This window comes from Liquorilactobacillus cacaonum DSM 21116 (genome assembly GCF_001436735.1).
In the GTDB taxonomy this organism is placed as follows: domain Bacteria; phylum Bacillota; class Bacilli; order Lactobacillales; family Lactobacillaceae; genus Liquorilactobacillus; species Liquorilactobacillus cacaonum.
The window spans coordinates 176,228-233,898 of sequence record NZ_AYZE01000015.1; the positions used below are offsets into that span (position 1 = coordinate 176,228).

At 33.4% G+C, this 57,671-nt stretch carries 57 protein-coding genes, 1 other RNA gene, 1 pseudogene and 1 riboswitch (2 of these 60 running past the window's edge); of the genes and pseudogenes, 14 read left to right on the top strand and 45 right to left on the bottom strand.

Features of this window, described 5'->3' with window-relative positions:
• From uvrB to FC80_RS07605, 20 genes are all read right to left on the bottom strand, one after another.
• On the bottom strand, positions 1-1,994 hold the 5' portion of the coding sequence (gene uvrB / locus FC80_RS07510; protein ID WP_057829524.1) for an excinuclease ABC subunit UvrB. It extends 10 nt beyond the left edge of the window; 1,994 of the gene's 2,004 nt are visible here — the first part of the coding sequence; it begins with the start codon at positions 1,992-1,994; the stop codon falls past the left edge of the window.
• A gap of 303 nt (positions 1,995-2,297) precedes the next feature.
• Positions 2,298-2,813, bottom strand: coding sequence for a transcription repressor NadR (locus FC80_RS07515; RefSeq protein ID WP_235807252.1), 516 nt, complete (start codon positions 2,811-2,813; stop codon positions 2,298-2,300).
• A gap of 74 nt (positions 2,814-2,887) precedes the next feature.
• Positions 2,888-4,615, bottom strand: coding sequence for a phospho-sugar mutase (locus FC80_RS07520; protein ID WP_057829525.1), 1,728 nt, complete (start codon positions 4,613-4,615; stop codon positions 2,888-2,890).
• 311 nt (positions 4,616-4,926) lie between these two features.
• Positions 4,927-5,856 (bottom strand): thioredoxin-disulfide reductase, encoded by a 930-nt coding sequence (gene trxB / locus FC80_RS07525; RefSeq protein ID WP_057829618.1) that lies wholly within the window; start codon positions 5,854-5,856, stop codon positions 4,927-4,929.
• Between the two features lie 44 nt (positions 5,857-5,900).
• The gene (locus FC80_RS07530) at positions 5,901-6,944 is read right to left on the bottom strand and encodes an NAD(P)H-dependent glycerol-3-phosphate dehydrogenase (protein WP_057829526.1); all 1,044 of its coding nucleotides are present in this window, start codon (positions 6,942-6,944) and stop codon (positions 5,901-5,903) included.
• An 11-nt stretch (positions 6,945-6,955) separates the two neighbouring features.
• Positions 6,956-7,795 carry a prolipoprotein diacylglyceryl transferase gene (gene lgt, locus FC80_RS07535; protein WP_057829527.1) on the bottom strand — a complete coding sequence of 280 codons (840 nt, stop codon included), beginning with the start codon at positions 7,793-7,795 and terminating at the stop codon, positions 6,956-6,958.
• A gap of 14 nt (positions 7,796-7,809) precedes the next feature.
• Positions 7,810-8,748 carry an HPr(Ser) kinase/phosphatase gene (gene hprK / locus FC80_RS07540; protein WP_057829528.1) on the bottom strand — a complete coding sequence of 313 codons (939 nt, stop codon included), beginning with the start codon at positions 8,746-8,748 and terminating at the stop codon, positions 7,810-7,812.
• 31 nt (positions 8,749-8,779) lie between these two features.
• The gene (locus FC80_RS07545) at positions 8,780-9,124 is read right to left on the bottom strand and encodes a phage holin family protein (protein ID WP_057829529.1); all 345 of its coding nucleotides are present in this window, start codon (positions 9,122-9,124) and stop codon (positions 8,780-8,782) included.
• 20 nt (positions 9,125-9,144) lie between these two features.
• Complete coding sequence (locus tag FC80_RS07550) at positions 9,145-9,450, bottom strand: PspC domain-containing protein (protein WP_057829530.1); 306 nt, start codon at positions 9,448-9,450, stop codon at positions 9,145-9,147.
• Between the two features lie 109 nt (positions 9,451-9,559).
• A complete protein-coding gene (gene phoU / locus FC80_RS07555) occupies positions 9,560-10,231 on the bottom strand; it encodes a phosphate signaling complex protein PhoU (RefSeq protein WP_057829531.1) in 672 nt (223 codons plus the stop codon).
• Positions 10,232-10,376: 145 nt separating this feature from the next.
• On the bottom strand, positions 10,377-11,768 hold the full coding sequence (gene pnpS, locus FC80_RS07560; RefSeq protein ID WP_235807253.1) for a two-component system histidine kinase PnpS: 1,392 nt from the start codon (positions 11,766-11,768) through the stop codon (positions 10,377-10,379).
• Positions 11,746-12,483, bottom strand: a complete 738-nt coding sequence (locus tag FC80_RS07565) for a response regulator transcription factor (protein WP_057829533.1) — start codon at positions 12,481-12,483, stop codon at positions 11,746-11,748. The genes pnpS and FC80_RS07565 overlap by 23 nt, the downstream gene beginning before the upstream one ends.
• Positions 12,484-12,502: 19 nt before the next feature.
• The gene (locus FC80_RS07570) at positions 12,503-13,639 is read right to left on the bottom strand and encodes a PDZ domain-containing protein (protein ID WP_057829534.1); all 1,137 of its coding nucleotides are present in this window, start codon (positions 13,637-13,639) and stop codon (positions 12,503-12,505) included.
• Positions 13,640-13,805: 166 nt separating this feature from the next.
• Positions 13,806-14,693 carry a permease-like cell division protein FtsX gene (gene ftsX / locus FC80_RS07575; protein WP_057829535.1) on the bottom strand — a complete coding sequence of 296 codons (888 nt, stop codon included), beginning with the start codon at positions 14,691-14,693 and terminating at the stop codon, positions 13,806-13,808.
• Positions 14,683-15,372 carry a cell division ATP-binding protein FtsE gene (ftsE, locus tag FC80_RS07580; protein WP_057829536.1) on the bottom strand — a complete coding sequence of 230 codons (690 nt, stop codon included), beginning with the start codon at positions 15,370-15,372 and terminating at the stop codon, positions 14,683-14,685. Before ftsE ends, ftsX begins: the two co-directional genes overlap by 11 nt.
• Positions 15,373-15,471: 99 nt before the next feature.
• Positions 15,472-16,588, bottom strand: a protein-coding gene (gene prfB, locus FC80_RS07585) for a peptide chain release factor 2 (protein WP_157055605.1) whose coding sequence is annotated in 2 segments (ribosomal slippage) — positions 15,472-16,515 and positions 16,517-16,588 — 1,116 coding nt in all. Because the reading frame shifts where the segments join, the coding sequence is not laid out codon by codon here.
• 81 nt (positions 16,589-16,669) lie between these two features.
• Entirely contained in the window at positions 16,670-19,033 is a 2,364-nt protein-coding gene (secA, locus tag FC80_RS07590; RefSeq protein ID WP_057829537.1) for a preprotein translocase subunit SecA, read from the bottom strand.
• Between the two features lie 287 nt (positions 19,034-19,320).
• Positions 19,321-19,860, bottom strand: coding sequence for a ribosome hibernation-promoting factor, HPF/YfiA family (gene hpf, locus FC80_RS07595; RefSeq protein ID WP_057829538.1), 540 nt, complete (start codon positions 19,858-19,860; stop codon positions 19,321-19,323).
• Between the two features lie 116 nt (positions 19,861-19,976).
• The gene (locus FC80_RS07600; protein ID WP_235807254.1) at positions 19,977-20,504 is read right to left on the bottom strand and encodes a ComF family protein; all 528 of its coding nucleotides are present in this window, start codon (positions 20,502-20,504) and stop codon (positions 19,977-19,979) included.
• A 164-nt stretch (positions 20,505-20,668) separates the two neighbouring features.
• On the bottom strand, positions 20,669-22,000 hold the full coding sequence (locus FC80_RS07605; protein ID WP_057829540.1) for an ATP-dependent helicase ComFA: 1,332 nt from the start codon (positions 21,998-22,000) through the stop codon (positions 20,669-20,671).
• A gap of 88 nt (positions 22,001-22,088) precedes the next feature.
• Here FC80_RS07605 and FC80_RS07610 point away from each other — a divergent pair, with 88 nt between their 5' ends.
• Positions 22,089-22,688, top strand: coding sequence for a YigZ family protein (locus tag FC80_RS07610; RefSeq protein ID WP_235807255.1), 600 nt, complete (start codon positions 22,089-22,091; stop codon positions 22,686-22,688).
• 87 nt (positions 22,689-22,775) lie between these two features.
• Here FC80_RS07610 and FC80_RS07615 read toward each other — a convergent pair whose 3' ends face one another.
• Both FC80_RS07615 and FC80_RS07620 read right to left on the bottom strand, forming a co-directional pair.
• Complete coding sequence (locus tag FC80_RS07615; RefSeq protein ID WP_057829541.1) at positions 22,776-23,864, bottom strand: glycosyltransferase family 4 protein; 1,089 nt, start codon at positions 23,862-23,864, stop codon at positions 22,776-22,778.
• 121 nt (positions 23,865-23,985) lie between these two features.
• Positions 23,986-25,815, bottom strand: a complete 1,830-nt coding sequence (locus tag FC80_RS07620; protein WP_057829542.1) for an APC family permease — start codon at positions 25,813-25,815, stop codon at positions 23,986-23,988.
• Between the two features lie 444 nt (positions 25,816-26,259).
• Here FC80_RS07620 and FC80_RS09620 point away from each other — a divergent pair.
• A pseudogene (locus FC80_RS09620) lies at positions 26,260-26,361 on the top strand (IS6 family transposase); the annotation flags it as partial.
• Between the two features lie 159 nt (positions 26,362-26,520).
• On the opposite strand, the gene groL reads toward FC80_RS09620, so the two are convergent.
• Both groL and groES read right to left on the bottom strand, forming a co-directional pair.
• Positions 26,521-28,143 (bottom strand): chaperonin GroEL, encoded by a 1,623-nt coding sequence (groL, locus tag FC80_RS07625; protein WP_057829543.1) that lies wholly within the window; start codon positions 28,141-28,143, stop codon positions 26,521-26,523.
• 35 nt (positions 28,144-28,178) lie between these two features.
• Complete coding sequence (gene groES, locus FC80_RS07630) at positions 28,179-28,463, bottom strand: co-chaperone GroES (RefSeq protein ID WP_057829544.1); 285 nt, start codon at positions 28,461-28,463, stop codon at positions 28,179-28,181.
• A gap of 176 nt (positions 28,464-28,639) precedes the next feature.
• Between groES and FC80_RS07635 the strand changes: the two genes are divergently transcribed.
• Positions 28,640-29,272 carry a CPBP family intramembrane glutamic endopeptidase gene (locus FC80_RS07635; RefSeq protein ID WP_057829545.1) on the top strand — a complete coding sequence of 211 codons (633 nt, stop codon included), beginning with the start codon at positions 28,640-28,642 and terminating at the stop codon, positions 29,270-29,272.
• Between the two features lie 189 nt (positions 29,273-29,461).
• On the opposite strand, the gene FC80_RS07640 is transcribed toward FC80_RS07635, so the two are convergent.
• Positions 29,462-30,115, bottom strand: a complete 654-nt coding sequence (locus FC80_RS07640; RefSeq protein ID WP_057829546.1) for a redox-sensing transcriptional repressor Rex — start codon at positions 30,113-30,115, stop codon at positions 29,462-29,464.
• A 228-nt stretch (positions 30,116-30,343) separates the two neighbouring features.
• On the opposite strand from FC80_RS07640, the gene FC80_RS07645 reads away from it, so the two are divergent.
• Entirely contained in the window at positions 30,344-32,278 is a 1,935-nt protein-coding gene (locus FC80_RS07645; protein WP_057829547.1) for an ABC-F family ATP-binding cassette domain-containing protein, read from the top strand.
• Positions 32,279-32,365: 87 nt separating this feature from the next.
• On the opposite strand, the gene tsaD is transcribed toward FC80_RS07645, so the two are convergent.
• The 4 genes from tsaD to FC80_RS07665 form a co-directional block, all read right to left on the bottom strand.
• Entirely contained in the window at positions 32,366-33,397 is a 1,032-nt protein-coding gene (tsaD, locus tag FC80_RS07650; protein ID WP_057829548.1) for a tRNA (adenosine(37)-N6)-threonylcarbamoyltransferase complex transferase subunit TsaD, read from the bottom strand.
• On the bottom strand, positions 33,390-33,977 hold the full coding sequence (rimI, locus tag FC80_RS07655; RefSeq protein WP_057829549.1) for a ribosomal protein S18-alanine N-acetyltransferase: 588 nt from the start codon (positions 33,975-33,977) through the stop codon (positions 33,390-33,392). Before rimI ends, tsaD begins: the two co-directional genes overlap by 8 nt.
• Positions 33,952-34,674: a tRNA (adenosine(37)-N6)-threonylcarbamoyltransferase complex dimerization subunit type 1 TsaB gene (tsaB, locus tag FC80_RS07660; RefSeq protein WP_057829550.1), complete on the bottom strand. Its 723-nt coding sequence runs from the start codon at positions 34,672-34,674 to the stop codon at positions 33,952-33,954. Before tsaB ends, rimI begins: the two co-directional genes overlap by 26 nt.
• Positions 34,675-34,886: 212 nt before the next feature.
• On the bottom strand, positions 34,887-35,417 hold the full coding sequence (locus FC80_RS07665) for a folate family ECF transporter S component (RefSeq protein ID WP_057829551.1): 531 nt from the start codon (positions 35,415-35,417) through the stop codon (positions 34,887-34,889).
• 35 nt (positions 35,418-35,452) lie between these two features.
• A riboswitch (THF riboswitch) is annotated at positions 35,453-35,549 on the bottom strand.
• A gap of 163 nt (positions 35,550-35,712) precedes the next feature.
• Between FC80_RS07665 and FC80_RS07670 the strand changes: the two genes are divergently transcribed.
• The 4 genes from FC80_RS07670 to FC80_RS07685 all read left to right on the top strand — a co-directional run bounded on the left by FC80_RS07670 (position 35,713) and on the right by FC80_RS07685 (position 39,585).
• The gene (locus FC80_RS07670) at positions 35,713-36,588 is read left to right on the top strand and encodes an alpha/beta hydrolase (protein WP_057829552.1); all 876 of its coding nucleotides are present in this window, start codon (positions 35,713-35,715) and stop codon (positions 36,586-36,588) included.
• A gap of 186 nt (positions 36,589-36,774) precedes the next feature.
• Positions 36,775-37,707: a hypothetical protein gene (locus FC80_RS07675; RefSeq protein ID WP_235807256.1), complete on the top strand. Its 933-nt coding sequence runs from the start codon at positions 36,775-36,777 to the stop codon at positions 37,705-37,707.
• 292 nt (positions 37,708-37,999) lie between these two features.
• Positions 38,000-38,656 (top strand): NAD(P)-dependent oxidoreductase, encoded by a 657-nt coding sequence (locus tag FC80_RS07680; protein WP_057829554.1) that lies wholly within the window; start codon positions 38,000-38,002, stop codon positions 38,654-38,656.
• Between the two features lie 371 nt (positions 38,657-39,027).
• Positions 39,028-39,585: a TMEM175 family protein gene (locus FC80_RS07685; protein WP_057829555.1), complete on the top strand. Its 558-nt coding sequence runs from the start codon at positions 39,028-39,030 to the stop codon at positions 39,583-39,585.
• Between the two features lie 195 nt (positions 39,586-39,780).
• Here the strand turns inward: FC80_RS07685 and FC80_RS07690 are convergent, their stop codons facing one another.
• Complete coding sequence (locus FC80_RS07690; RefSeq protein WP_057829556.1) at positions 39,781-40,485, bottom strand: helix-turn-helix domain-containing protein; 705 nt, start codon at positions 40,483-40,485, stop codon at positions 39,781-39,783.
• A gap of 605 nt (positions 40,486-41,090) precedes the next feature.
• Between FC80_RS07690 and FC80_RS07695 the strand changes: the two genes are divergently transcribed.
• Complete coding sequence (locus tag FC80_RS07695) at positions 41,091-42,599, top strand: ClC family H(+)/Cl(-) exchange transporter (protein ID WP_057829557.1); 1,509 nt, start codon at positions 41,091-41,093, stop codon at positions 42,597-42,599.
• Positions 42,600-42,710: 111 nt separating this feature from the next.
• Here the strand turns inward: FC80_RS07695 and FC80_RS07700 are convergent, their stop codons facing one another.
• On the bottom strand, positions 42,711-43,778 hold the full coding sequence (locus FC80_RS07700) for a YdcF family protein (protein ID WP_083486950.1): 1,068 nt from the start codon (positions 43,776-43,778) through the stop codon (positions 42,711-42,713).
• Positions 43,779-43,929: 151 nt separating this feature from the next.
• Here FC80_RS07700 and FC80_RS07705 point away from each other — a divergent pair, with 151 nt between their 5' ends.
• Positions 43,930-44,904 (top strand): asparaginase, encoded by a 975-nt coding sequence (locus tag FC80_RS07705; protein ID WP_057829558.1) that lies wholly within the window; start codon positions 43,930-43,932, stop codon positions 44,902-44,904.
• Between the two features lie 111 nt (positions 44,905-45,015).
• On the opposite strand, the gene FC80_RS07710 is transcribed toward FC80_RS07705, so the two are convergent.
• From FC80_RS07710 to FC80_RS07765, 13 genes are all read right to left on the bottom strand, one after another.
• Positions 45,016-45,759, bottom strand: a complete 744-nt coding sequence (locus FC80_RS07710; protein WP_057829559.1) for an acyl-[acyl-carrier-protein] thioesterase — start codon at positions 45,757-45,759, stop codon at positions 45,016-45,018.
• 18 nt (positions 45,760-45,777) lie between these two features.
• Positions 45,778-46,665 (bottom strand): 16S rRNA (cytidine(1402)-2'-O)-methyltransferase, encoded by an 888-nt coding sequence (gene rsmI, locus FC80_RS07715; RefSeq protein ID WP_057829560.1) that lies wholly within the window; start codon positions 46,663-46,665, stop codon positions 45,778-45,780.
• Complete coding sequence (locus tag FC80_RS07720) at positions 46,662-47,006, bottom strand: DNA replication initiation control protein YabA (RefSeq protein ID WP_057829561.1); 345 nt, start codon at positions 47,004-47,006, stop codon at positions 46,662-46,664. Before FC80_RS07720 ends, rsmI begins: the two co-directional genes overlap by 4 nt.
• A gap of 15 nt (positions 47,007-47,021) precedes the next feature.
• Positions 47,022-48,017 (bottom strand): DNA polymerase III subunit delta', encoded by a 996-nt coding sequence (holB, locus tag FC80_RS07725; RefSeq protein WP_057829562.1) that lies wholly within the window; start codon positions 48,015-48,017, stop codon positions 47,022-47,024.
• A gap of 11 nt (positions 48,018-48,028) precedes the next feature.
• Positions 48,029-48,358: a cyclic-di-AMP receptor gene (locus FC80_RS07730; RefSeq protein WP_057829563.1), complete on the bottom strand. Its 330-nt coding sequence runs from the start codon at positions 48,356-48,358 to the stop codon at positions 48,029-48,031.
• A gap of 25 nt (positions 48,359-48,383) precedes the next feature.
• Positions 48,384-49,025: a dTMP kinase gene (gene tmk / locus FC80_RS07735; RefSeq protein WP_057829564.1), complete on the bottom strand. Its 642-nt coding sequence runs from the start codon at positions 49,023-49,025 to the stop codon at positions 48,384-48,386.
• Between the two features lie 79 nt (positions 49,026-49,104).
• Positions 49,105-49,344 carry a YaaL family protein gene (locus FC80_RS07740; protein WP_057829565.1) on the bottom strand — a complete coding sequence of 80 codons (240 nt, stop codon included), beginning with the start codon at positions 49,342-49,344 and terminating at the stop codon, positions 49,105-49,107.
• Positions 49,345-49,371: 27 nt separating this feature from the next.
• Complete coding sequence (gene recR, locus FC80_RS07745) at positions 49,372-49,971, bottom strand: recombination mediator RecR (protein WP_057829566.1); 600 nt, start codon at positions 49,969-49,971, stop codon at positions 49,372-49,374.
• 30 nt (positions 49,972-50,001) lie between these two features.
• Positions 50,002-50,316, bottom strand: coding sequence for a YbaB/EbfC family nucleoid-associated protein (locus FC80_RS07750; protein WP_057829567.1), 315 nt, complete (start codon positions 50,314-50,316; stop codon positions 50,002-50,004).
• Positions 50,317-50,329: 13 nt separating this feature from the next.
• Complete coding sequence (gene dnaX, locus FC80_RS07755) at positions 50,330-52,060, bottom strand: DNA polymerase III subunit gamma/tau (RefSeq protein ID WP_057829568.1); 1,731 nt, start codon at positions 52,058-52,060, stop codon at positions 50,330-50,332.
• 70 nt (positions 52,061-52,130) lie between these two features.
• An RNA gene (gene ffs / locus FC80_RS09425) (signal recognition particle sRNA small type) lies at positions 52,131-52,217 on the bottom strand.
• A 56-nt stretch (positions 52,218-52,273) separates the two neighbouring features.
• On the bottom strand, positions 52,274-52,750 hold the full coding sequence (gene tadA, locus FC80_RS07760) for a tRNA adenosine(34) deaminase TadA (protein ID WP_057829569.1): 477 nt from the start codon (positions 52,748-52,750) through the stop codon (positions 52,274-52,276).
• A 15-nt stretch (positions 52,751-52,765) separates the two neighbouring features.
• Complete coding sequence (locus FC80_RS07765; protein WP_057829570.1) at positions 52,766-53,374, bottom strand: class I SAM-dependent methyltransferase; 609 nt, start codon at positions 53,372-53,374, stop codon at positions 52,766-52,768.
• Positions 53,375-53,600: 226 nt separating this feature from the next.
• Here FC80_RS07765 and nrdH point away from each other — a divergent pair, with 226 nt between their 5' ends.
• From nrdH to nrdF, 4 genes are read left to right on the top strand one after another with little or no spacing between them, the layout of a single operon-like run.
• The gene (gene nrdH / locus FC80_RS07770) at positions 53,601-53,831 is read left to right on the top strand and encodes a glutaredoxin-like protein NrdH (protein WP_057829571.1); all 231 of its coding nucleotides are present in this window, start codon (positions 53,601-53,603) and stop codon (positions 53,829-53,831) included.
• Positions 53,828-54,211 carry a class Ib ribonucleoside-diphosphate reductase assembly flavoprotein NrdI gene (nrdI, locus tag FC80_RS07775; protein WP_057829572.1) on the top strand — a complete coding sequence of 128 codons (384 nt, stop codon included), beginning with the start codon at positions 53,828-53,830 and terminating at the stop codon, positions 54,209-54,211. Before nrdH ends, nrdI begins: the two co-directional genes overlap by 4 nt.
• Positions 54,186-56,357, top strand: coding sequence for a class 1b ribonucleoside-diphosphate reductase subunit alpha (nrdE, locus tag FC80_RS07780; protein WP_057829622.1), 2,172 nt, complete (start codon positions 54,186-54,188; stop codon positions 56,355-56,357). Before nrdI ends, nrdE begins: the two co-directional genes overlap by 26 nt.
• Positions 56,358-56,377: 20 nt before the next feature.
• Positions 56,378-57,337, top strand: a complete 960-nt coding sequence (nrdF, locus tag FC80_RS07785) for a class 1b ribonucleoside-diphosphate reductase subunit beta (RefSeq protein WP_057829573.1) — start codon at positions 56,378-56,380, stop codon at positions 57,335-57,337.
• A 138-nt stretch (positions 57,338-57,475) separates the two neighbouring features.
• On the opposite strand, the gene mprF is transcribed toward nrdF, so the two are convergent.
• Positions 57,476-57,671, bottom strand: the final stretch of a protein-coding gene (gene mprF, locus FC80_RS07790) for a bifunctional lysylphosphatidylglycerol flippase/synthetase MprF (RefSeq protein WP_057829574.1). It continues 2,396 nt past the right edge of the window; the window shows 196 of its 2,592 coding nt (coding positions 2,397-2,592); its start codon lies off the right edge, out of view — the gene reads right to left on this strand; its stop codon occupies positions 57,476-57,478.

The following is a 57,671-nucleotide window of genomic DNA, read 5'->3' on the forward strand; positions in this document are numbered from 1 at the left end:
TGTGCTTTAAGATCTATAATTGTGTCACGTAATGTGGCAGCTTGTTCAAAATCAAGTTGCTTTGCTGCAGCTCTCATCTGTTCTTCTAATTTCGTTAACATTTCTTTTTGATCAGCTTTTTCCATATCATAAAATTCAAGCTCTGTAAATGACTGCTGTTTTTTTGCACCTTCAGCTGGCTTAGTAATTGAAATTAAATCCCTTACCTTTTTCTTGATTGTCTTTGGAACAATGTTGTGTATACTGTTATATTTTTCTTGGATTGTTCGTCTGCGTTTTGTTTCATCAATTGCGGCTTGCATTGAATCAGTAATCTTATTAGCATACATAATTACACGTCCATTTTCGTTACGTGCAGCCCGCCCAATTGTTTGAACTAATGAACGTTCACTTCTCAAAAAACCTTCTTTATCTGCATCGAGAATTGCAACAAGTGATACTTCGGGTACATCTATACCTTCTCTCAATAAGTTAATTCCAACCAAAACATCAAATACACCTAAACGTAAATCACGCACAATTTTTGTTCTTTCTAATGTTTTGATGTCAGAATGTAGATACTTTACTTTAATTTGTAATTCTTTTAAATAGTCGGATAAATCTTCTGCCATTTTTTTAGTCAATGTTGTTACAAAGACTCTTTCTTTTCGTTCAATTCGCTTATTAATTTCCCCAACCAAGTCATCCATTTGTCCCATTATTGGTCGAACTTCAATTAATGGATCTAACAACCCCGTTGGTCGAATAATTTGTTGCACAACATTATTAGTTTGTTCGTATTCGTATGGCCCAGGTGTTGCAGACATATATATGACTTGACTCACATGTTTTTCGAATTCCTGTAAAGTTAGTGGACGATTATCAATTGCACTTGGTAACCTAAATCCATAGTCAACTAACATTTGTTTTCTTGCCCTATCTCCATTATACATTCCTCTAACTTGAGGCATAGTAACATGAGATTCATCAACAACTATTAAAAAGTCTTTCGGGAAAAAATCAAGTAACGTATAAGGAGGTTCACCAGGTTTTCGTCCATCCATATGTCTAGAGTAGTTTTCAATTCCAGAACAGTAGCCCATTTCACGCAACATCTCAATATCATAAGTTGTTCGTTGCTCAAGACGTTGTGCTTCAAGCAATTTATTATTATCTCTCAACTGAATTAATCTTTGCTCAAGTTCATCTTGAATACCGCTAATGGCTTTTTCCATTACGTCTTCATTTGTCATAAAATGAGTAGCCGGAAAAATTGAAACGTGCTCTCTTTCTGCTACTATTTCACCTGTAAGAGCATCAACTTCACGAATTCGATCGATTTCATCTCCAAAAAATTCGATACGCAATGCTCGTTCATCACGAGATGCTGGGAAAATTTCAACTATATCTCCATGCACTCTAAATCTTCCACGTTGGAAATCAATATCATTACGTTCAAATTGGATATCTATTAACTGTCTTAAAAGTGTATCTCTTTCTAATTCTTGGCCCACTCTAAGTGAAAGAGTATGTCTTTGATACTCATTTGGATCACCTAGTCCAAAAATTGAAGATACTGATGCAACCACAATTACATCATTTCGTTCTAACAAAGAACTCGTCGCTGAATGTCTTAATTTATCAATCTCATCGTTAATGCTAGAATCTTTTTCAATATAAGTATCACTGGATGGCACATATGCCTCTGGTTGATAGTAGTCATAATAGCTAACGAAATACTCCACTGCATTATTAGGAAAGAATTCTTTGAACTCACCATATAATTGGCCTGCTAAAGTCTTATTATGTGCTAAAACAAGGGTTGGCTTATTAACATTTTTTATTACATTAGATATTGTAAAAGTTTTACCTGTTCCAGTTGCTCCCAAAAGAATTTGTGCCTTTTCTCCCTTTAAAATTCCTGAGGAGAGTTTCTCAATCGCTTTTGGTTGATCACCTGTCGGTTTATAAGCAGAAATTAGATCAAACTGATGGTTGTTTTGTCGTTCAATCAATTATTTTACCCCCTAATTTAATAAATGAAAAAAGCGTCGATGTTAGTCTAATTAACCTACATCACGCCCATTTATTTTATCATATCGAACATACTTTCGCACGTTTTTAAGAATTCCTTTTTGAATATCTACGAATTATTTTAGCGCTTAATCGTTTAAATCATTTTGTCGAAAAAATATTATATAACTTCAAATATTTCAATCTAATTCAAATTTCAGGTATCTTTTTAAAATACTACTAAACACTCTCGAAAACAAAGTATCTCCTTCAATGACTGACATCATTACTATTTGCGAAGAACTCTAGTCTTGGTATAGAAGATTTATCTTTGCTAAAGCCTGTTTGATTTCACTAAACTCTGATTCATTATTACAAATAATATTATGCAAATGAACACCTTGGGTCAAACTTGATAATAGATGGTGGTTGCCATTTTCTGCCCTACTCATAAAATCATTAATATCTTGTAAAGTCGCAATCCCAAGTGATCCAACAATTTGTCCATATAAATTGTGATCTACTATCACATCTTCAATTTCGCCACCCAAGTTAACAATCGTCTCAAGTTCTAACCTTGTTTCTCCAATTGTATGTTGACATACAATTAATCCATGGTAACGCGAATTTCTCAGTTGGTATTTATATCCATTAACTGTTGCCGTAATTGGTTCACCTTTTGCCCTAAGCAAGGCAATATCTCCTACAATTGTTTGCCTTGAAACATTATATTTTTTTGCTAACACAGTTGCACTTATTAAACTTGAATTTAATAAATCATCTTTGATGCTTAATCGTCTTTGTATATTATTATTTTTCAAAAACCCACCCACTTCTCTAAAATAAAAAGGCTAAGTCATAATTACCTTATGTCCCAGTCCTTTTTACTAAAAAATTATTTTTTAACAAAATCTTTAATTGTATCTTCAAAGGCATTTCTTTTTTGTAGCGCTGTTTCTTGTGTTTCATCTTGAGTTCCAATGTAAAATTTGATTTTGGGCTCAGTTCCTGATGGCCTTACAGCAATCCATGACCCGTCTGTTAAAATATACTTCAAAACATTTGACTTAGGTAGATTAATTGTTGTAATTTCGCCATCAGAAGAGATCTTTTGTGAGTTGGCAAAATCCTCCATAACTGCAACCTTAATTCCTGCAAATTCTTTTGGCGCAGTCTCTCTAAACTTAGTCATCAAGCTCTTTATTTGCTGTGCACCCTCTACACCATCAAAAGTAAGTGAGATAGTTTTTTCTGCAAAGTAGCCAAACTTTGCAAAAAGATCTTGCAATCCATCATAAAGGTTCTTACCCTCACTTTTATAATGAGCTGCAACCTCTGCTAACATAACAAGTGACTGAATCGCATCCTTATCTCTTACAAAAGGACGAACTAAATAACCATAACTTTCTTCAAAACCAAACATAAAACTATGTGCATTAGTTTCCTCAAAAATCTTAATTTGCTCAGCAATAAATTTAAAACCGGTTAGAACATTAATCATTTCAACATTATAACTTTTAGCAATTGTAGTAGCAAATTCACTCGAAACAATTGACTTCACTGCAGCTGCATTTTCAGGCAAAGTCCCTGCCTTTTGTCGTGCCGTCAAAATATAATCAAGCATAATTGCCGCAATTTGATTTCCAGTCAATAATTGATACTCACCTGATGGTTGTCGCACTGCTGCTCCAAGTCTATCAGCATCAGGATCAACGGCAATTAAAAGATCTGCATCTTCTTTTTTACCATGCTTAATCGCTAAGTCAAAAGCTGCCGCATCTTCTGGATTAGGTTTTTTGACCGTTGAAAATTCTGGATCTGGTGTGGCTTGTTCTGAAACCATTGTGAAATTTGAAAAACCAGCTCCAAGTAATGCCTTTTCACCCAACATTGCACCAGTACCATGTAACGGGGAAAAAACTAACTTAAGTGTTGCTCCTTCTTTGGTTACCAATTCAGGATTAATGGTTACCTTTTTAACTTCTGCCAAATAATCATTATCGACATCTGCTCCAATGATTTTCATTAAACCATTTTGAAGAATTTCTTCTTCATTAGCAACCTTAATGGAGAATAAATCTTTTGCTTGCCTAACAAATTCGGTAATCATATCTGATTCCTTAGGTGGCATCTGTCCGCCATCTTCACCATAAATTTTATACCCATTATATTCCTTAGGGTTGTGGCTCGCAGTAATCATAATTCCTGCATAAGCATTAAGGTGTCTCACTGTATAAGAAAGCTCAGGTGTTGGTCTAAGACTTTCAAAAACAAAACTTGCAATTCCATGTGCTCCTAAGACCTTTGCAGCCTCATGTGCAAAATCCTTAGAATGATGTCGCGAATCAAAACTAATCGCAACACCTCGTTTTTTTACACTTTCATCCAATGTATCCATCAACAAAGAAAGCCCTTCCGTGGCTTGCCTTACAGTATAGATATTCATTCTATTTATACCTGCACCAATTATCCCACGCATTCCAGCTGTCCCAAATTCAAGAGGTGCATAAAACGCTTCTTCTAATATTGCTTCATTTTCTTTGTTATTTTCCAATTCATGTCTTAATTCTTTGTTTAACTCAGGATAGTTAACCCATGTTTGATAAGTATCTTTCCAACTCACAAAATCACTCCCATTGTTTTTTTCTAAACTCAGTATACTATATTAAAAACACTTTTTTACAAAAAACATAACAAAAAATTGAATATTTTTCTTATTTTTTAATTTTATCCGATAAATTAGACAATATGTCATCAAAGCATTTCGGGACTTGGATTACGCTTCTACGCTTTCAATTAAGAAAATATAGGACCTATCAAATTTTTTGAGTTTACATCGACTTTCAGAAACTGATGAGTTAAATAAGTTTATCCAAAATAAATAAGAAGCTTTGTCAAAAGTTAACTTTTGATCAAGACTCCTTACTCTTTCAACTAATCTTTTAATGTTTCTAAATAGCTATAAGCACCTTGGCCAGCAATTCCACCGTCACCAACTGCCGTAGTTATTTGTCGTAATTCCTTTTTTCTAACATCTCCGATTGCAAATACTCCAGGGATTTTAGTTGCCATATTTTCGTTTGTTACAATCCATCCCTGTTCATCTGTTATTCCAAGATTTTGAAATGGTTCAGTCATTGGGACTAATCCCACATAAATAAATACCCCATCGACGGAAATATTTTCTTCGTCACCAGTTTTCTTATTCATTGTCTTAACACTGGTAACTTTTTTCCCATCACCTTCAATACCTGTCAACACAGTATCCCAAGTAAATTTCATCTTAGGATTTTCAAATGCACGATCTTGTAAAATCTTTTGTGCACGTAATTTATCACGGCGATGCACTACATTAACTTCTTTAACTAATTGTGAAAGATATGAACCTTCTTCAATCGCTGAATCTCCACCACCAACAACGACAACATCTCGGTTTTTGAAAAAGGCCCCATCACAAACTGCACAATATGAAACTCCGCGTCCACCATATTCTTGTTCACCTGGCACACCAAGCTTCTTATATTGAGACCCAGTTGCAATTATCAATGCATTTGTTTCAAAAGTATCACTATCAGTTTTAATCGTTTTTACACCGTTATCATCGACAGAAACATCTTCAACATTCCCATAGGCATATTCAGCATCAAATTGTGTTGAACTTTCAAACATCTCCTTTGCCAAATCCGGCCCTAAAATCGATTTAAATCCAGGATAGTTTTCAACTTCAGCTGTATTATTCATTTGCCCACCATAAATTCCGCGATCAAGCATTAATACAGACAGATTAGCTCTGGATGCATATAATGCCGCTGTCATTCCTCCAGGGCCAGCTCCTATTACAATTACGTCATATTTTTTTGTCAAGATACTACCTTCTTTCATAACATACTCATGAGTTGAATTATAACTTACTTTTGATAAGTATTCCACTGGAAAGTCTCTTCTTCAGATTTTCCCTCCCGTGTCATTAAATCAGAGATTGCTTTCTTCATCTTCTCATCTTGATAAACTACACGATAAATAGCTTCGGTTATTGGCATTTCAATTTTCTTTTCTTTAGCTAATTCGTATGCTGCTTGAACAGTCGTCAGACCTTCGATAACCATTCCCATATTATTTACAACATCAACAACTTGGGCTCCTTCTCCCAGTTGTCTTCCTGCACGCCAATTCCTTGAATGACTACTCGTACAAGTCACAATCAAGTCACCAACTCCAGATAAACCTATAAAGGTCAGCGGATCCGCACCAAGAGCTATTCCCAAACGAGCAATTTCTGCTAATCCTCTTGTCATCAATGCAGCTTTTGCATCATCACCATAACCTAGCCCATCCAAGGCACCAGCTCCTAAAGCAATAATGTTTTTAAAAGCCGCACCAAATTCTACACCAATAATATCACTATTTGTATATACTCTAAAATAACTATTCATAAATATTTGCTGAATAATTTTAGCGGCTTGTAAATTGGAAGATGCTGCAGTTATTAAAGTAATATCGTGTTTCGCTACTTCTTCTGCATGACTTGGCCCTGAAAGTGCAACAACACCTTGAACATTTTCGAAAGAAACTTCTTCAGAAATGATTTCTGATATGCGTTTATGTGTCTCTAGCTCTAATCCTTTACTTGCATGCACTATTATTACTTTGAGTTTCATTTTTTTTATCAGTAACCCAACTTCGTGTGACACAGTCCGCATTGCTTTTGTTGGAACCGCTAATAAAACCACTTCTGAACCCAACAATACGTCTTCCAAATTTGTAGAGGCTTCTATTTTTTTAGACAGTTCAACATGTGGAAGATATGCCTCATTAGTGTGCCTTTGATTAAGTTCATCAACTTGATTTTGTCTTCTTGACCAAATCTTTACTTTTTTTCCATTTGTAACCAAAACATTTGCAAGAACAGTCCCCCAAGAGCCTGCACCGACAACTGCAACCCTTTCACACAAAAAAATCACTCCTATTTATGATAAGTATCATCTGTACCATCTAAATACCACGGATCTAAAGGTCTCCAATATCTTCTTAATAATAACCATATAATTGAGCCAAAAAATAAAATTACAGATAACCATTGCGAAACTCTGATTGGTCCCAACATTAGACTATCAGTCCGCATACCTTCGATGAAAAATCTACCAAAAGAATACCAAATTAGATACGAAAAAAGAATTTCTCCGCGCTTAAACAAATTCTTACGGTGCCTTAGCAACATTAAAAGAACAAATCCAGTTAAATCCCATACTGATTCATATAAAAAAGTCGGTTGGTAATAGGTCCCTTTTATATACATCTGTTGAATTATAAATTCTGGCAAATGCAAACTATGTAAAAATGAAAGAGTAGTTGCTCGCCCATGTGCTTCTTGATTCATAAAGTTTCCCCATCGACCAATTCCTTGTGACATAATCACCGTAGGAGCAGCCACATCCATCATCAACCAAGGAGAAAACCCTCTTTTCTTACAAAGAGTTATTAATACCAATACAGCTCCTATTAAACCGCCGTATATCGCAATACCGCCATCCCATATTCGATAAACTTGATTTAAGTTTTGTGAGTAATAGCTCCATTGAAAGACTACATAATATATTCGAGCACATATGATTGCGATTGGTAATCCCCAAAGAATTAAATCATAGATATTGTCCTCAGCGATTCCCCTTTTTTTCCCTTCTCTTACAGCAAGGTAAGTTGCAATTACCACTGCACTTGCAATAATGATTCCATACCATCTAACTTCAATTGGACCTAAAGTAAAAGCAATTGGGCTTAAAGCCCCCAAAATTGGTGTAAACAAAAAAACACATCCTTCTAATTGTCTGAGTTCTCTTGAATCAGACTATTTAAATTTTTTTCGAACAATTTTGTAGCGTCATAACCCATTGTTTTAGCTCGGTAATTCATCGCTGCTGCTTCAATAATAATTGCCAAGTTTCGCCCAATCTTAACAGGTATCGACATTTTAGGAATGTCAACATCAAAAACTTTCAATTTCTGTTCTTCAGTACCCAATCTATCAAATTGTTTATCAGGACTCCAATTTTCTAGATGTACAATCAACGATATATCGGTTTCTGTACGCACCGCACCTGCTCCAAAAAGATTCATAACATCAATAATACCGATGCCCCTAATTTCTAGTAAATGCTGCAAAATTTTTGGTGCCTCTCCAACAATTGTCTGTTCATCTTTTTGATAAACATCAACCCGATCATCGGCAATTAACCTGTGTCCTCTTTTAATTAAATCAAGTGCAGTTTCAGATTTACCTACCCCGGAATCACCCGTTATTAAAACACCTAAGCCATAAATATCAACTAACACACCATGGAGGGACTTTCTTTCTGCAAGTTGTGTTTCCAAATAATCTGTAACTTTAGAAGATAAGCGGGTTGTTGGCAATTTAGAACGTAAAACGGGAATATTATGCATCTTAGCAGCTTCATCCAACTCCTCAGGAACTGGCAAATATCGTGAGATTACAAAACAAGGGGTCTTTCCTTTTGAACACAACTGTTCCATAATTTCCTTACGCTTTTTTTTATCCATTTTTCTAGTATAAGAAACTTCTGTCATCCCAAAAAGTTGAATTCTTTCAGCAGGATAATAATCAAAATAACCAGTTAATTCTAATCCAGGTCTTGAAATATCACTCGTTTCAATCATTTTTTCATTTAGAAATTTTCCACCAGAAAAAACTTGCATTCCTGTCGCCTTAACCAAACTTTCAACACTTACCCTATCACTCACTCAAAAGGCCTCCCCTGACGTATTTAAATGATCAATGCTTAAAATAATTAGTTATCACAACATTAACTAAACTTAAAATCAATGCTAGTAAAAATGCATCACCAAAACTAGCAAAAATAAATGTACTACCTACCAAATAGGAAGTTAACTCTAGCATAAAAGCATTAATAACGAAATAAAATAATCCTAGTGTCATAAATGTAATAGGCAATGAAAAAATAAGCAATATCGGCTTTACAAACATATTCAATAATCCTAATACAATAGCTGCAATAAGAGATATCCAAATATTAGCTACATGAAATGACTGTGGAAAAAATCCCGCAACTGAAACAAAGATTATTGCGTTAACTAAAGCTCTACCCCAAAAAGACATTTATACTTCCTCCAATAATTTTATCGAATATCTTTTTCACGAACATCTTTTAGAATCTTTCGTGAGCTTTTTCCTTTGTTCTGTGAACCATTTTTTTCTGTCCCCTTAAAAAGCATTGAAAACAGACTACTTTCTTCGGCTGGTATTAAAACAGTACACATTAAATAGATACCTATAATCAAAAGTGTCATATGCGGAATAACTGCTAAAATAAGCCAAATTCCTCTAACTATCCAGGAATTAATACCAAAATAAGTCGCAATCCCAGCACACACACCAAAAATAATCCTATCTTTTGAACGCTTCATTTTTTTACCAGAGTCCATGACTTCTCCTCCTAACTATTAATTTATCCTCTATTAGAATTTTACAGTGTCCCGTGATGTTTAGCAAACTATGTAAAAAGAAGGCTTGAAATTTAATAAAAAATAAATTTTAGTATTGTTTGGTATTAGGATTTAATTCTACGATTTCTCCCTTTTCGAGAAAAACAATCCATTCACAGACATTCGTAACATAATCTCCAATTCGCTCCAAATAAGTTGCAACTAAATTATAATAGGAACCGCTAATAACTACCTTAGGATTTCCTTGCATAATCGTAACACACCTTTTCCTAATTTTTCTTAATTCTTCATCCAAAAAAAAGTCATCTTTTGCAATTTTTAAAGCTCGTTCTTCATTTTTTCTCATATATGCATCTAATACATTTTGAAACATTTGGCATGTATATTCACCCATTTTGGCAATTTCAATCTCAATTTCAGCGATTCTTAGACTGCCCTTCATATTTATTGTTGCATGACAAATACTTACAGCATGATCACCTACTCGCTCAATATCTGAACTTGCCTTTAGAATCGTAATAACATCCCTCAAGTCTTCTGTTACAGGCTGGTATAGTGCAATCAATTCAAGTGTCATTTTTTCTAAATCATTCTCACACCCATTAATCACATAATCTTTTTCAATTACCGATTCTGCAAGCTTCTTATCATGATTAACAAATGCATTAGTTGCATGAAAAACTGCCTCATTAACCATCATTCCTAATTCTGCAAATCTAACGTGAAGTTTTTTTAATTCATCATTAAAAGTTTTTCGCACATTCTTCACCCTGCCTTTTTTTGTTTGAAAAAACATTATAAAATAATTATTAGACTAGATTCTATACTTTTATTAAAACATACGCAATCCTTTATTAGCTATTCAATCAAAAAAGGGCTCTTCATATCTCAGCCCTTTATAATTTCTATTTCATCGTTTGGGGGAATCTCACAATAAATTTAGAGCCCACACCAACTTGACTCTCTAACTTAATTTCACCATTCATTGCAGCAACATACTCTTTGACAACAGAAAGCCCCAGTCCTGTTCCCCCACTATCGCGCGAACGTGATGTATCAACACGATAAAATCTTTCAAAAACACGTTCTTGTTTATCGTTTGAAATTCCATATCCATTATCGCGGATGCTTATAGTCCAATTCTTAGCATCACTAGTTGCTTCAACCCAAATTTTCCCTTGAAAATTATTATACTTTATAGCATTCTGTATCAAATTATCAATCACATGACGTAGCTTGTTTTGATCCATCACGACAAAAAAATCTTCAGATATTTCAACAAAAATTTTAATCTTCTTTTTTTCTATTTGTGGCTTAAACGTCTTCAAAAGTTCAGTTACATATTCTCTTAGATTGATTTCCTTTAAATCCAATTCAGTATTAGCATCGATTTTTGCCAAAGACAAGATATCTTCAACCAAATCTGTCAATTTTAAACTTTCTTTATGAATAATTGCTAAAAACTCTTTCAAAGCTTTTGCATCATCCATTGCACCATGTAACAACGTCTCACTAAATCCTGTAATTGCAGTAATTGGCGTCTTAAGTTCATGACTTACATTTCCAACAAAATCAAGTTGCATTCTTTCAATTTCTTTCAACTCAGTAATATCATATAATAAAGCCATCACTAAAAAATGACGTTTGCTTACTGGAACATAAACAACATGAGCATCTACATATTTATTTGTTAACTCAATTCGAATTTCTCCATGCTGATCTTCATGCGATGAAAAAGAATCTTCTATCAGGCGACTTAAGTCATAAGCTCTAATCTCATTGATATATATTTGACCTTTTAAATTCATCTCACGCCCCATCATATCGCTCATAGCATGATTACTCATGTAAATTTTTCTATCCTGATCAAGAACCATCACACCTGTTGTCAAATATTCAATCAGTGAAAAATATCCTCTTTGTTGCGTTGTAAAATTCTTTGTAAAATTATGCTGCTTATTTTCTAAGGTATTAATTGTCCGTGACATTCCATAAAGTGGATCATTGGGTTCTAATAAAACATGACCTGGTTTTTTCCCCTCAGCAATATCACTCAACTTTTTAGAAAGTAAGTCCAATTCTTTTTTATTTTGCCTATACCTAATAAACCTGAAGGTGACCTCTAGCCCAGCTAAAATTATTGCTGTAAAAATAACAAGAACACTTTCATTAGCACCTATTAATACCTTTAGGCTTGTACCGTTTTCAGTTGTCAGAATTGATAATAACATATAAATAACAATAGCTATTACAAAAAAGTCAACGAAAAAAATTTTAATCGTTTTGATTTGTTTCACCTTCAAATCGATACCCAAATCCCCTGACAGTTTCTATATAATGTGGATTTTTGGGGTCACGTTCAATTTTTTCTCTTAGATGACTAACATGCATGTCCACCATTCTAGTTTGACCAACATAATCAAATCCCCAAACGCCATTAAGTAGCTTATCCCTACTTAGAACTCTATGTTTTCTCTTTATGAAATATGCAAGTAATTCAAATTCCTTTGGTGTTAATTTGACCTTCTCTTTATTTTTTGTAACCGAGTAATTGACCAAATCAATGGAAAAATCAGGAAAATGGTAAATCTCTTCTTTTTCTATATCTTCATCCTGCATAACCTTTTTCTCAAAGCTACTATTACCATCATCTGTTCTTCTTGCAATAGCTTTTATTCTTGCAATCACTTCTCGCGGAGAAAACGGCTTAGTAAGATAATCATCAGCCCCCAATTCTAGACCAATAACTTTATCATATTCTTCACCCTTAGCCGTTAAAATCATGATTGGTGTTTTAATCTTTTCTTGACGTAATCTTTTTGTAACTTCAAGGCCATCAATTTTAGGTAACATTAAATCCAAAAGTATAAAATCAAATTCATAATTTTTACCCTTATCAAAGCCTTCTTGACCATCGAAAGCAGTATCAACCTCATAACCAGCTTGTTCAAGATTGTACTTCAACAATGTTACAATAGACATCTCATCATCAACTACAAGTATTTTTTTCACTATGTCCCCTCCAAAAAAATCAATGAAACAATATTACTCCAATTTCATGTGGTGAATTGGCAAAAATTGCACTTTCGGCCAATTTTAGTTGTCCTTCATACGTTTTTACTCTTAACTTACAGTAAGCTGAATTTTTTTGCAGAGCTTTATAAAACTCAGCTTCTGTCGTAACAGCCAGCCCATTACAAGTAACTATTACGTCACCCATTTCTAATCCCATCTTAGCTGCTGGTGTTTCAGGTTGAATTGCAACCACTCTAACTCCGTCGTGAGTTTCTACATACCAATTTCCCTTCCTCTTCATCTTTACATACCTTTGTATAAAGCGCAAGGCAACAAATAAAAGTAATACAATAAATAAGAATAAACTGATCAAAGGAAGATAAACACTAAATGCTGCACCTATTATTGCAATCAGTAATTCTATCTGTACGTTAAACTTAGACACTTGCAATTCTTCTTTAGCCGTATTTCTCCAAAACTTTAGCGTCCAAGATACCCATAACGGTAACACAAATAATGAAAATGAATGACTACCAATACTCATTATTGGCCAAAACGAAAGATAACTATGAAAAAAATCTCCTGGTATCAATACAACAAGCGGGATGATAGATTGATTCTTCAAAGAATATCTAATTAGCCTTCTTCCTCTTTTCCCAACATACACTTTAGGATGAAAGGTTCCGTCATGCATTTCTTTGAGCATCCATAATTTTGCCAAATAAAAGATTATTAAAATACCAAAGATTGAACTTGGTAATACTTTATCAAAGGCATTTGAAATTATTAAATTTCTAAATAACTTCACATAGTAGGTTAAAAAAGTGACTCCCATAAAAGTTAATAATAATAAACTATTGGCATCAACATATACTGATAAAATCAATCCAACTATAACTATTCCTATGTATACAAAAATCCATTGTTGCGTAAACTTCAAGCCTAGTAATAAGGATAAAATTGAACCAACAATACTTAATCCAAGTGCATACTTTATATAGAACCGACCTTCAAAAAAATCTTTATTAACAGCTATCCTAAAATCCTTTCGTTCATCTCTAATTCTTCTTAGATAACCCAAAAAAGTCATTAGTAGTCCAAACCAAACAACTGGATTAAAAATAAGTAGCGCCAAAAATTTCATGAGCACCATTTCAATCATCCTTTCAACACACTATCAGTATATAATCTCTTATAGTATATCAATTTATCACAGTTAGCACAAAATCACCCAACATAGATACTAGATTCGAGTTTCTATCAAAAGTAAAAAGCTAGATTAAAATTAATTTTTAATCTAGCTCATTTTTTTTATTATTCTAAATTCTAAGAAAACGTCTCATTGAAACCCCTGATCCGATTGCACCGATCACAATACCTATAAAGATCAAAAGAGAATCAATTTGAACTAAAAATACCCCTGGCGACAATAAATGATATCCAGTACTTGCAAGCGAAGCAGAAATAACCTTATAAAGCCACATATACCCAAAGTTTACAACAACAATTGGAATAATTGCACCAAATAACCCAGTCCAAGCACCTTCAAGAATAAATGGCCATCTAATAAATCCATTCGTTGCACCAACCAAGCGCATGATTGCAATCTCATTTTTTCTTGATAGAATTGTAATTCTAATTGTATTAGAAATCAAGAAAACAGCAACAAATAGAAGTAACAAACTTATCCCAATTCCCCATTTTTGGATATTATCAACGATGCTAAATAATTTTTTCGCTGAAGCTCCACCATATTTAGCATCATATACATACTTCATCTTTTGTGCCGCTTTTGCAATCTTTACAGTTTGCTCAGGCTTTTTAGCACTAACTACAAAAACATCGTTCAATGGATTATCGTCTCCGCCAAAAAGCTTAAACTCTTTTCCATAGCTACCAATTACATTTTTCAATTCTTGCGCTTTGCTAGAAAATTTTATTTTGCCAACATAATTTAAATCTTCAAGGTTTTCCTTCAGTTTTTGTTCTTGTTTTTTAGTAGTCCCACGATTAATTAAGACTCTAACTTGAACATCATTTTCAATATCTGATGCCACTTTATTAACATTCATCAGAATTGAAAGTAAAATCCCAACTAAAAGCAATGTTACTGTAACTGCACTAAAAGCAGCAATCGACATCCAGCCGTTTCGCTTCAAACTCTTTAAGCTTTCAATCATATGTCTTTTAAACGTACTAATCTTCATCTTGGAAAAATCCTCCTTCAGGTTGATCACGAACAATTTTTCCACCATCAATCTCCAAGACACGGTGTGTATATTCATCAACAATTTGACTATTATGGGTGGCCATTACTATTGTAGTACCTTCACTGTTGATTCTTTCAAGAATTTCCATTATTCCAGATGCAGTATCAGGATCTAAGTTTCCAGTTGGCTCATCTGCAATCACAATTTCTGGTTTATTCGCAATGGCACGAGCAATTGAAATTCGTTGCTGCTCGCCTCCGGAAAGTTCATTTGGAAATGAGGCAGCCTTATGCTTAAGCCCCACTAAATCCAATACATAATTGACACGTGTTTCAATGAAATCTGGCTCTTTTTCTATCACTTGTAAAGCATAAGCAACATTTTCGAAAACAGTAAGCTTAGATAACAATTTAAAATCTTGAAAAACAATTCCTAACTCTCTTCTTAAGTAAGGAACTTCACTATTTTTCATTTTTTGTAATTCATAATCATTCACTGTGACTTCACCCGACGTAGGTCTTTCTTCGCGATACATCATCTTAATAAAAGTCGATTTACCTGCCCCACTAGGACCAATCACATATATAAACTCACCTTGTTTTATTTTGACATTAAAATCTTCAGCAGCCAAAACATTATTTGGGTATTTTTTAAACACATGTTTAAATTCAATCAAAAGGATTTTCCTCCTTGTATTTTGATACACCCCAGTATTATAACATTAATGCTCAAAGCAATATTGCAACAGCATTACAATTTAGTTTCATTTACTTTATCATTGAGGGTTTTTTAACTGTAATTCATATTGTAAAAAGGCATTTATAAAGCCATCTAAATCTCCGTCCATCACACTTTGAATATTACCAGTCTCAAACTCTGTTCGATGATCTTTAACCAATGAATATGGATGAAAAACATATGATCTAATTTGTGATCCCCATCCTATTTCAAGTTGCTGTCCCTGTATCTCTGCCTTTTTTTTAGCCTGTTCTTCCAACTTTAATTGGTACAACTTGGATTTCAGCATACTTTCTGCCGTTGCCCTATTTTGAAACTGTGAACGCTGTGCTTGGCTTGACACTACAATTCCAGTAGGAATATGAATAAGGCGTACAGCTGAAGAAGTCTTATTAATATGCTGTCCACCGGCACCGCTAGCACGGAAAACTTCCATTTTTACATCTTCAGGACGAAGTTCAACTTCTACATCATCACCTAGTTCAGGCATTACATTTAGTGATGCAAATGAGGTATGTCGTCTTCCAGCTGCATCAAAGGGTGAAATTCTGACTAACCTATGTACACCCTTTTCACTGCGCAAATATCCATATGCATTAACACCCTTAATCATAAGAGATACACTTTTTATTCCTGCTTCGTCTCCAGCTTGATAGTCCAACACTTCAACTGAAAAGCCATGTTGTTGTGCCCACCTATCATACATTCTCAAAAGCATCGAACCCCAATCCTGTGATTCTGTTCCACCTGCTCCTGGATGAATTTCCAAGATAGCATTGCTTCGATCGTATTTGCCACTTAGCAACAATGTCAGCTGGTAACTCTTCAACCTTTTTTGAGTAACCTTAATTTTTTCATTTAGCTCTGCAATAATTTCTTTATCAGGCTCAACTTGTATAAATTCTAGCAACATTTCGAGTTCTTCAAGTTGATCCGACAATTCTTTAAAATTGTCATGCTTTGCTTTCAATGCATTAGTCTCTTCTATCAATTTTTGTGCATCAGCGTGATTATTCCAAAAATCTGGATTAGCCATCTGTGCTTCATTTTCAGAAATTCTAATATTCAGTGTTTCTAAGTCAAAGAGACCCCCTAAAGTCTTTGACTTGTTCATTCATTTGTTCAATAATCCGCTTATAATCACTTATTTCCATACCTAAACTCCTTTTATATTATAACTAAAGAATCCTAACACATTCTCATATAAAATGAACATGTTAAGATTCTTAAAAAAATTACCGTTTAATATCTTGTCTTATTTCAGCTTTCAAGAACAGACGTGTAACATCATATTCAATATCACCAATCATTTGTTCAAACATTCTAAAACCATCAGTCTGGTATTCCACTAATGGATTTAATTGTCCATACCCACGCAATCCGATTGATTGCCGTAACTGATCCATGCCATCAATATGATCAGTCCATCTTGAATCAACTACTCGTAAAACAACTACCTTCTCAAATTCTAACATTTGCGCTGCATCATATAATTGTTTTTCTTTCATCGCATAATTAGCATCTGCGCAATCCATCAAGTAATCAACAATTTCTTCCGGTTTCTTATCTTCTAAATCATTAATTGAAATATTATCTTCATTTACCATTGCACCAATCGCAAAATCAAGAATAGCTTGTAAATTCCAATCCTTTTTTTCACCTTGTGTATGCATTTGCACAAAATGATCAACCGTCCGCTTAATCATTGCCAAAATAATTGGTTTAAGCGTTTTTTCTTCCATAATTACTTGCTGTCTTTGTGCATAAATAACTTCACGCTGTTCACGCATAACATCATCATACTGTAATACTTGTTTACGCGTATCGTAATTATTACCTTCAACACGTTTTTGTGCTGATTCAACTTGACGAGAAATCATCTTACTTTGAATAACTGCATTTTCATCAGAAACCTTAAAGCGTTCTAAAATGGCTTTTACTCTTTCCGAACCAAAACGAAGCATTAAGTCATCTTCAAGTGAAAGATAAAATTGAGTTAATCCAGGATCACCTTGACGTCCAGAACGTCCTCGCAACTGATTATCAATACGTCTTGATTCATGTCGTTCCGTACCAATAACAGCTAACCCACCAACCTCGCGAACACCTGGTCCAAGCTTAATATCAGTCCCACGTCCAGCCATATTAGTAGCAATCGTTACCGCTCCACGCTGTCCAGCATTCATAATAATTTCAGCTTCTTTAGCATGATTTTTGGCATTCAAAACAGCATGAACAATCCCGGCTCTATCTAGAAGTTCTGAGAGCAATTCGGAAGTTTCAACAGCAACAGTTCCCACCAAAATTGGTTGTCCCTTTTCATTGCGTTCTCGAATATCCTCAATAACTGCATCAAATTTACTTTTTAAGGTTGGATATAGTAAATCTGCACGATCTTCCCTTAAAATTGGCTTATTAGTTGGTATTGAAATAACTTCCATATTGTATATTTCACGGAATTCCTCTTGCTCAGTTTTAGCAGTCCCAGTCATCCCAGCGATTTTTTTATACATTCTGAAAAAGTTCTGATACGTAATATTAGCCATTGTTTTTGTTTCTTGTTGTATTTCAACATGCTCTTTAGCTTCTATTGCCTGATGTAGTCCATCAGAATAACGACGACCATCCATAATACGACCAGTAAATTGATCAACAATTAAAACTTCACCATCTGAAACAACATAGTCTTTATCACGAAGCATAATAAAATTAGCCCGCAAAGCATTGTCTAAATGATGTGTCAATGCTGTATTATCTGGATCATATAAGTTCACCAATCCAAAGTATTTTTCTGCTTTTTTAATACCCTCTTCGTTTAAAGAAACCGTCTTAGACTCAAGATCAATTTTAAAATCAGCTTCCTCTGTCAATGTCTTTGCAAAACGATCTGTCCTAGTATATAGGGTAGTTGATTTTTCAGCTTGACCCGAAATAATTAACGGCGTTCTAGCTTCATCAATCAAGATTGAATCAACTTCATCAACAATTACAAAATTAAGAGGTCTTTGTACCATATCTTCGCGATAAACAACCATGTTATCACGGAGATAATCGAATCCTAACTCACTATTTGTAGAATACGTAATATCACAATTATACGCGTTTCTTTTTTCATCAGGTGACAGATTTGAAACATTCAATCCAACAGAAAGGCCTAACCAAGAATACAATTCACCCATTTCTTTTGCATCACGAGCAGATAAATATTCATTAACCGTCACAACATGAACACCTTGACTTGCAAGTGCATTTAAATAAACCGGCATGGTAGCAGTTAAAGTCTTTCCTTCACCTGTTTTCATTTCAGCAATATTGCCTTCATGCAAAACAATTCCCCCATAGATTTGAACTCTAAAAGGGTATAATCCTAAAACTCTTTTAGCTCCTTCGCGCACAACTGCAAAGGCTTCTGGTAGAAGATCATTTAAAGATGCTCCAGCAGCAAACTTTGCTTTTAACTCAGGCGTTTTTGCTTGTAACATTTCATCGCTCAAAGATTCCATATCTTCTGCGTAAGCTTCAACCTTATCAGCAATCTTACCCAAGCGTTTTAATTCTCTATTATCACTTTCAACCCATTTTCTTAGGACATTTGCCATGTCATATTTCCTTTCCAAACAGCTCAATATAAAAATTTATTCTGTTATCTAAAAAACAGTATGCCACTGTGTATTTTACCATTAATTGTTCAATTTTAAAACAACAAAAAAAGTTATGTCAAAACTCTTGCTGAGACAACCTTAAAAAAAGGCTACTCAACCTAACAATCTATAAAATCAATTATCACAATAAATCTATAGTATTCGACTATAACTATGAAAGTATCTATTAAGAATAAATTAAAAGCCAAGTCAAAATTAGTTTTTAACTTGGCCTCTCTTCTTAATTAGTCTTCTACTTCAATCAGTCCATATCTACCGTCTTTTCTACGGTAAACAATGCTAACCCCATCCGTCTGTGAGTCCTCATAAATAAAGAAATCATGTCCTAACATATTCATTTGAAGTACTGCCTCTTCACTATCCATAGGCTTCAAGGAGAAATGTTTTGACCTAACAATATCAAACCCATTATCTACCTCTTCAGAATCTTCTATTACATGAATTTCTTCAAACCCTTTTTCACGTGATTTACGATTAATTTTAGTTTTGTGCTTGCGAATTTGACGTTCTAGCTTATCAGTCACTAAGTCAACGCTAGCGTACATATCTGGTGATGTTTCCTCTGCTCTTAAAACTAGATAAGGCAATGGAATTGTAACTTCAACCTTCGCAGTCTTGTCTGAATAAATCTTCAAGTTTATGTGAGCTGTCGAATTAGACGTATCTTCAAAATACTTCTCTAATTTAGTTAACTTCTTTTGAACATAACTTCTAATCGCATCGGTAACTTCGATATTTTCTCCACGAATATTGTACTTTAGCATAACAAACCTCTCCTTTCACAACTCAACATAATTACCTATCAATTATAATTGAACAAGTAATGTACGCTAATTATATTATAAAAGAAAACGTTACAATTAACAAATATTATCTTTAATTACCTTGCAAGAGTAATTGTTTCAATTTTTTTTACTCCTGCATTTTTCAACACTTCTGCAGCAAAATAAAGAGTTCTACCCGTCGTATAAATATCATCAAGCAATAATATATTTTTATCTTTTACAATTTCTTCATATTGACTATTTAACTTAAATGGTTGTTTTCTTCTTAGGCGTTCATTTCTATTCAATTTTGATTGTTGCTTTTTTTCTTCACTTTGAACTATCAATGCCCTTGTAAAATTTACCCCTGAAAACAGCCCCTCCACTTGGTTAAACATTCTTTCTTGATAACTTTTTATTGAAATCGGTATTGGAACATATAGCCAATTACTACCATACTCTTTTTGCACAAACTTTCTTAATTCCTGATTAAATACATTTAAAAAATAATAATCACCTAAAAATTTAAACTTTTGAAAATAGTCTTTCATTTTTTCATTGTATTCATAGAGCGCAGTATTTTTTAGTAATTTACCATTGTATTTTTTTATCCATTTCTTACAATCATTACAAAATCCACTCATTTCTAATACTCTACTACAGCCTTCGCACTTTATTTTTCCAGATAATGCTCTAAATCCTCCCTGACAATCTTGACAAATTAATTTTATTTTTCTTGGTTGTAGTGAAAGTATCCATTCAATCTCAAAATTATCATTAATGATCCCTTGACAAATCAAACATGACTTCATATTCTAAGCTTTCTTCCTTTAGCATTCAATAACTGAATTTGTTTTTTTGCATCAACCACATTCTTCTTCCTTTTTCCACATATGAAAATTACATCACCTTTTGGATTTTGAGCACTCCTGCCAACTCTTCCGGCAATTTGTACCAACGATGAACTGGTAAATAACTCATCATCTGCACCGAGTACCAAAACATTTAGACCCGCAAAAGTTACCCCTCGCTCGAGAATAGTAGTGGTCACTAGATATTGATACTCACCATTTCGCATTTTTTGAACTTTTTCAACTCTGCGTTTATCTGCCGAAAAAACAGTTGTCCCATTGCATCTTCCCACAACAAATTTTATCATTACTTCATTTATAATTTTCAAATACTTTATATGTGAAACAAAAACAAAAAAAGGGTGTTGCTCATCAATCCACTTATTTATTATCTTTCCGATTTTTTTCTCCATTTCCCCTTTTTTGAACTTTTCTAACCAATTCGATTTAATAATTATTTGAGGAACTGGCAATTCTTTACCATGGTACCTCAAGGGAAGATATCCAACCTCCATTTTTTTCATTTTTACTTCTTTGAGTAAAGATTTAGTAGGCGTTGCTGTAAGCATTATTAAAGAACTGCTTGTTTTCCTTGCAGCATTCACAGCTCCAACTAACATACTATTGTCTTTAAATGGGAAGGCATCTACTTCGTCAATAATTAACATGTCAAATGCCTCTTTAAATCTGATTAGTTGATGTGTAGTACAAACCACCAATTGTGAATATTCATACCTTTCTGTCTGATATCCATGTAAAAGAACAATCTTAATATGTTTAAATGCTTCATTTAGCCTTGGGTATAACTCATTGCATACATCGATTCGAGGTGAAGCTATGCAAACACGCTTACCTTTTTTGAAGGCTTCAGCCAACGCTGCAAATAATATCTCCGTCTTTCCAGCCCCTGTTACCGCCCACAACAAAAAATTTTGATTTTCTTCTTGCACCTGAACTATTTTATTTGAACATTCCAGTTGACTCATTGATAATTCTCCGCCCCAAGTTAATGGATTTAAATTTTCAACAAATCTATTCGGCTCTTTTATCGTGTATAATATATGTTGTGTTGTAATCCGACCCAACATGATACATTGGGGACAAAAATACTCTTGATTAGGTAAAATTGCTCTTTTCTTCACTGTTTTTTGATTACATCGATTACACATAATTTTATTTTTTTGAACTTCAATTGCTTCAATTTTGAAAACTGAAGTAATATCCTTCAAAATAAATTGTTCTGTTTTTTTCAATGGTACCAATCTACCAAAAAAATCCTCATCTTTCATCTTTTTACCTCCCTACAATAATAAATACGCAAAGAAGGTTACTACAATTAAAAGCTATCTTACAATTAAAGAACGCAATTCTGCAGAATTGGTAATTAAAAAATCTATTTTTATTTGCAGCGTTGCACGAACAGAAACTGAGCAAGAAGCTCAACAGTTTATAAAAGATATAACTAATCAAAACGCTAAAGCTCGTCACAACTGTTTTGCCTATGTAATTGGAGATAACAATGATATTCAGCGACAAAGCGATAATGGCGAGCCCTCAGGGACAGCCGGTGTTCCTATTCTTGAAGTTCTTTTAAAAAAAGATATTCACAATGTAACGGCCGTAGTAACAAGATATTTTGGTGGGATAAAACTTGGAACTGGCGGCCTAATTAGAGCCTATGGTCAATCAACCTCTCTAGCACTCGAGAAAAATATAGTTTTGAAATTACCTAAGAACATAACAAAAGTAACAATTGCTTATTCACAACTTAATAAGCTTCAAAACTTTTCAACTACTAACAATTTATCACTTGACCAAATATCTTATCAAGAAAACGTTACCGTGTTAATTGCCACAAAAATTTCTGAAACACATTATTATTTAGAAAAAATCAAAGACTTACTTAATGGCCAAGTTGAATTTGACTCACTTGGTATAAATTACATTGAAGTTTCACCTGATGAACAATCAACATAACAATAATTGAAAGCAAAAAAAATGGCATAATTAATCTCCAAGAGAGAAAAAATTGCCAGAACATCGAAAAATATACCCATTAAATTGTTATTGTTTCTTGTCTTTTTTCTTTTTTAATACTTTCCATATCCATCTCAATACTGGGCGTCTTTCTGGACCCACCAACCCAATTGACTCAACGAACAATTCAAGTCCCAAAAGAGTCGCAATTGTCAATAATACTGAACCTAATACATTAGAAATAGGATAAAGTAACGATATCATTGAAAAAATAAGTGCTATCCCATATATCACAAGGACAGTCTGCGTGTGTGTCAATCCCATCTCCATAAGTCTATGATGTAAATGATGTTTATCCGCTTGAGCAATTGGCTTTTTATTTAGGAATCTTCTTAATACCGCAAAAACCGTATCTGTAATTGGAACACCAAGAATTATCATAGGTATAATTATTGTGATAAATGTTGCATTCTTTAAACCATATAGTGAAAAAGTGGCAATCATAAATCCTATAAAAAGAGCACCAGTATCTCCTAAATATATTTTTGCCGGATGAAAATTATATGGTAAAAATCCTAATAACGCAGCTACTAACATGAAAATCCAAACTGAAACATATGTACTTGTAACTGTTAAAAAGAAAAAGCCAGTAATGCCTGTAGTAAACAAAGCAATCGCAGACACACCTGTTGCAAGACCATCTAATCCGTCTATTAAGTTAACCGCATTTGTAATCGCCAAAATCCAAATTAACGTAATAGGCAAACTCAAGAGTCCCAAATTGAGCGTCCCCAAAAAAGGAAGCGTCAAAGTTGTCATTCTAATATTTGCAAAAAAATAAATTACCAACCCCGCACATGTTATTCCAAATATCTTTTGCTTAGGTGTTAGTTCAAAAACATCATCGAGTACACCTGTCAATATTATTACACATTCAGCTGCTAGTAATGGCCAAAACTGACTACTTGGATACTCTTTTCTGAGAAAGAAAATGTTTGTCAAATTAAAGGCAATAAAAATTGCAAGTCCACCCATTGTCGGCATTGGGGTTTTATTGACACGCCTAGCATTTGGATTATCAACCGCACCTATCTTAAATGCTAACTTTCTGATGATTGGTGTCAAAAAAAATGAAAATGCCAGTGTTGCCAAAAAAGACGCAACAACTATATACATACGCCGTCCTCTTTCTTTTTCTTCAATAAATTAAAGAAGAGCTTAATTATTCTACTAATTTACAAACTAGTCATCTAGCATTATAGCATAAACTCTAGTTACTTTATAGAATCCCTATACTTTACTTCTTTAAATGATAACTATATGTTGCCACAATAATATTTTCTCTAGAATTCAAAACAGCACGTAATCTCAAACTTGTTTGATTATGCAAAATATTCTGCCACGGCTTTCTTGGAACAAATTGTGGCACTAAAACTGTCATCGAAAAGTTTTTTTCTGAAGAATTTTTTGCAATCACATCACAAAAACGCAATACTGGTGCAGCAACTGATCGATATGAAGAATGTAAATCCACAAAACGCACATCCGGAAATGATTCTTTAAATTCCTTAGCAGTTTCATGCTCTTTTTTGGGATTTTCATCAAAAGAAACATGCATCGCTATCACATAATCACCGATTGATCTAGCGTAGTTAATCGCACCTGTCGTTACATGTGTTACAGAACTTACAAGCACAATAACAGTTGAACCATTATAATCATGTAAGGCTGCTTCTTCACTCAAACGCAATTGTGATGCGACCATTATATAGTGTGCATGAATTTTTCGAAACGCAAACAAGAGTACTGGCATGATTATTAAATATGGCCAAACATTTTGAAAATGTAATAAAAATAAAAATACGACTAAAAGAAAAGATATGGTCGTTCCTAAAAGGTTCACAAGCGAATTTAAAATCCAATTTTTGCCTCTTTCCCTAATCCAATGAATTATCATTCCTGATTGTGAAAGTGTGAACGGTACAAAAACACCTACTGCATATAATGGAATAAGTAAATTAGTTTGTCCATCAAAAATAAAAATTAGCACAATTGCACCTATAGCTAATGAAATAATCCCATTAGAATAGGCTAACCGATCTCCTTTATCCATATACATATGGGGCATAAACTTATCTTTAGCCAAATTGTATGCCAAAATAGGAAATGCAGAAAATCCTGTATTGGCAGCAACAGCAAGAATCATAGCTGTTGAGAACTGTAATAGATAATAAAAAATACCCTTTCCAAAAACAGCCATCCCAATTTGTGATAAAACTGTTTCTTTACTATTTGGAAGCACACCTAAATAGTAGCTTAAAAAAGTCACGCCAGAGAAAAAAACACCAAGAATCAGTGCCATTAAAGCTAATGTATTAGCTGCGTTTTTTCTTTTAGGCTTTTTGAAATTAGGAACAGCATTACTAATTGCTTCAACACCCGTTAAAGACGATGACCCTGCCGAAAAAGCCTTGAGAAATAAAATTATAGACATCCCAGGGACCACTCCACCGATAGGAGATGCTGCATTATATTGAATTTTATTTGTAGCAATATTAAAAAGGCCCCATATAAGCATTGAAATTAAAATTGTAATAAATAAATAAACTGGAAACGTCAAAAAAGAAGCGGATTCCCGCATACCACGTAAATTTAGTGTCATAATAAACAAAACAATCACAATCGAAATTCCAATACTATGCGCACGTAGGTAAGGAATCGCAGATGTAATTGCCTCAGTTCCTGAAGTCACAGAAACAGCAACAGTCAACATATAGTCTACTAACAAGGACCCACCCGCAACTAAGCCTACTGGGGTTCCCCAATTTTTTGTAGCAACTACATAGGCACCTCCACCTGATGGATACGCATGAATTATTTGTCTGTACGATAAAGTTATTGCAAATAATAAAACAAGGACAATCCCAGCAGCAGGAAGTGCATACCATGTTGCTGCCGCCGATAAGACAACTAAAACAGCAGTAATTTGCTCTGTTCCATATGCAACAGACGACAATGCATCAGATGACAAAAGCGCCAATGCCTTAAATTTCGTCAGTTGTTGATTTCCTTCATCCGAAGTTTTTAATGGTTTACCTATTAATAACCGTTTTAAATAACGCCACATTTAATTTCCCCTCTTCAATGAGCAAGATAATTTATAATAGAGCTGATCCAGTAACAAGTATTAATCTTGTTCAATTTAATTACGATAAACAAATACAATTCATCTGGCAAAAATCTTTATTATCTTTGAAATATTTATAATAAATAAACTCAACATAATATTAAATTTTTACTAGCTCAACTCAAATTTTCATCCTTTCTAAATAATTTATCACATTTTACACTTACATACATCTCAAATAACAGAACCAATTTAATTCAAATCACTTCGTTATATTCATTTTTTTATAAATTACTAAATTAGTGTTCATCAAATATTGCCCCTCGGTATTTTAGAATTATATTCTCTAAAGGGTTCTGGTGCAAAAATTCTCAGATAACTCTATTTCGAGTATAATTAGCCTAAAAAGCGGGGTAGCTATGATGAAAAATTATTTTAAAGGGCGGCATTGAGATAATGCACCAATTACATAAAAAAAGCCAAAGGGCGCCTAATCTCTTTGGCTTTTCGTCATCACAAACGTTGAACAAATTATTAGTTGGCTAACTACATAGCTTTTATCACTCTGGGTTAATATGGATAATTTATTATTTTTGCACCAGAACCCTCTAAAGTACATTAAAAAAGAAACTAAGCCAAAATTAAGTTTTGACTTAGTTTCTCTCTAATTAGAACTTAAACAAAGACACGTACCGTGTACTTTAATTACATCATTCCACCCATTCCTGGTGTTGGAGCTGGTGCAGCTGGCGCCTCAGGAGCAGGAACATCAGCAACAACAGCTTCAGTTGTTAACAAAAGTGCAGATACACTTGCTGCATTTTGTAATGCCGAACGAGTAACCTTTGTAGGATCAACAATACCTGCTTTTACCATGTCAACCCATTCATCTGTTGCAGCATTATATCCAATCCCTGGTTCTTGTGATTTTAATTTTTCAACAATTACAGATCCTTCGAGACCCGCATTTGCTGCAATTTGACGAACTGGTTCTTCCAAAGCTCTTTTAACAATATTAATTCCTGTTTGAACATCACCAGTTTCTTCCAATGCTTCAACTTTACTAATTACATTAACTAAAGCTGTACCACCACCTGAAACAAAACCTTCTTCAACTGCAGCTCTTGTAGCATTCAAAGCATCTTCAATGCGATATTTACGTTCCTTCAATTCAGTTTCAGTTGCAGCACCTACTTTAATAACGGCAACCCCACCTGCAAGCTTAGCTAACCTTTCTTGCAATTTTTCACGATCAAAGTCTGAAGTTGTTTCTGCTATTTGTTTTTTGATTGTATTAACGCGATCTGCAATCTCTTCTTTGTTTCCTGCGCCTTCTACAATTGTTGTCTTTTCTTTAGTTACAGTAATTTTGCTTGCCGAACCTAATTGTTCAACAGTTGTATCTTTTAACTGTAACCCAAGGTCTTCTGTAATAACAGTTGCACCAGTTAATGTTGCAATATCTTGTAACATTTCTTTGCGACGATCGCCAAATCCAGGTGCCTTAACTGCAACAACGTTGAAAGTTCCACGAATTTTGTTCAAAACAAGAGTTGGCAAAGCTTCTCCATCAACATCATCAGCAATTATTAGCAAAGGTCGTCCCTGTTCTACAATTGACTGTAAAAGATTTAAAATTTCTTGGATATTTGAAATTTTCTTATCTGTAATCAAAACATATGGAGTATCTAAATCTGCTTCCATCTTATCATTATCTGTAACCATGTATTGTGATAAATATCCGCGATCAAATTGCATACCTTCAACAACATCCAATGATGTATCAATACCCTTTGATTCTTCAATAGTAATTACACCATCGTTACCAACTTTTTCCATTGCATCGGCAATTAAACTACCAATTTCCTCATTAGCAGATGAAATTGCTGCAACTTGTGCAATATCACTCTTTGATTCAACCTTGTGTGACATTGCATGTAATTCGTCAACTGCAGCTTTAGTTGCAAGTTCTATACCACGACGAATACCAACGGGGTTTGCACCAGCTGTTACATTCTTCATTCCTTCAGTAACAATTGCTTGAGTTAAAACTGTAGCAGTAGTTGTTCCATCTCCAGCAATATCATTTGTTTTTGATGCAACTTCAGCAACCAATTTTGCACCCATATTCTCAAAATGGTCTTCTAATTCAATCGCTTTAGCAATTGTGACACCATCGTTAGTAATTGTTGGAGAACCATAAGATTGCTCCAAAACTACATTTCTTCCCTTTGGCCCAATTGTTGACTTAACTGTATTTGCTAATTTATCAACCCCTGCAAGCATCTTCGAACGTGCATCTTCTGAAAATTTAATTTCTTTTGCCATTAATAATTCACCTCATAGTCAATTTTAATAAAATGTTAGTCTACAATCGCAACAATATCTTTTTCATGTACAACCAAATAATCTTTTTCTGCGTATTTGACTTCTGTGCCAGCATATTTATCAAATAAAATGGTATCACCGACTTCAACTGATAAAGCAACCTTTTCGCCGTTATCTAAAACTCGGCCTGTCCCAACAGCAATTACATTCCCTGTTTGGGGTTTTTCTTGTGCATTGCTTGCAATCACAATCCCGCCAACATTTTGTTCCTCATCTTTTTGAACTTCTAAAATAACACGATCTCCTAAAGGTTTAAGCACTGTGTATCCCTCCAATATTGTTTTGCTTTTAGCACTCAATCTTATTAAGTGCTAATTACAACTATTACTATAATCAATCTTTCTACAAAATGCAAGTAATTTATCACTCTTACACTGAGAGTGCTAATTATAATATGCTATACTATAAGTATCATTTAAAACGAATGGAGCCTCTTATGAATATTCGCAGAAATTCTTTATTTTTATTGCTAACTTATTTAATTGTCATGTTATTTTCAAGTAGTTTATTTTCAATAATAAAAGACAGTATGCTTTCCTTTACTTCAGTTATTTTTGTCAGTATTTTTGGTGCTTTTTTAATGTTTTTTATTAATAAAAAAGTTCCTTTTGAAAATTATATTGAATTAGGAAATAAAAGCCTTAAAAAAAGCTTACTTTATGGTATCTTTGGTGTTGCTCTAGTGTTTGTTGTTCAAGAACTCACACTGCTAGTTGATACTTATTTGTTGCATCAATCAACCTTTTCCGAAAACACAAATCAAATATTAACTATTCTCACTCATTATCCCTACTACCTCCTATATGTGATTATAGCTGCCCCAATAATGGAAGAATTCATTTTTCGCAAAGTCTTTTTTGGTAACTTATCTACAATTATAAAACCTGGTGGTGCCGCTATTTTTTCAAGTATCTTATTTAGTGTTGCTCACGCAGATGGCCATTATCTAACTTATTCATGTCTTGGACTTACGTTATCCTATATCTACTATAAATCGCATGACATTAAGGCACCAATTATAACTCACTCGCTTATGAATCTCATTATTATACTTACACAAATAAAATAAAAAAGGAGCAGGCCAAAAGTGAATTTACCCTAACTCCTAATTTATTTTGTGCAAGCATGCTCTGAAATTCAAATTCCTTCATGAATAAACTTTGAACTTGCATCGCTTAAAAAATATAATATATTGTTTTCCAAAAAATTTCATAATTAGTCTACCAAAATATCTACTCTGACATGTTTCTTTTGTGAATCAATCTAACGTTTGCTCATCCTCAACACCAAATTTATTTAGAAAATAAATCAATGTTTGTAACTCATTTGTTAAATCAACATTTTGAACCCTAACGGTACTAGGCACAGTAATTCTAAGTGGTGTAAAATTAAGTATACCTTTGATTCCTACAGCCACAAGTTCATCTGTAACTGCCTGTGCAACAGTTGAAGGAACTGTTAGAATTACAATTTCAATTTGTTGAACCGTCAACTGTTCCTTCATATCTGACATATCGTATACAGGAACGCTACTTTGGATGGTACCTGTAATATCTTGATTAATATCAAAAGCTGCACTTATACGAACATTATTACTTTGGTGAAAATTATAATTTAAAAGAGCGTGGCCTAAGTTTCCAACCCCTATTAAAGCTACATTTGTCAGTTGATCTTGATTTAAAGTCTTTTTAAAAAAGGCAAGTAAGTTCTCAACATCGTAGCCATAGCCTCTCTTACCAAGGGCACCAAAATATGAAAAGTCTCTTCTAATAGTCGCAGAATCAACTTTGACGGCATCAGCAAGTTCGGTTGAAGAAACTCTTTTCTTACCAGCATCTGCTAGAAAATGTAAATATCGATAATAGATTGGCAGTCTTTTGGCTGTCGCGTGAGGAATTTTTGATGTTACCATAATTGGCTCCTTTCGCTAATACATGATTCTATCTTTTAGCAGTATAACACATTCCTTGTGAAAACAATGACTTAAAGAACTTCACAAAAGAGAATGTTGTACACTACATTTTACCGTATTTATGCTACACTAAATTACATTCACATGCAATAGGCTCTATAGGTTACTTAACAAAATTCACAAAGTTTGTGAAAAAAACAATGCTATTCTTATTTAAGAGGTGATTTTATGATTTTACTTCAAGTCCAAAATGTGGCACGTCTTTTTGGAAGTGATGTTCTTTTTGAAAAAGCTAATATGGATGTTCAAGAAAATTCACGAATTGCACTAGTTGGCCGGAATGGTGTTGGTAAATCAACACTAATCAAAATGATTATGGGTATTCAAACACCAGATAATGGTCAGATAACTAAAAATAAAAATCTAACAATTGGTTATCTCGCCCAAGATAACGGTCTTAATTCTTCTAATAGTATTTATGATGAGATGCTTACCATTTTTGAAAATTTAAAGACCATGGAAGCTAATTTACACTCTCTTGAAAATGAAATTGCTAGTTTTCATAATTTTGATACTTCACAGCAAAAATATGAGACTTTATTAAATAATTATGACCAATTATTACATAATTTTAGAGAAGCCAATGGCTATGGCTACGAATCTGAAATTCGGGCTGTGCTTCATGGCTTCAAATTCTATCAACAAGACTACAATACTCTTATTAACACACTTTCTGGTGGTCAAAAAACTAGACTAGCTCTTGCTAAATTGCTACTAGAAAAAAATGATTTACTAATTCTTGATGAACCTACTAATCATCTGGATATACAAACATTAAGTTGGTTAGAAAATTACCTCCAATCTTATTCTGGTGCACTCTTGATAATTTCTCATGATCGTTATTTTCTTGATAAAGTCGCTAACGAAATCTACGAGTTAACACCAAATGGAACGGAACACTATCAAGGAAATTACTCATTTTATATTGAAGAAAAAAATATCCGATTTCAACATGAAGTAAAGCAATTCGAAAAACAACAAGAAAAAATTGAAAAGCTTGAAGATTTTGTTTCACGTAATATTGTACGAGCATCTACGACTAAAAGAGCACAAAGTAGAAGAAAACAGCTGGAGAAAATTAATCGTATTGCTCGTCCAATTGGTAAACAACAAGGTCCTCATTTTCATTTCAGTTCAAATCAACAAAGTGGCAATATTGTTTTGCGCGTAAGTGACGCCTTTATTGGATATAACACAAAAATATCTGGCCCCATTAACATTGATCTTAGAAAACAACAAATGATGGCGGTTGTCGGTAGTAATGGAGTTGGTAAATCAACATTGCTGAAAAGCATCCTTGGTAAGATTCCTCTACTTGATGGCAAATATTCATTTGGAGCAAACGTTAAGACTGGCTATTATGATCAAGAATTTAAAAATCTGCATCCGAATAAATCAGTTTTGAATGAACTTTGGGATGAGCATCCTACTACAGCCGAAAAAGATATTAGATCTATCTTAGGTAGTTTTCTCTTTTCTGGTGAAGATGTTAAAAAAACTGTACACAACCTTTCTGGTGGAGAAAAAGCTCGTTTATTACTAACTAAACTTGCCTTTAATCATGATAATTTTTTGATTTTTGATGAACCAACTAATCATTTAGATATAGATAGCAAAGAAGTACTTGAAACAGCACTACTAGAATTCGATGGAACTGTCTTATTCATCTCGCATGATCGCTACTTTATCAATAAAGTAGCAACTAGTGTTCTTGAAATATCTGAGCATGGTAGTCAACTTTATTTAGGTGATTATGACTATTATATTGACAAAAAAGAAGAGCAACTTTTACTTGCACAAGAAAATAATCAAAATGAACTCACCGTCGTCAAAATGGCAGAAAAAACGGACTATCAATTAAATAAAGATCAACAACGAAAAAAAAGAAAATTACAGCGTGAAATTGTGGAAATTGAAAATCAGCTTGAAAATCTTAGTACACAAGAAGAAGAAATTCAAAAACAAATGATAATTCCAGATATTTATACTAATTTAGAAAAAAGTACCGAATTACAGACATCTTTAAAAACTATCCAAGGTAAGATTTCTGTCTTAGAGGACTCTTGGGAGAAAAAAAGTATGGAGCTTGAATATCTAAACTAGTAACATATATAAAACAAGAGGCTCGGGAATAATAACTTCCCAGCCTCTTGTTTTTTCCATCTAATTTCATTTTTCTCTTCTGTATTCTTAAATCCACTCAAATTCTAAGCTAGGATCCGCATTTAATGATAAATCTGCACTCTCGCCATTTTTCCAAGCTACAAATCCAGCAGCACCAATCATCGCCGCATTATCTCCACATAAATTCAATGGAGCTTTTAGCAATTCAATTCCTGAATATTTACCTATCAATTCATCTAATCCGTCTCTTAATCCTTGATTAGCAGCAACACCACCAGCTAGAATCAACTGCTTAACAGAAAAGTCATTAAGTGCACGTTCTGTTTTGTAAACCAAAACATCCACTACACTTTGTTGAAAACTTGCAGCCAAGTCATTAACATTAAGTTTCTCATTAACTTGTTCGGCATGATGTACAGTATTGATAAAAGCACTTTTAAGGCCACTAAAACTAAAATCAAAGTTTTCTTCTTTCATCATTGCCCGTGGAAATGCAAATGTATCCGCGCCTTCATGTGCCATCTCATCAATATTTTTCCCAGCAGGATACTTTAGCCCTAATACTCGCCCTATCTTGTCATAAGCTTCTCCAGCAGCATCGTCTCGAGTTTCGCCAATAATTTGATAACTATTTTCTCTTGCCATGTAAACAAGTTCAGTATGCCCACCTGAAACTAATAAAGCAATTGCCGGAAACTTAATCTCACTTTTAAACCTTGCAGCATAGATATGTCCTGCCATGTGATTAACGGGAATTAAGGGTAAATTGTGTGCATATGCGACAACTTTAGCACTAGCGACTCCTACCAATAAAGCCCCCACCAAACCAGGACCATATGTTACTGCAACAGCACTAAGGTCATTGTATGTCACTTTAGCTTCTTCCATTGCATCAGCTAAACATAGCGTTACTTGTTCAATATGGTGTCGGCTTGCAACTTCTGGTACGACCCCCCCGAATCTTTTATGGCTCTTAACTTGTGTTGCAACAACATTCGACAAAATTTTATTGCCATCTTCAATAACTGCAACACTTGTCTCATCACAACTAGATTCAAATGCCAAAATTAATTCTCTTTTTTTCTCACCATTACCCATTCACTAATTCCTTCTCATTTTTTATTAATAATTTCATATTGACTGCATCTTCATGATTTGATTGATAATATGCTTTCTTTATACCAATATTCTTAAACCCAATTATACTATAAAGCTTTTGCGCCCTAATATTACTTAACCTTGTTTCTAAGGACAACGAACTATAATTATTGTACCTTGCACAAGTAATCATCGTTTCAATTAAAAACTTTCCCAATCCATGGTCTTGAAAATCTGGTTTCACTGCCACATTAGAAATATGTGCATCTCGCGTATTTTGATTGAAAGACGCTCCAATAAATGCAACAAGTTGATCATTTTGTCGCATAATTAAATAAAGTTTGCTTTTTTCATTACGTAACTCACTTTCAAAAATTTCTTCATCCCATGAATTATCTTCTAGATACACTAATTTTTGTAATTGAGTCATTTCAGCAACATCAGGTACCAACGCTCTGCATAGTAGAAATTCACGATTACTTATAATAATCCGTTTGTTGTCAAAAGCTAGTGAAGTATCTTCAAAATGATTAAAACAATAATCCAGTAATTTGTTAAATTTTTTCAACAAGCGACTCATCATTACTCTCCTGATTTTTTTCTAGCCATTGACTTTCAGCTTGTGTTAATCTCAGATATTTTGGAACAAAACTATGGATATCAACAGGTTCTTGAGCGAGTCCCATTATGCCCAAATAATATGCTTGTGGATAATCAAGCTCATTGGCAGAAAACTGAATTTCTTTATCTTTAAGGACAATTTTTATTCTTTCAGCAAATTTATGACTATCTACTCCTACAAAAAATAATCGCTTATAGTCAGACAACTTTTCAAGTAACTTTTCTAACGGAATATGTTGATCTACTATTACATTTTTAAGCTGATTATTTTCTCTGAGATACGCTCCTGCAAAAACATTATCCCGTCTTGCATCAAAAATCGGAATGATTACTGTATTAACTTCATTAATTGGTGCAGCCAAAACAGCAAGGCTAGAAACACCAACTAATTCTTTTGAAAGCGTATATGCAAAAGTCTTCGCTGTTGTAACTCCTATTCGTAAACCAGTATACGATCCTGGCCCTTTTGCAACAACAAAGCGATCAATCTCTGTAATACTCATGTTTACCTGTTTTAATAAATTGGCAATTTGAGGCATTAAAGTTACACTATGATTCTTAGACTGATTTGTAGTAATTGTTGCTACCAAGTTTTTATTTTTTAATATTGCAATACTCAAAGTTTCATTTGACGTATCTATCGCCAATATATTCATTTTATGTTTTCGCTCCGCTCCCATAACTAAATTCTATGGATAATATTAACACAAATTTACTATAAACAAACTAGTATTCCTATTTTTTAATTATTGTAATATTTTTTTAAGAATAAACACTAAAAAAACGATGAAGGTACTTTAGTCCACACTCTTCACCGTTTCCACTATTGTAATATTAACTTTCCTAATTTTAAGAAATTTAATTAAACCTACTCGATTCTTTTGGCAAGTAGCATTAGGGACTTATTTTTACTTGCTAAATACAAAAGAATTATCTGGACTGGAACCATTAATAATTCCTTGATAAATCTCATTGGAAAAATTGTTAGAAAATTTGCATGGTATAATATTGCAACCCAATACGTATTCATTAGCGCATCTACCAAAAAAATATTCACCAACACCGCTATTACTATTCGTGTAACCGTAATATCTTTTTGGTAAAATAAAACACCATATACAAACGCACCTGCAAATGCTGAAATTGTAAATCCTACAAAATATCCCCCAAGTCCCCCAAAAATCAGAGTACCTAAAATGTCAGCACATGCAGCGCCAATCCCCCCTAGAAGGGGACCAAACCAATAAGACATAAAAAAAACAATTACAAACGTGAAACTAATCCTAACAGACCAGATTCCAAACGACAAAAACTTTGCGACTACAATATTTAAGGCAACTAAAAGTGCCATTAATACAAGATTGCGAGTCGACAAACGCGAAACAAAACTACTATTCATATAAGACATCTCCTCTTTGGAGTTGCCACAAAAAATGCGGCGAATGCGAAAATAAAACCGCAGGTAAAAACCTTTCGTCTAAAAGACACATTCCGTCCTTTTAGCACTTAACGCTTTATTCTCTACCCCGAAATTTGTACTTTACGTACTTTAACAGTGTATCATATTAAAACATATGTTGTTAATTTTTTTATTTTCCCAACTAAATTGCTAACATTGTATAAAAATATTCTATAATAGTAATAGTAAAGTATTTGCTTATCATTACCACTATTAAATACAGGAGGAACAATATATGAATCCAAACGAGCAAACTATCAAAATTACATCACCCCAAGTCGATGAATATGAGGATATTGTCTATTCCCAAATAAAAGAAAGCTGGAATACTCGCGAATTAAAAATGTCGCTGTTGGTACCTAGAACAGATAACCTCAAACCAGCAATTTTGTACTTTCCTGGAGGTGGTTTTACTACATCTAATTACCACAAATTTATTCAACTACGTCTTGCGTTAGCAAAAGCTGGAATGGTAGTTGCTTCAGCTCAATATCGACACATTCCCGATAAGTTTCCATGTTTAATTGAGGATGCAAAAAAAGCACTTGTATATTTAAAAAACAACAGTGCTAATTACCATATTGATACCAACAAAATTGCAGTAATTGGAGATTCAGCAGGTGGCTACTTAGCCCAATTAATGGGAGTTACAAGTAATTCAACACATTTTCTTCCAACTGAAACAACTGCTGAAATCAGTAAAGTTGCTGCCGTTGTTTCACTATATGGTATTTCTGATTTATCAACAATTGGGGGTACTAAAAATCCTCCCGTTTTTCATAAGGGAACTTCTTCTCCTGAGGCTTTACTTATACATGGAATTGGTGCTCAAAATAGTTCTTTGACCATTAATGATTCCCCAGAAAAAGCAAAAAAAGCAAGTCCAACAAGTTATGTAACAAATAATCTACCTCCTTTTTTACTTTTACACGGAAGTGCCGACACCTTAGTCTCACCTGAACAATCTCAGCACATGTATGAAGCACTTTACAAAAAAAATGTAGATGCCTCATATATTACTGTAAATGGTGCGGGCCATGGCACAGCTGAATGGTATCAAGATTCAATTATCAATGAAATTAGAGACTGGTTATTGTTAAAGCTCTCATAGATTTAACAATCCAATCTTGGTTTCATTTAGAAATCTGACCAGCATCGACTAATTTTTAAAATCGTTTTTTTTGTGAAATTCATGTAATATCTTTTGGAATATTTTCTCTATTTTCACTTTTAGCCCTTAATTCATGCTACCATCATCTTATTAAGATTAATATTATACGAGACGAGGTTACATATTGTGGAAAAATTTTCTTTAGCTTCAATAAAGTCCTATTTCGATGAAAATAAGACTATTTTCAAAAACAACTGGCTCTTAGGTGGCATAATGTATGTACTCCTAGTAATTGTAGCTGGCATTTTGTTCTTATTCGATTACGAATTGTTGGCAGTTGGCGTTTCATCAATTTCTACTAGCATTACGTATTTATTATATGGGCAATCAACTTATTTGATATTTATAAGTCTTTTAGAAATACTTAGTAGTATTCTTTTGTTTTTCATTATATCGATTGCTGCTTTCTTTGTTCGGTCCACTATTCAATTCGCTATTCAAGATACTTTGAAAAATGAACTAGCAAAAGTTACTTTTTCAAGAGTTTTCACAAAATTCAAGCAATTGAATAAAAATCAAATACTCCGCTTATTCTTGTACCTATCTTTATTTATTTTTCTATGGTTACTGCCACTCATAGTGATTCATGTGTTCACAAGTAAATTAACAATTATTACCTATATATTGCAATTTTTAACTTTTGTAGTACTTCTCTGGAAAGGTATCACTTATTCTCAATCATTGTTTTTATATCGTGAAAATCAAGCCAGTTTTTTGGGTCAATCGCAACGCTTTGCATTAAAGGCAAGCAAACGTTTCATAAGGGACCTCAAGTTTAAATATCTTCTTTTATTAATAGGTCTAGTTATTCCATTGGCAATTTGGATTGGCATTTGGAGTACCGTTACTTACTTTGGCTTTTATATCTGGGAACCTATTATGATTTATGGTGGGCCTATTGTCGGTACTATTGGATGCTGTTTCTACCTTCCTTTCATGCAATTTACGTTCGCGCATTTTTATGAAAAAAATGTCACCCCTGATTTACTTGAAAAATCGTTTAGAGAATGCTTTAAGGATGTCAACAAACTAACCGGCGTAGCTTATAAGAATATTTAATTTTAAAAAACCATACTATTTCAATATTATGTTGAAATAGTATGGTTTTTTAAATATTGCTTTTAATTATTGCCTCATGTAATTAAGTTCTTATGGTTAACCGCTATAGTAGCTTTTGCAAGGTATTTTATCATGTTCCTAAGTGCTACTTCTAATGTCCACAAGGCTTTTCCAGTGATTTTTTAGAGCTGGACATTTATTTACCCTAAATCTCGAAATAAGAGCCTATCGTTTGTATTTAGTAAACCATTTTACTATAATGAACTTACTAAATTAAAAGGATAATATAATTATGACAAAAATATTAATTATTGGTGCAACTGGGATGACTGGCAAGTCATTAGTGGCCGAAGCACTTTCAAATGGTTTTTCAGTTGTTGCAAACGGACGTAATAAAGAAAAACTAAATGCATTAAAGAGTGAATTTTCTGGAATTGAAGTTTTTAACAAAGATGCCTTTGATTTAGTCAAGACAGACTTTGAAGGTATCGATGTTATTATTGATGCTTTTGCTACTTCACCAGATCAAGCATATTTGCAAATTGATTTAGCTGCACACCTAATTGCGTTATTACGTAATACCACAATTAGAATTGGTTTTATCTTAGGTGCTGGCAGTTTGTACACTGATGAATCAAAAACACAACTCACAAATGATTTAATTGCTTCAGATGAAAGCACTAAGCCTTGGCGTGCAACACCTGAAAATCAAGTATACGAATTAGAATTTTTACGTCATGTTAAGAATGTTAATTGGTTCGGTGTATCACCTGGGAGCAATTACATACCCGGTAAAAAAGCCGATAACATTTTAGTTGGCAATGATGTTTTACTAGTAAATGAGCAAAATGTATCAGTAACTACTGCAGATACAATGGCATTTAAAGTGATTGAAGAAATAAAAAATAATAATCATAATCAAACTCGATTTACCGTAGCTAATGGTTGAAATTCTTGCTAAAAGAACACTAATCTAACTCTAGGCTTGCAAAACATTACTATATTATTAATAGTATCAAAGAAAGAATAGCATAATAATAAATGAGTTGATTTATAAGACTCTGGTACAAAGTTGGAGTTTAATTAAACCTTATCAAATCTTATTGATAGTTAAAATTATTTAGAATCGGAAGTTAACTCACTTCTGTTTTTTTTTATTTGTAAATTTAACTTGCATTTGTTGTAACTTAATAAAAATTAGGTTCTAAAAAAGCTTTGTAATAGAAGTTTTTTTGGTAAAATTTAGACGTCGACAACATTAAAAAACAATTGATATGTAGTAGTTAGTTAATTAATTAATCTTTTTGAAAGGAATTTATTATGTCAAAAAGCAGATTAGAAGCTTTTAGTGATGGCGTTTTTGCTATTATAATAACTATCATGGTCTTGGAATTAAAAACCCCAGAAACAGCCTCATGGAATGAACTAATTAAATCATCTTTTTATGAAACTATCTTCTCATATATTTTAAGTTATCTATTTGTTGCCAGTTTCTGGATTAGCCATCATATGATCATTTCACCAATTAAAAAAGTTGATCGAACGCTTTTATGGACTAATATTGCTCTATTATTACCCATAAGTTTACTTCCTCTGGTAACGAATTGGCAGGGCGAAAATATCGACTCTGTTGCTCCAAGTGTGTGCTATTTAGCAATCTATACTTTATCTGTTTTGGGGCTATATACATTGGGACGTGTCGCACTTAAGAGAGTTCCAGATGATAAAAAGCAAGAATGTTACACAGAAAATAAGCCTCGTTTTTGGGTGGTTCTGTTTGGTTTAATTGCTCTTTTAATAACTTTTTTCATTCCCTTTGTTGCTACACTTTCTGTGCTAGGAATATTAATCTTTTGGTTAATAAATTCTAGTAAATAATTCATTTAGTTCTGGTGCATCGTTAAAAAAACATCGCCCAACATCTCTAATATAGATATTGGGCGATGTTTTAATGTATTTTTCAAGAGCTGTTTCGTAAATTATAGACCCTAAATAGTTTTTAGCTTAGCTACTTCACTCTTTATGTTGATTACCCAATAATTATGAAGCATTAGCACTAGAAATCTAATTTTCTTAATTAAACGGCCACCATGGAAATCGTTTTGTAATCCTTTTTTCTGCATGAGCATCATAAGAAACATACTGATTACCAGCTTGTTCACGCATCACTATGGGAATCTGCCTGCGAGAAACAAGACGAATATTCGAAACATAGGATCCTTTATGAGCAATCAATGCCCAGCGATGCTTAGCATTATATTGTCCCGTATAAAATTTTAACCAACTTCCACTACCAAAAGGATCGTCAGAAACGAACGCATCAACTCGTTTACTGTTACTATTAACGATAGTCACTTTTCCTTTCTTTTCTGGTACCTTATTAGGAAGAACTGCATAGCCATACTCAATTCTCAAAAAAGGATTAGCACGATCAATCCATTCATTTTGCGTAGCACGCCCGTATCCCAATACACTTAACCATAAAAAGATAAGAACAAAAATTGCTAAAACAACTAGCAAAAATCGTTTATATTTGCTTTTGTCCCGTACATCTTGACTAATTTTGTTAACCATTGGATTTCCAGCTCCTTTAAGTAAAATATCTAGAGGAATTCCTAAAAATTCACTTAAATTTACTAATGTATCTAAATTAGGATAACTTAGATTGTTTTCCCAGCGTGATAGTGTTTGACGAGTAACATGTAATTGATCCGCCACTTGTTGTTGAGTTAAGTGAAGCTCTTTTCTTTTTTTTCGTAATACATTAGCAAATTGCAATTTAATAGTCCTCCTTAATTTTTAAGTTAGCATAAAAATCGTGAATGTAACGCAATTAACATGTTACATTGGCGTTTTTTCCATATTAAACAGCCAAAAAATTTGAATTTAACTTGTTTTGATTTTACTAAACCTAAAACAGGTTAGCTGTGGTGAAACATTATTTTAAAGATCGTCATTTTAAAAAAATATTATATTGATAGACAATGATGATTACACAGGCAAGATTGGGGGAGAGATAAGACACATATCAGAAAAAGCAAAAATCGTTCATGTTAACTTCTATTACCCCATTGCTAGTTATCATGGTTTTCAATTGCTATGAACAGTTTTAAAACACTAGCTGAGATTGAATGGGCATCCCAATTAGATAAAAAGCAACTTTTTGTGCATCATCAAGTAACTACTTCAATTAATTATTTCATTTGATAACTTTTCAGCTTTTCAATTAGTTGATGTTGCTTCAATTATTAAAGGAACATGATTAATTTTTTTATCCATCAAAATTTTATACCAGTTATTTAAAATTTATCTTGTAATCTGTTATTTTCAGTGTTTGAATAATAATTGATGATATTTTTTATTTACGAGAAGGAGTTTGTGTTTTGATTAGATTACAAGCCATTATTAGAGGTGCTATTGTTGGTATTATTGTTGGAATTGTTGTAAGTTCTTTTCGTTTTTCCATTGAAAAAATGTTATTCTTTTTCAAAAAAATTTATAATTTTGCAGGCGAAGGCTTTTTCAATTTTCTTTTAATTACATTTTTATTAGTTTTATTGTCTGTCATTATTGGCTTTTTCATAAAAAAACAACCTCACATCATGGGATCAGGTATTCCTGAAGTTGAATTACAGCTGACAAATCAACTTTCAATCAGTCCATATTCAGTTTTATACGGTAAATTTATAGCAGGGATTTTAGCAATCGGTACTGGTGGATTCCTTGGTCGTGAGGGCCCATCAGTTCAACTAGGAGCTGCAGTTGGTCAAATATTCGCAGAAAAACTATCCCTTAATAAAAACGATTGGCGCCTTTTAGTTGCATCTGGAGCTGCTGCTGGCTTATCTTCAGCATTTGGTGCTCCACTAGCTGGAACACTATTTATTTTAGAGGAAGTGTCACATAGTTTTTCAACACTTCTATGGTTACAATCACTTAGTGCTGCTTTAATGTCTGATCTAATCACTAGTTATTTTTTTGGCTTAAAACCTGTTCTTAGCATCCATTATACAGCAACCTTTCCTTTACGTTATTATTGGATATTATTGCTACTCGGAGTAATACTTGGATTACTTGGACGTTTTTATCAAGTTGCAACGCTAAAAACCTATTTATTATATCGTTATCTTCAAAAAATACCTCGAAAATGGCAAACCATTATCATGTTTGTGGGGATTTTACCTATAGGTATCTATTTGCCTAACTTGTTAGGCGGAGGTAGTATTTTGATTGATTCCCTAGCTGTTCACGCTCCTTCTCTTGCTATTATTTTTGGAATCTTTGTTATTCGTTTTGGATTTTCTTGGCTTTCTTTTGGTTCAGGTGCTCCCGGGGGAATATTCTTGCCCATTCTTACTCTAGGTGCAATCATTGGAGTTTTTATTGGGAAATTGGGAGTTGATTTACATCTTTTGCCTCCTGTTTATCTACCAAATATTATTATTTTTTCATTAGCAGGTTACTTTGCCTGTATAAGTAAGGCGCCTTTTACTGCAATTATTCTAGTCACAGAAATGGTTGGTTCGTTGTCACATCTAATGCCCTTAGCTCTAGTTGCATTAATTGCTTACATAGTTGTAGATTTTCTTGGCGGCGAACCAATCTATGAATCACTCTCAAGCAGAATGATAACTTTTAAAAAACTCTCACAACATCCCAAGAAACTAACTCGTGTGGATTTCAAAGTTCCTGTTCTAAGTTCAATTGTTGGACAGGAAATTCGTGCAATTCCTTGGCCAAAAAATGTTATTTTAACAAGAATTCAACGTAATGGAGATGAACTTCTTGGACGCGGTGATTTAATTATTGAAAGTAATGATCTCTTAATCTTCTGGACTGTTGATGAGAATACTGAGGTTATTCGAAAGCAACTCAAATCAATTGTTCTTTAATTGCTTTGACTATCTTTCTTTATAAATCATTTACAAAATAAGGAGTTAGATCAATTTAACTTTTGATCTAGCTCCTATATTTATGTATTTCGAATATATGTTTTTAATCATTTAATTAATAATTGCATCCAGTACTGCCAGTCCAATGTTTGCAAATAGTAATACTACAAGCGTTACCAAATGAAATAGTTTATGTTGCATCAAAATCGCAATGTATTCTCTAATAAATGCATTTGGTATAAAAAATTTACTCGTTTTTGCACCAATTCCATCAATGTTTAATCCGACATATCTAGCATAACCAGCCGCTCTAAAAGTATGATAGTCACTGGTTGAAAAAATACCTGAATCTAATGGAAGACCCTTAGCCTCAATTATTTTTTTTGAAAACAACATATTCTGATATGTATTTTTTGAATTTATTTCCGCTATCAGTTCCAAGTCTTGCATACCGTGCTCTATTGCATACTCTTTCATAGCTATTCCCTCAGGAACTTTTTCATCACTACCTTGTCCACCCGAAAATATTATTATTGGTTTGATACTACTTTTTTTGAGTTGCTGCTCACAAAATTCTTTTGCTTTCATAATTCTCGAGGCTAATAATGGTGAGACTCTTTTACCATCAAGTAGTCCAGCACCTAAAACAATTATATATTTTTTGTCTAATTTTGGTGGTAGAAGCCTTGTTATTAAAAAAGAGGTAATAAAGCTAAGAAGCCAAAAAATACAATACATTACAACCAGTAATGCTGAACTAATAATTGTTTCCGCAATTGGACCAGGTAAAATTGCTCGAATCCCTCTAAAAATCAGGGGACTAATAATAACTAGTATTCCTAAAAAAAGAGTAAGCATATTCCCTAATGTATGACTTTCTTTGCGCCAAACAATTATAGCATTCCAAAGTAGTAAAAAACCTAGCGACAAATATGTTATTAATACCGGAATCAAAATAATTATAGCTAGAATTAAAATGCCATACTCTAGCCAGACTACCTGACTATACATGACAGTTAAAACAACGGTAATACCTGAAATAATTAGGAACATATTACCTAGAATTCCATTTAATAAGCGAAATTTATTTTTTTTAAGGCTTATCACTAGTACTCCACCCATAATAGCTAGTGCGAGCCATGAAGTAATAACCATTAATGTTCCCATATTAAATTGCATTTTTTATCCTCCCAAAATATTGATACACTAATCTTAACAGATATTCACATTCTTGACATTTTCATATTGTACTAACAACCTACTTATTGTCTAGTAATTGCTTTACTAACTGTTTATAATAAAATAAATTAATAAAATGGAGATTTTGCTTATGAAAACAATCCTTATACTACATACGGGCGGGACAATCGCAATGTCAAAAAATATTGATGGTGGTGTTGCACCTAATAATATAAATCCCTTAGATATGTTTGAAAATCCCTTTGTTGATAAATTAAACTTAATCACGGAGGATATCTTTAATCTACCTTCTCCACACATCGGACCAGAAGAAATGCTTTTAATCCAAAAACGTATATTAAAAGCCATCTCAGAAAATATTGATGGTGTTGTTATAACACATGGAACTGATACTTTAGAAGAAACAGCTTATTTTCTTGATTTAACCATCCAAAATGATTTTCCTGTGGTAGTCACAGGTGCAATGCGTTCAGCTAATGAAATTGGCTCTGATGGTCTTCATAATTTTCAAACAGCAATCCAAACAGCTGCTAGTGATTCTGCAAAAAATAAGGGCGTTCTTGTAGTTATGAATGATGAAATTCACACCGCTCGTTACGTTACAAAAACTCATACTACAAATGTTGCAACCTTTCGCACCCCCACTTTTGGTCCAATTGGCCTCGTAACAAAAGATCGAATTTTATTTTATGAGCAATTATTGCTAACCAACTACCATCCTATTAAAAATCTTGTGAGCCATGTGTACTTAGTAAAAGCTTATGCAGGAATGGATCCAGAAATATTAGAATTCATGGATAATGACCAAACAAATGGGATTGTAATTGAAGCACTAGGAGCAGGAAACCTTCCACCTCGGATCTTACCAATTCTTAAAAAATTACTTAATCGTCAAATTCCTGTAGTTTTAGTTTCTCGTTGTTTTAACGGAATAGCACAAGAAGTTTACTCATATGACGGTGGCGGTATTCAACTAAGCCATATGGGTGTAATTTTTTGCCATGGGCTGAATGGTCAAAAGGCTAGGATTAAGTTACTTGTCGGATTGAGTGATGGCCTTTCAGGAAATTCGTTAAAAGATTTTTTAAGTGACGCTGTTTCATAGAGATTTTCACTTTAATATATTATTAAAATTTAACCTATTCCATCAAAAAAGCCTAAACATTGAAGTGACTTAGGCTTTTTTTGAATAAAAAAATAATTCAATTAGTTAAAATTATCTGCTTTTCCATGTACAACTTGCGTAGCAACTTTCTTCATTTTCTGCACTTATTTTATGATATGTTACTAATTTATTTTCAGAAATACTTGTCTCACTATCAACCGTTTCACCATAATGTATTTCTTTTTTATACTTTATATTCATCTCCGTCAAATCATGGGTTAGTAAAAAATCTTCAGTTAATCCATCAATCATCCAGTCAAAGTAATGAACATTATTAACGTGTTGATTTGAATCAATATCCATAAAACGAACACGATATGTCTTTTCAGAAACATATTGTGCATTACTTTCAGTCAATGGGTTGGCTAAACGTTCAATTTTATTAGTGTACTCTCCACCATATGGTTCAACCAGTTCTGGAAGTAATCTTGCAATCTTTCTTTTCTTATGGTCCATTAGAACAAACACACTATGCATTCTAGTAATTATCGTTCCATTACCATCTTCAATCCAAAAATCACGATAACAAAAATAACGATTATATGACTTCGCTTTGGTATAAACTCTAATATTTTCTCCAAAGATAGGCAATCTTTCAACAGTTAGAATATGTTGAGTAATTACCCAACCGTAACCTTTATCATTTATTTTTTCTTCTGTAAGCCCTAAATAAATGCTTTGATTTTGTGATGCTAACATTAAAATATTGATTAACATACCTATTGTCGTCTGTTTTGTGCGATCTGTTTCGTAGAACAAGACCTTGTGAGATTCACCAAAAATATTATCCTTCAAAAAATCGCCATCTTTCTTTTAAGATTCAATATGGTGGTATATGTTATATACAATCTGCTTCTTTAACTTATTTTTTTTTGCTACATCTTTTATTGCATCATTCGTACGATAATTCTGTTCCTCAATTAATAGTTTTACTTGACTTTCTATTGAAGATTCACTTATTTGCTCACTTTTTTCCTCTAGTACTATTGAATTTCCTTCAACTATAATGCAGAATTCCCCACGTACTTGTTCATTTCTTGCCCAAGTAATTGCTTCATCGATTGATCCTCTGATAAATTCTTCAAATTTCTTCGTGAGTTCTCTACATAGTACAACTTTTCTTTCTTTCCCCAAAAAAAGCGACAGTGACTCTAACGTTTTTTTTAGCCTATGTGGTGCTTCATAAAAAATTAAAGTTTCTTTCTTTTTTGCAAGAACCTGTAGTTGCAATTCTTTTTCTTTTTTTCGCCTGGAAATAAACCCTACAAATAAAAATGGTTGTGGAGATAATCCTGATGCAATAAGTGCACTTAACCCTGCATTTGCTCCTGGTAGAGGGATAACAGCAATACCTGCATTAATACAAGCAACTACCAGTTCATGCCCTGGATCACTAATTGAAGGGGTCCCCGCATCACTCACTTGTGCAATATTTATTCCATTTGTTAGCTTATCTATCAATTGAGGTATTCTCTCTTGAGTATTATGTTCGTGGAAACTAATTTGTGAAGTCTTTATCTCGAAATGGTTCAATAATTTCTGCGTATTACGTGTGTCCTCAGCAGCAATTAAATCTACTTCTTTCAAGACATCAACAGCTCGATAAGTCATATCACCTAAATTGCCAATCGGTGTGGGAACCAAATAAAGAGCCCCAATTCCACTTTCTTGATGGTAGCTACTCATTTTTGATAGTGTCATTGCCTTCTCTCCCCATAAATAACATCTTGACAAAAAACACACGGTTCATCATTGATTCTTCTAGTTCCATACATATTATCAACATTGCACACATGGAACCCTTCCTCATACAACATTTCCAAATTTTTTCTTGATTTGGATAAGCCACCTTGTTCGTCAAAGTGCTTTTGTTCTTCTAATTCCTTTAGATGGGTTCTTAAATGTTGATTTTCAATCTCTAATTCTGCATTTTTCTCAATGACTTTTGTCATCTCTGCTTTTATGAGTTCAATTTCTTCAATCATTTTTTTTGCTTTTGCACCTAAATCGGAGAATCCATCATATAATTCTCGCTTATTCAAAAAAACCACCTTCACCTATGCGTAATAGCACTGTCTTAAATTAATTGTCAATGCCTCTAAAACGTTTTGAAATGAAACATTAATTGCCAAAGTCTTTCTTGTATTTAATACTAATTCAACAGCTTTTGTAATTTTCTTTTCATTCAACTTTCTTATCAGTTCAGCAAATTCTGGTTGTATTTTGACAAATATATTTTTCTGTACATTGTAATATATTGAAATTGAATTTTTTACAAGTAAAGCTATCAAATCCAACAAAACTATCTCGTCTTCTTTATTAGCAATCAACGGTAATAAAGCTGTTTGAATTTCCACGAAACTTCGTAAATCTCCTTGCAAAACATGTAAATACCATATACAAGTATTTTGCAGAATTTTATCAAAATTATCGTTTTCCGCAAGCAACTTTGCTTCCTCTGTACTTTCTGTTAGACTACTCAAAATTAGTGCCTTTTCAGTGGAAAATCCTAATTTTTCCAGTGTACCTATCGTATATTTACTAGAATTTTTAGCCAATTCAAAAACCTGACATCTTGAAATAATTGTTGGTAATATTTTTGCTAACGTATCAGTTAATAAAAATGCAACAACATTTCCACTTGGTTCTTCTAAAAATTTCAACAAACTATTAGCAGCACTTGCTGTCATTTTATCTGCATTTTCAATAATAAAAACCTTTTGGCTACTCTCTATACCACTCTTGCTAAATTCTGACTTTAAAAAGCGAATTTGTTCGACTTTTATTGATAATCCTTCAGGAACTGTATGGACAATATCCGGATGATTGCCAGTAGCTATTCTTCGACATTCTGAACAATTTAAACATGGTTTACCATCAATTCTATTTTGACAAAAAATTCCTTGGGCAATCCATCTAGCCAATTCAAATTTTCCAATTCCCTTTGGCCCAGCCAATAGATATGCATGTGCCAAGTGCTTTTGCTTTATTAATGTACCAAAGTAATCAGTAAGTTTTTGCTGCTGCTCACAAATATCAAATTTTTCTTCCATGAATAGTACTCCTAAAATTGTTGGAACGAATCTATTGGTAACACAAAAACTGTTGCTCCCCCAACTTGAACTTCTACTGGATAAGCTGCAGATGAATCCATTGAAGCATCTAAATTAATAGGCGGCGTCATAAACTGCTTGCGCGTTCTTGATGTCTCTTTGATTAATTCCAAAACATCATCAATTCGTTCTTCTTCAATACCGATCATAAAAGTTGTATTACCTGATTTTAGAAAACCGCCAGTTGTTGACAATTTTGTTGCACGAATATTTGATTCAATAAACAAATTACTTAGCCGATTACTATCTTTGTCTTGAACAATTGCAATAATCATTTTCATTTTATTTTCCTCCATCTTTGAATCCTTAATTAAAAAAGTCTGGTAATTTAGTTTTTAATTGCTCAATTGTTTGGTCAATAACTTTTTTTAATGTTTGTGTCGCATCAATTAAAATAATTCGTGTAGGATTTTCTTTTGCTAGTTCTAAATATGCTTCATGCACCTTGTTATGGAAAGCCAAAGATTCTTGATCTAATCTGTTTATTTCATTTTGCCTGTGCTCATTTATTCTAGTTAAACCAACTTCTGGTAACAAATCAAAGTAAAACGTAACATCAGGTATTAACCCCTCAGTAGCAAATTGGTTCATTTGTAAGATTTCTTGTTCCCCTAATCCTCTGCCAGCCCCCTGATAAACAACTGAACTATCTACAAAGCGATCACATAAAACTAGTTTTCCTTTGGAAAGAGCAGGGAAAACACTTTCAACTAGGTGTTGTCTTCTAGCAGCAGCATATAATAGTGCCTCTGTTCTAGCATCCATTTCAGTCAATCTGGTGTCTAATATTATATTACGAATTGCCTCTGATATCCGATTCCCCCCAGGTTCTCTAGTCAAAATATATTCTTGATTACCCCTTTGTTGCAATTCACTGGATATTGCCTTTAATACGCTCGTCTTCCCGGATCCTTCAGGTCCCTCAAAAGTTACAAATTTTCCTCTCACACAATTGACCTCACTAACTTACTGATAGTTCTATTTTACTTTACTATATCTTAGCTGTCTAACAATCTCTTCTAAAAAATTAATGTTCAATTATCGAAGACTGCACACGTCCTCTAACCTTTCTTCTTCGTGCTTCCGCATACAAAAAAGCATATTTTGCCCCTTCTAATTTTGTTTGGGCAATTAATTCACTATCTTCTTCTCTAACACTTCTTTGAGTTTGTTTTGCGTGTTCCCATTGTGCAGCTGCTAAATCAATTGCATCGAGAAGCAATGCATCATACTTATTTCTTAATTTTTGCTTTTTTTTGCCGAACATCCTTGATCACTCCTCACCACTGTATCCCTATATTTCTTGGCGCCCCTCTATTGCCTTGAAAAGAGTCATTTCATCAGCATATTCAATATCACTACCCACTGCCAATCCATGCGCCAATCTTGTCACTTTTATTTTAGCTGGCTTAATTAAGCGTGAAATATACATAGCAGTAGCTTCACCTTCAGGAGTGGCATTAGTTGCAATAATCACTTCTGTTAATTCACTATTTTTTTGGAGTCTTTTAACCAAGCTCGTAATGTTAATATCTTCTGGGCCTTTTCCTTCCATTGGTGATAAAACACCATGCAAAACATGATATAACCCGTGATATTCACGCATTCTTTCTAGTGACATTACATCCTTTGGTTGCTCTACAACGATGACCTTAGTCCGATCACGTTGTTTATCTGCACAAATAATACAAGGATCATTTTCTGTTATATTTCCACATATACTACAGTAATGTAAATTCTTTTTTGCATCCACTAATGAATGCGAAAAATTTATAACATCTTCTTCTTGCATATCAATTGTAAAAAAGGCTAATCTTGTAGCAGTTTTTTCACCAATTCCTGGTAATTTTAAATAACTATCAATTAGTCTTGCAATTGGTTCTGGATATTGCATAACAATATTCTCCTTTGACTAATTATTATTTTAAAATCCCGGAATATTTTGAGTATACTTACCCATCGTCTGTTGTGTTTGCTTATCAATTTTATTAATTGCATCATTAACTGCCATTACTACTAAATCTTGTAACATATCAATATCTTCAGGATCAACAGCTTCTTTTTTAATTTGAATATCTTTCATTTCTTTTTTTCCATCAAAAGTTACTACTACTAAATCATTTGCTGATTTACCTATGAATTCTTGCTTTTCAAGTTCTTCTTGGTCCTTTTTCATATTTTTTTGCATTTTTTGCATTTGTTTCATCATACCTTGCATATTTCCCATTCCACGCATCATAGTTAATTTCTCCTTAATCTTCCTTTATTTTTACTATCTCATTAAAATCCTGTCCAAACAGTCCCTTTGCAGCCTCAATTTGAGGATCACTATCATTTAATTTCTTATTATTTTCATCTGTTGTATGAACTTTTTTTTCAACAAGTTCTTTGTGTTCATTGAGGTAATTTTTCCGAATCTCTGGCCACTTTTCCTTTGGCATGAATAATATCTTATAATCTTTTCCAACTAGTCTTTCTAATCCTTCAGTTAGTTGCTTCTTTAATCCTTCATTTTCTTCTGCTTTTTCAAACAAAAAATCATAATCAAAGCTTACAATAACACCCTTGGCACTTGCTGCCACAGGATTACTTACATTCATAATAGCACGTTGTGTAATTGACAACATATTCATAAGATCAGGCCAAATTTCCTTCAATTCTGTCAGTGTATCTCGAGTAGCATCTGCGAGAATTGGATATACTTTCTTTAGATCAACTGTTACACTAGTTCTTTTTGAAACTTTAGCAGGTTTGCTGCCTTCGCCACGAGAAGTTTTTTTATTATTATCTTTTTGTAAATCAATAACAATTTTTTTTAGCTCATTAACTTGTTTTTTTAAATCTGTAACCTTTTCTTCAAAATCAGTATAACTCTCGTCTGATACTAACTCTCCTTTTTTCGTTATTTGTGACAATTTGACTGTCAAAACCTCAATGTAAACATCTGAATGTGCTGAAAACCTCATATTTTCTTGTTGTTCATTCAATATATCAATTGCCTGATATATTGACTCTACTGTGATATTATTTGCTAAATCTTTAAATTTTGCGTCTACATCCATCAAATCATCTTGCTCAATTATAGTTGGAGACGCCTTATATAATAATAAATCTCTACAAAAATCGATTATTTCCTCTACAAAACGGTTTGGATTCTTTCCTTCATTAAGGATTTGCTGTAATACTTGCAAGGCTTGGCCTGTATCTCCTTTAAAAATGTTTTCTAAATAAAAATTAATTTTTTCCCTCGTTACAGTGCCAGTCACTAACAAAGCATTATCCAAGGTTACGGTGCCATTTCCAAAAGAAAGAACCTGATCTAATATGCTTAAAGCATCTCGCATTCCACCAGCTGATGTCTTTGCTATTATTTTCAATGCTGATTTCTCATATACAATTTTTTTTTCATCTAAAATAAATTGCATTCTTTCAATAATATCAGCATTACTAATTCTTTTGAAATCAAATCTCTGTGTTCTTGATATTATTGTTGCAGGTATCTTATGTGGTTCAGTTGTTGCTAAAATGAACACAACATTGCTTGGAGGTTCTTCAAGAGTTTTTAATAGTGCATTAAAAGCCCCTGCAGACAGCATATGTACCTCATCAATAATATATATCTTATATTCAGATTGCGTTGGCGCATACTTGACCTTGTCTCTAATATCTCGAATCTCGTCAACTCCATTATTAGACGCAGCATCGATTTCGATAACATCATTTAACCGACCTTCCGTAATTGCTAAACAAGTCTCACATTCATTACAAGGCTCCCCATTATTAGCATTAGGACAGTTTATTGCTTTTGCAAAAATTTTAGCCGCAGATGTTTTCCCTGTCCCTCTAGGACCCGTAAAGAGGTAGGCATGACTTGTCTGCTTAGTTATAATTGCATTTTGTAAAGTTTGCGTTATCATCTTTTGACCAACTAAATCAATGAATCTTTGCGGCCTCCAAACTCGATATAGGGCCTGATATCCCATATTAACACTCCTATCCATTGCAATTTAAAAAAAACTCCCGACCAAAAGGCAGTCAGGAGGTGAATGTCATATTAACTTGAGACACATGCCGAACCGAGCTTAGTGCTGCTTCCTTCCGGACCTGACACGGTTCACAAGGACAACATTGTCCCAAGGCCTTGCGGCATATACTATGATACATGAAAAAAGAAAAAAATGCTAGTGTTTCTACTTTCATTTTTTTCTTTTTAACCTGATATTTTTGAAAAAGGTCTTAAGTAATTGTGCACACTCTTCTTCTAATATTCCATTTTCAACAGTTGCTTGATGATTAAACCGGCTATCGCCCAGTAAATTTATTAATGAATCTACTGCCCCAGCTTTAGGGTCTTTAGCACCATAATAAACTTCTTTAATTCTTGAATTTAAGATTGCCCCACTGCACATTGGACACGGTTCAAGTGTTACAAACAACTGGGCTTCTGGCAATCGCCAACTCTTGCGATTTGCATTTGCTTCTTGTATAGCTAAAATTTCAGCGTGCATTGTTGCATCTTGTGCATGTTCTCTCAGATTATGACCACGCCCAATAATTTCGCCATTCAGCACAACTATACATCCGATTGGCACCTCACCAATCTGAGCAGCTTTTTTTGCTTCATAAAGAGCCTCATTCATAAAATATTTTTTTTGCAAATCATTTAAAACCATAGTTTACCTCCAATTTTAAATAATCTTTATACTTTCTAAAATAAAATATCCCTTATCTCGGGCGAGAACTTGACAATTTCCAAAGACTGACTCCATCGTTTTTTTTGCTGATGGTGCACCTTGTTTTTTCTGAATCACAATAATTAATCTACCGCCAATTTTAATATGATTAACTGCCTCAATCAAAATTTGAGAAACAACTTTTTTCCCAGCACGAATTGGTGGGTTTGACAAAATCAAATCATAATCTGTATATTTAACATTAGTGTACACATCAGATTCCCAAATATTAACATTTGAAATATTATTTAATTCTGCATTTTTTTTTGCTAAGTTAAGAGCAAGCTCATTAACATCAACCATATCAACAGTCAACTTTGTATTTTGCTTAGCAACTCCCAATCCAATCGGTCCATATCCGCATCCTAAATCCAAGATATGTCCTGTTTTGATTTCTTCAATTTTTGCATTATCAATCAATGCACGAGACCCATAATCAACAGTTGTCTTCGAAAAAACTCCATTATCTGTTACAAAATTAATTTTGTTACCTAATATTTGAAAATCCCATTTTTTTTCTTCGTGCTTAACTTCCGGATTCTTAGAATAATAATAATTTTCCATTTGTGCCCTACCTTTTTTAAATTACACCTCTATTACTAAAATCTATCGCATATCTACCACATTACCCAAACACCATATAATTCTACCATTTTTACTGGTTTAAGCAAAAACACCATATATCGTATATTAATAAAAGCAACAAATACCACATGTGGTATTTGTTGCTTGCTTATTTCGATAAATGATGTATACTAATCATACAACAAATTAATAAGAGGTGCTAGTTATGAGTTTATCTATTTATACAAAAAACAACTGTATTCAATGTAAAATGACAAAAAAGTTCTTAAGTGAACACAATATTTCCTTTGAAGAACACAATATCAATACAGAACCAGAATATATTGATTATTTAAAAGAAAAGGGATTTCGTTCTGTTCCAGTTATCGAAGACAACAATGATCCTATTATCAATGGCTTTCGTCCAGATTTATTAAGGAACCTGGTAGTGCAATGAAAATTGTTTTTTTTAGTGTTACCGGTCAGACAAGAAGGTTCATTAGCAAACTGAACCTTCAAAGTGTCGAAATTACACCGACCAATCCTTTTATTGAAGTCAGTGAACCCTATATCTTAGTGGTTCCAACTTATGAAAAGGAAATTACCGAACCCGTTGAGGATTTTCTAAATTATAGTGTTAATCGGCAAAATTTGCTTGCAGTCGCAGGCACAGGTAATCGCAATTTTGCCGAACTTTTTGTTTTTACAGCAAAAGATATTGCCCATGACTATCAAGTCCCTTTGGTGTATACTTTTGAATTTAGCGGTACTTCTAAGGATGTCATGAATTTTAAGAAAGTGGTGAATGAAATTGACACTAAAACAATTGGACAGTGATAAAGTTACATATTATGACTTAAACAATGAGATTAACATTCCTGTAAATGGGCAGATACCTCTTAATAAAGATAAAGAGGCTCTTAGTGCTTTTTTGAAAGAGAATATCGAACCAAATTTGATGAGCTTTTCTTCACTTGAGGAACGGTTTAGCTATTTGATTGAAAATGATTATCTTGAAAAAGAGTTTATTGAAAAATATAGTTTTCAGTTCATAAAAAGTTTGTATTCATTTCTTGAGAAACAAAATTTCACTTTTAAAACATTTATGGCTGCTTATAAGTTTTATGCACAATATTCATTAAAAACTAACGATAACGAATTATATCTCGAAAGTTTCATTGACCGTGTTGCTGCTAACGCTTTATTTTTTGCTGATGGTGACGAAAAATTAGCACTTTCACTGGCTGATGAAATCGTTCATCAACGCTACCAACCCGCAACGCCATCTTTTTTAAACGCAGGAAGAAAACGTCGTGGTGAACTTGTTTCTTGTTTTTTAATTCAAGTTACAGATGACATGAACTCAATTGGGCGTGGAATTAACTCAGCTTTACAATTATCACGCATTGGTGGTGGCGTGGGTATCACACTTAGCAATTTGCGTGGTGCTGGTGCACCAATTAAGAATATTCAAGGTGCTGCTTCAGGTGTTGTACCAGTCATGAAATTACTAGAGGATAGTTTTTCTTATTCAAATCAATTGGGTCAACGCCAAGGTGCCGGTGTTGTTTACTTAAACATTTTCCATCCAGATGTTATTTCCTTTTTGTCAGCAAAAAAAGAAAACGCCGATGAAAAAATACGTGTTAAAACACTTTCATTGGGATTAATTGTCCCTGACAAATTTTATGAACTCGCTCGTAATAATGAGTCGATGTATCTTTTTGATCCATGGGGGGTAGAACGTGAATATGGAAAACCTTTTTCATATATTGATATTACAAAAGAATATAATAACCTCGTTGCAAACCCTAATATACCAAAAAAGAAAATATTAGCTCGTGATCTCGAAACAGAAATTAGTAAATTGCAGCAAGAATCAGGATACCCTTATATTATTAATATCGATACTGCCAATCGTGAAAACCCAATTAACGGAAAAATTATAATGAGTAATCTTTGTACCGAAATTTTGCAGGTGCAAAAGCCTTCAGTTGTTAATAATACTCAAAATTTTGATGAATTAGGTACAGATATTAGTTGTAATTTAGGATCAACCAATATTGTAAACTTAATGGCGTCTCCTGATTTTGGAAATTCAGTAGATTCCATGGTTCGAGCACTAACTTTTGTTACTGATAACTCTGAAATTGACGTGGTACCATCAATTCAACATGGCAATCATCTTTCACATACAATTGGTCTTGGTGCAATGGGCTTACATGCTTTTTTTGCTAAAAACCATATTTTTTATGGCTCAAAAGAATCTCTGGATTTCACTAATATTTACTTTATGTTGTTAAACTATTGGACTTTAAAATCCTCAAATAAAATTGCAACTGAAAGAAAAATTACTTTTGATGGTTTTGAAAAAAGTTCTTATGCCGATGGATCTTACTTTGAGAAATATATTAGCCAAGATTTTCAACCTACTACAGAGAAAGTAAAGGCTATTTTTGATAATATTTTTGTTCCTTCAAAGGAAGATTGGGAGAATTTAAAAAACGCTATTATGGAAAATGGCCTATATCATCAAAATCGCCTTGCCGTTGCTCCTAATGGATCAATCTCTTATATTAATGACACTACCGCTAGTTTACATCCAATAATCAATCGAATTGAAGAGCGTCAAGAAAGAAAAATAGGGAAAATTTATTACCCCGCACCTTATCTCTCCAACGATACTATTCCTTATTACAAGTCTGCTTATGATACGGATATGCGAAAAGTAATCGATGTTTATGCTGCTGCACAACAACACATAGATCAAGGAATGAGTATGACATTATTTATGCGCTCAACAATTCCAGAAGGTCTCTATGAATGGAAAGATGGTCGTACTAATAAAATGACTACTCGTGATTTAACGATTTTGCGTAATTACGCGCATTCCAAGGGAATTAAATCGGTCTATTATGTCCGAACCTTTACTGATGATCAAAATGAAGTTGGTGCAAATGAATGTGAAAGTTGTGTCATCTAAATAATTAAGGAGCCTTAATAATGAAAGATTTTTATCGAGCAATTAATTGGAATAAACTTGAAGATCAGATTGATAAAGCTACTTGGGAAAAATTAACTGAACAATTTTGGTTAGACACTCGAATTCCCTTATCAAATGATTTATCTGATTGGCGTAAATTCAATGATAACAATAAAGAAGTCGTTGCTCACGTTTTTGGCGGCTTAACTCTTTTAGATACAGTTCAATCACAAGATGGTATGGACTCTTTGATGAAAGATATCAGAACTCAACATGAACGTGCAGTCTTAAATAACATCCAATTTATGGAATCAGTTCATGCCAAAAGTTATTCATCTATTTTTTCAACATTAAACACTTCTAAGGAAATAGATGAAATCTTTGAATGGACTCATACAAATAAATATTTGCAGTACAAAGCAAATAAAATTACTGAAATATATCATAATGGAAGCCCCTTGGAAAAAAAAGTTGCTTCCGTATTCCTTGAGACTTTTCTGTTTTATTCAGGCTTTTATACACCTTTATATTGGCTTGGCCATAATAAACTAGCTAATGTTGGTGAAATTATAAAATTGATTTTACGGGATGAATCTGTGCATGGAACATATATCGGATACAAATTCCAGCTTGGATTCCGCACACTTGATGAAGATCAGCAAAGTGAATTACTAGCTTGGATTTATGACTTGTTATACGATTTATATGCTAATGAAGAAAAATATACCCACGAACTTTATGATTCTGTTGGTTGGACTGAAAAAGTGCTCGCCTTTTTACGTTACAACGCAAACAAAGCCCTAATGAATCTAGGACTCGATGCTTTATTTCCTGATACCGTGGATGATGTTGATCCAGTAGTCATGAATGGTATCTCAACTTCAACATCCAACCATGATTTCTTTTCTCAAGTAGGAAATGGTTATCTGTTAGGTGATGTTGAACCCATGTCAGATGATGACTATAATATTGGTAGTTAACTGATTTTTTATATAGTAAGAAAAAGTTTCATCAAGAGAATGCTAAAATGTCTTCTCTTGATGAAGCTTTTTTAATTATATTTCTTATTCAATTCACTGCTTTTCTATGATATACATAGCTAGATTTCAAAAAAATTTTCATTGCTTATTGAATAACGTGGTCCATGAAAAAAGTTTTTTTCTTGCTTTTGACGATTGATTGACCACACTAGCCACTTCACTCATAGTTACAATAACAGAGCTTCGACGTCTATACGCAGTATATTTAGGATACCAGTTGGTAACATATTTTTCTTTATATGCTCGAAGCCCCTGAAATCCATATATATGATAC

Excerpts from the sequence above, each read along its gene's own strand:
- rsmI (WP_057829560.1), bottom strand. The coding sequence starts at position 46,665 with ATGACACTATCAAAAATGAGTAGCTACCATCAAGAAAGTGGAATTGGG.
- tsaB (WP_057829550.1), bottom strand. The coding sequence starts at position 34,674 with ATGAATATATTGGCGATAGATACGTCAAATGAAACTTTGAGTATTGCA.
- FC80_RS07645 (WP_057829547.1), top strand. The coding sequence starts at position 30,344 with ATGATTTTACTTCAAGTCCAAAATGTGGCACGTCTTTTTGGAAGTGAT.
- FC80_RS07615 (WP_057829541.1), bottom strand. The coding sequence starts at position 23,864 with ATGTATATAGTTGTTGCGTCTTTTTTGGCAACACTGGCATTTTCATTT.
- FC80_RS07635 (WP_057829545.1), top strand. The coding sequence starts at position 28,640 with ATGAATATTCGCAGAAATTCTTTATTTTTATTGCTAACTTATTTAATT.
- FC80_RS07705 (WP_057829558.1), top strand. The coding sequence starts at position 43,930 with ATGAAAACAATCCTTATACTACATACGGGCGGGACAATCGCAATGTCA.
- nrdF (WP_057829573.1), top strand. The coding sequence starts at position 56,378 with ATGAAAGATTTTTATCGAGCAATTAATTGGAATAAACTTGAAGATCAG.
- nrdH (WP_057829571.1), top strand. The coding sequence starts at position 53,601 with ATGAGTTTATCTATTTATACAAAAAACAACTGTATTCAATGTAAAATG.
- FC80_RS07680 (WP_057829554.1), top strand. The coding sequence starts at position 38,000 with ATGACAAAAATATTAATTATTGGTGCAACTGGGATGACTGGCAAGTCA.
- FC80_RS07605 (WP_057829540.1), bottom strand. The coding sequence starts at position 22,000 with ATGAAAGATGAGGATTTTTTTGGTAGATTGGTACCATTGAAAAAAACA.
- FC80_RS07685 (WP_057829555.1), top strand. The coding sequence starts at position 39,028 with ATGTCAAAAAGCAGATTAGAAGCTTTTAGTGATGGCGTTTTTGCTATT.
- FC80_RS07750 (WP_057829567.1), bottom strand. The coding sequence starts at position 50,316 with ATGATGCGTGGAATGGGAAATATGCAAGGTATGATGAAACAAATGCAA.
- rimI (WP_057829549.1), bottom strand. The coding sequence starts at position 33,977 with ATGAGTCGCTTGTTGAAAAAATTTAACAAATTACTGGATTATTGTTTT.
- FC80_RS07545 (WP_057829529.1), bottom strand. The coding sequence starts at position 9,124 with ATGTCTTTTTGGGGTAGAGCTTTAGTTAACGCAATAATCTTTGTTTCA.
- FC80_RS07765 (WP_057829570.1), bottom strand. The coding sequence starts at position 53,374 with ATGGAAAATTATTATTATTCTAAGAATCCGGAAGTTAAGCACGAAGAA.
- FC80_RS07700 (WP_083486950.1), bottom strand. The coding sequence starts at position 43,778 with ATGCAATTTAATATGGGAACATTAATGGTTATTACTTCATGGCTCGCA.
- FC80_RS07600 (WP_235807254.1), bottom strand. The coding sequence starts at position 20,504 with ATGAGTGGATTTTGTAATGATTGTAAGAAATGGATAAAAAAATACAAT.
- secA (WP_057829537.1), bottom strand. The coding sequence starts at position 19,033 with ATGGCAAATGTCCTAAGAAAATGGGTTGAAAGTGATAATAGAGAATTA.
- groL (WP_057829543.1), bottom strand. The coding sequence starts at position 28,143 with ATGGCAAAAGAAATTAAATTTTCAGAAGATGCACGTTCGAAGATGCTT.
- dnaX (WP_057829568.1), bottom strand. The coding sequence starts at position 52,060 with ATGGGATATCAGGCCCTATATCGAGTTTGGAGGCCGCAAAGATTCATT.
- ftsX (WP_057829535.1), bottom strand. The coding sequence starts at position 14,693 with ATGAAGATTAGTACGTTTAAAAGACATATGATTGAAAGCTTAAAGAGT.
- FC80_RS07665 (WP_057829551.1), bottom strand. The coding sequence starts at position 35,417 with ATGAATAGTAGTTTTGTTTCGCGTTTGTCGACTCGCAATCTTGTATTA.
- tsaD (WP_057829548.1), bottom strand. The coding sequence starts at position 33,397 with ATGGGTAATGGTGAGAAAAAAAGAGAATTAATTTTGGCATTTGAATCT.
- FC80_RS07570 (WP_057829534.1), bottom strand. The coding sequence starts at position 13,639 with ATGGTGCTCATGAAATTTTTGGCGCTACTTATTTTTAATCCAGTTGTT.
- FC80_RS07550 (WP_057829530.1), bottom strand. The coding sequence starts at position 9,450 with ATGGACTCTGGTAAAAAAATGAAGCGTTCAAAAGATAGGATTATTTTT.
- FC80_RS07730 (WP_057829563.1), bottom strand. The coding sequence starts at position 48,358 with ATGAAAATGATTATTGCAATTGTTCAAGACAAAGATAGTAATCGGCTA.
- hpf (WP_057829538.1), bottom strand. The coding sequence starts at position 19,860 with ATGCTAAAGTACAATATTCGTGGAGAAAATATCGAAGTTACCGATGCG.
- FC80_RS07670 (WP_057829552.1), top strand. The coding sequence starts at position 35,713 with ATGAATCCAAACGAGCAAACTATCAAAATTACATCACCCCAAGTCGAT.
- FC80_RS07740 (WP_057829565.1), bottom strand. The coding sequence starts at position 49,344 with ATGTTCGGCAAAAAAAAGCAAAAATTAAGAAATAAGTATGATGCATTG.
- FC80_RS07620 (WP_057829542.1), bottom strand. The coding sequence starts at position 25,815 with ATGTGGCGTTATTTAAAACGGTTATTAATAGGTAAACCATTAAAAACT.
- FC80_RS07640 (WP_057829546.1), bottom strand. The coding sequence starts at position 30,115 with ATGGTAACATCAAAAATTCCTCACGCGACAGCCAAAAGACTGCCAATC.
- recR (WP_057829566.1), bottom strand. The coding sequence starts at position 49,971 with ATGCAATATCCAGAACCAATTGCAAGACTAATTGATAGTTATTTAAAA.
- nrdI (WP_057829572.1), top strand. The coding sequence starts at position 53,828 with ATGAAAATTGTTTTTTTTAGTGTTACCGGTCAGACAAGAAGGTTCATT.
- holB (WP_057829562.1), bottom strand. The coding sequence starts at position 48,017 with ATGGAAGAAAAATTTGATATTTGTGAGCAGCAGCAAAAACTTACTGAT.
- tadA (WP_057829569.1), bottom strand. The coding sequence starts at position 52,750 with ATGGTTTTAAATGATTTGCAAAAAAAATATTTTATGAATGAGGCTCTT.